Raw genomic sequence first — 43,884 nt, forward strand, 5'->3', positions numbered from 1 at the left:
AGGGCCCCGGTGGGGCCGGCTGGGCCCGCGGCTGTGCGGGGGGATCGCGGACGCGGGGCGAGCGGGCGCCTGGGCGGGCTCGGCGGGAGCGTCGGGCCCTCACAAGCGCGGGGAACGCGGACCGGCGCCGCCACCACGGTGGATTCCGTGGTGGCGGCGCCGGTGTCAGCCGTATGAGGTTGTCCGTGCGGCGCCGTCTCCCCGAGTCGACGGCGCCGTGCGGTTCTCGGCCTGGCTCAGCTTTCGGCCAGGATGTGTGAGAGCTCCGTATCGAGATCGAAGTGACGATGCTCGGTCCCCGGCGGAACCGCGGCGTCGGTCCTTTTCAGGAACGACTCCAGGGCTCGTGCAGGGGCCTCCAGCAGGGCTTCGCCCTCTGGGGAGCTCAGTGCGATACAGACGACGCCCTGGCCGTGACTTCGGGATGGCCAGACGCGGACGTCTCCGGTGCCGGTGGGCCTGTGCAGCCCTTCGGCAAGGAGGTCGCGGGCGAAAACCCACTCGACCGTCTCCTCCGCTCCGGTGTGGAAGGTGGCGTGCACGGCATACGGATCGGCCGTGTCATACCGCAGGCCCGCGGGTACAGGCAGTGAGGACTCGCTCGACACAACGAGGCGCAGGTGCAGCTCGCAGCTGACCGTGGTGTTCATAAGCGCCAGGGCCTTTCGCTCAGTGTGCGCTCGGGGATTCGCACGTCGGCGAAATCGACATGCCACCTACGGTGGCGTTGTAAACCCCTCTGACCGTTTTGTGATCCTTCAGGTAGCTCGTACAGCGGTGTGTAACTTTGGGTTATGCGGCCATTCCGGTGACGAGGAGCGTTCCGGTAGGTTGGCCCCCATGAATGCGGAGAGTGACGAGCGGGACGGGGCCGCCGCATCGGCGGATCCGGCGCCCGCGACGGGGGAAGTGCGCGAGAGCGTGACGGGGGACGTCACGGAGGGTGTGACGAAGGAGGACCGGGAGCTCGGCTCCAGGGCGCCCGGGTTCATCAAGGCGTCCAGGACGCTGCACCTGAGCTGGCAGGTCGGTGTGTTCGTGGTCGGCCTGGCCGTGGTGGCGGCGGGCATCGTCATGCTGCCGTTGCCGGGTCCCGGCTGGCTGGTGATCTTCGGCGGCATGGCGATCTGGGCGACCGAGTTCGTCTGGGCCCAGCTGGTGCTGCGCTGGACGCGGCGGAAGGTCACCGAGGCCGCCCAGCGGGCACTCGATCCCAAGGTCCGGAGGCGCAACATCGCGCTCACGGTGATCGGCCTCGTGATCATCGCGGTGCTGGTGGGGATCTATGTGTGGAAGTTCGGAATCGTCATGCCGTGGAAGATCCACGAGTGACCCGGAGGTGGTCGGGGGGCGCCGCTGACATGGGGTAATGTTTGGCGTGCGCCCGGGCGATTAGCTCAGTGGGAGAGCGCTTCGTTCACACCGAAGAGGTCACTGGTTCGAACCCAGTATCGCCCACCCCGGACCGACGGCCCGGAAGCTTCTTGAAGCTTCCGGGCCGTCGGCGTTTCGGGCTGCCCCGTTCAAGCGCTTCGATCGATTTTCGTCCCAGCCATTGACGTCGCCGGTGCCGCTCCTTACTTTGACCCGGCAAGCGCTTTCTAAAACGATTCAATCAAGCGTAGGGGCGAACTATGTCTCGGAACCAGGGCATGGACCGGCGGCAGATGCTGAAGCTCGCGGGCTTCTCGGCTGCCGGTCTCGGGCTGACCGCGGCCGGCTGCGGCTCGGGCGGCGGCTCGAACGGGCCGGTCACCATCCGGCATGCCTGGTGGGGCGCCGACGACCGGGCGAAGAAGGTCCAGGAGTGCGTCAAGCTCTTCGAGAAGAAGCACCCGAAGATCAAGGTGAAGACGGACTTCCAGCAGTACCCGGACTTCTGGAAGAAGTTCAACACCCAGGCGGCCGGAGGCAACCCGCCGGACGTCATCCAGAACGCCGTGACCTTCCTGCGCAAGTACGAGGCGAAGAACGTCCTGCTCGACCTCAACCCGCAGGCGAAGAAGGGCAACCTCCAGATGGACGGCTTCCGCGCCGGACTGGAGAAGTTCGCAGAGATCGACGGCAAGCTGCTCGGCGTGCCGGTCGGCAGCAACTCGATGGCCCTGGTCATCGACGAGAAGGTCTTCGAGAAGGCCGGCGTCGACCACAGCCTCGGCTGGACCTGGGACGACTGGTACGCGGGCCTGCAGAAGATCAAGTCCGGTCAGGGCATAGCCGGCGACTCCGGTCCGCACGGCGTCATGTACCTGTACGACCTGGTCCTCCGCCAGAACGGCAAGGCGTTCTTCACCGAGGAGGGCATGGGCTTCGGCGAGAACGAACTGCTGCCGTACTGGACCGAGGCGCTCGCCCGGGTCAAGTCCGGCGTCTACGCCGACCAGAAGAAGGTCGAGCAGATCAAGCCCGCCTCCGCCCTCGCCAAGGGCCTCTCGGCAGGTGAGTTCACCTGGGACAACTTCTCCGTCCGCTACAGCGCCGAAGGCAAGAGCAGCTACAGCCTCGCCCCCATCCCGAGCACCGACGGCAAGAAGACCGGCCAGTACCTCGGCTCCCTGATGCTGAGCGGCACGGCCCGGACCAAGCACCCCGCCGAGGTCGCGACCTTCATCAGCTTCATGACCCACGACCCCGCGGTCGCCCGCATCATGGGCTACGACCGTGGAGTCCCCGCCACCACCGCACAGTTCGAGGCCTTCCAGCCCACCGACGCCCCGAGCAAGGCGATCGGCGCCTACGAGACCGAGATCGCCAAGGCCGGCGTGCTGGAGCCCATCACCCCGCACCCGGCCGGCGCCGATGTCGTCGAGGCGGCGTTCCTGCGCATCGCGGGCGACATGTCCCTGGGCAAGGCCTCGCCGGAGGACTCCGTGAAGCAGTTCTTCTCCGAGGCGAAGACCGCCCTCGCCTCGAACTGAGAGGAATGACGCGGTGACTCACATCCAGACCTCCACGAGCGGCCCGGTCCTCGACAAGGACCCCGCCGCCGTGGAGCGGAACGGCCCGGGACGCAAGACCCGGCCCGCTCCGCGACCGCGGGGCCACCGCGAGAATCTGACCGGCTATCTCTTCATGTCGCCCTGGATCGCGGGCTTCCTGTTCCTGATCGCCGGGCCCATGGTGTTCTCGCTGTACCTCGCGTTCACCGACTACAACCTGTTCGACGCCCCGAAGTGGGTGGGCCTGAAGAACTTCACCGACATGTTCGCCGACCCCCGCTGGCGCCAGTCGGTCAAGGTGACCTCCTGGTACGTGGTGATCGGCACCCCGATCAAGCTGGCCGCCGCACTCGCCGTGGCCATGCTGCTGGCCCAGAAACGCTGGGGCCAGTCCTTCTACCGGGCCGCGTTCTACGCCCCGTCGCTGATCGGCGCGAGCGTCTCGGCCGCCATCGTCTGGCGCGCCCTGTTCTCCGACGACGCCGTCGTCGACCGCGGACAGCAGCTGTTCGGCATCGACGCGGGCGGCTGGATCGGCGACCCGGACATGATCATCTATGCGCTGGTGGCCCTCACGGTCTGGCAGTTCGGCGCCCCGATGGTCATCTTCCTGGCCGGCCTCAAGCAGGTCCCCAGGGAGCTGTACGAGGCGGCGGAGATGGACGGGGCCGGCCCCTGGCGCCGGTTCTGGAGCGTCACCCTGCCGATGATCTCGCCGGTGCTGTTCTTCAACGTCCTGCTGGAGACCATCCACTCCTTCCAGATCTTCGGATCGGCCTACATCGTCAGCAACGGCAGCTGCGGACCGGCCGACGCGACACTCGTCTACACCTGTTACCTGTACGACCAGGGCTTCGCGAACAGCCGCATGGGCTTCGCCTCCGCCATGGCATGGCTGCTGCTCGTCGCCGTGGGCCTGGTCACCGCCGTGCTGTTCTGGTCCCAGAAGCGCTGGGTGCACTACGAGGAGGGGGGCCGATGACCCCGATGGACACCGCTGCCGCCGTACGACGCCGGCTTCCCGGCTCCCTCGCCTGGCACATCGGCGCGCTCGCCCTCCTCGTGGTGGTTCTCTACCCGGTGGTGTGGACGATCGGCGCCTCGTTCAAGCCGAGCGAGGACATCGTCGGCGCGCTGAACCTCTTCCCGACCGATCCGATCACCGACAACTACCGTCGGCTCGCCGACGGCATCGCCGACATCCCGATCTGGAAGTTCTTCCTGAACTCCGCCTACATATCCGTCGGTTCGGTCATCGGCGTCGTCATCTCCTGCTCGCTCACGGCCTACGCCTTCACCAGGGTCCGCTTCGCCGGGCGCAACATCATGTTCGCCATCATGATCGGGACGCTGCTGCTCCCGTATCACGTACTGATCATTCCCCAGTACGTGATGTTCCAGAAGCTGGAGCTGATCAACACCTTCACTCCGCTGCTGATCGGCAAGTACCTCGCCACCGACGCGTTCTTCGTCTTCCTCATGGTCCAGTTCATGCGCGGACTGCCCAAGGAACTCGACGAGGCCGCCCGGCTGGACGGCTGCGGCCACCTGCGGATCTACTGGTCGATCGTGATGCCGCTGTGCCGGCCCGCGCTCATCACCAGTGCCATCTTCACCTTCATCCAGGCCTGGAACGACTTCATGGGCCCCCTGCTGTACCTCAACGAGCCGGACAAGTACACAGTCTCGATGGGGCTGCGGATGTTCATCGACCAGGACGCCGTCGCCGACTACGGCGGCATGATCGCGATGTCGCTGGTGGCGCTGCTGCCGGTACTGGCCTTCTTCCTGGCCTTCCAGCGCTACCTCATCGACGGCATGGCCACCTCCGGCCTGAAGGGCTGAACAACCGTGGCGACGAAATCCATGGCGACGAAATCCCCCGCCGCACCCAGGACCTCCTTCGTCCGGGAGCGATTCAGCGTCTTCTCCGAATGCCTGCTCACCGGCGTGTGGATCACCGTCGCCGCCCTGCCCCTCGTCACGTTCCCCGCAGCCTTCGCCGCGGGGAGCAGGCACCTGCGCCGGTATCTGGCCGGTGAGGCGGGCGGGGTGCGAGAGTTCGCCGCCGACGTACGGGAGGCGTTCCGCAGCGGCTGGCGGATCTCCCTGCTGTGGTGGGCGGCGCTCGCGCTGCTCGCCTTCGACTGGCAGGTCGCCCGGTCCGGCCTGCTGCCGGGCGGCCGTCCGCTCATCGCCGTGAGCCTGCTCGGCCTGCCGGCTGTGGCCGTCTGGGGGCTGCGTACGGCCGCCGCCTGGCGGCCCGGCACCCCATGGGCCCAGACCGCACGGACCGCGGGCCGCCGCACCTTCACCGACCCGGCGGGATCGCTGCTGCTCGTCGGCGGATTCGTCGCCCTGGCCCTCGCCACCTGGCAGGTGCCGCCCCTGGCCGCGCCCGCCCTCGGCTGTCTGGCCGCCGCGGCGGTCGCCGCCGACCGCCGCTGATCCGGCGGCCGGACCCACCTACCGAACCACTTGCCACCACGCGTCAGCGTGCGATCAGTCATGCCCATTTTCGCCACGCATTCTCGCCACGAATTGGAGTCGTGATGTCCCCGATCCCCCGCCGCACCGTCCTCAGGGCAGCCGCCGTCGCAGGCGCGGCCACCCCCTTCTCCTGGGTGCTGAACGACACCGCCCAGCAGGCCACAGCCGCCACCGGGAAGGCCACCGAAGGCCCCGTCGAGATCGGCTGGCTGGAGGAGGAAGGCCTCGGCGCCGCCCCCGGCTCCACCTTCGGTGTCCCCTGGGCCAAGGGGCGCTACCCCGCCGACCAGAAGTTCGCCCTCGCCACCGCCGACGGCAAGGACATCCCCGTCCAGACCTGGGCCACCGCCAAATGGCCCGACGGATCCCTCAAGTGGACCGCCCACGCGGTCGGACCCGAGGCCGCCGGCGCCAAGAAGTTCACCCTCGCCACAGGCGAACCCGCCGCCGCGGCCAACAAGGTCACCGTCAAGAACAGCGGCGGCTCGATCACCGTCTCCACCGGCGTCATCACCGCGAAGATCGGCAAGACCGGCTCCTCGCTCGTCACCTCCCTCACCCGCGGCTCCACCGAGATCGCGAAGGACGGCCGTCTCGTCCTGATCCGCCAGGGCGAGATCGAGGACGGCGACCAGGGGCAGCAGAAGTACGAACGCTTCGAGAGCGCGATCAGCAAGACCGAGGTCGAACAGAGCGGCCCGGTCCGCGCCGTCGTCCGCATCGACGGCAAGCACCGCCACGGCAACCGCTCCTGGCTCCCGTTCTCCGTCCGGCTCTACTTCTACGCGGGCGCCGAATCGTTCCGCATGATGCACACCATCACCTTCGACGGCACCCAGGAACCCGGCAAGGCGAGCGGAGACTTCATCCGCGGCCTCGGCGTCCGCTTCACCGTGCCCATGCGCGACGAGACCTACGACCGCCACATCCGCATCGGCGGCGACGAGAGCGGCATGCTCCGCGAAGCCGTCAAGGGCATCACCGGACTGCGCCGCGACCCGGGAGCGGCGGTCCAGGCGGCCCAGTTCGAGGGCACGAAACTGCCCGACCCGGCCACCTGGGACCAGCGCGTCACCACCCGCCTCCCGCTCATCCCCACCTGGGGCGACTACACCCTCAGCCAGCTCTCCGCCGACGGCTTCTCCCTGCGCAAGCGCACCAAGAAGGGCCACGGCTGGATCGCCGCGGGCGGCGGCCGGCGTGCCTCCGGCTTCGGATACGTGGGCGGCGCGAGCGGCGGACTCTCCTTCGGGCTGCGCGACTTCTGGGAGAAGTTCCCCGCCCAGCTCGACATCCGCGGCGCCGACACCGCAGCCGCCGAGGTCACCCTCTGGCTCTGGTCGCCCGAAGCGGAACCGATGGACCTGCGCTTCTACCACGACGGCCTGGGCCAGGACACCTATGCCGAACAGCTCGAAGGCCTCAACATCACCTACGAGGACTACGAGCCCGGCTTCGGTACCCCGTACGGCATCGCCCGCACCAGCGAACTCGTCTTCTGGGCCAACGACTCCACCCCCAGCGCCGAGGCCCTCGCCCAGCAGACCCGAACCGTGCGCACCCTCCCACAGCTCGTCGCTCCGCCGTCCCAGCTCATCGGGGCGGGTGTCTTCGGCGGGCTCTTCTCCCCGGTCGACCGCTCCACCCCCGCCAGGACGAAGATCGAGGACCACCTGGACTTCCTGTTCACGTACTACAAGGACCAGGTCGAGATGCGCCGCTGGTACGGCTTCTGGGACTACGGCGACATCATGCACTCGTACGACCCCGCCAGGCACCAGTGGCGCTACGACGTGGGCGGCTACGCCTGGGACAACTCCGAGCTCTCGCCCGACCTCTGGCTCTGGTACGCCTACCTGCGCTCGGGGCGCGCCGACATCTTCCGCTTCGCCGAAGCCATGACCCGCCACACCGGCGAGGTCGACGTCTACCACCTCGGCGACTGGGCCGGCCTCGGCACCCGCCACGGCGTCCAGCACTACGCGGACAGCGCCAAGCAGCAGCGCATCGCCAACACCACCTACCGGCGCTTCTACTACTTCCTCACCGCGGACGAACGCGTCGGCGACCTGATGCGCGCCAACGTCGACTCCGACGAGACCTTCCTCGGCCTCGACCCGCTCCGCAAGATCCGTACCGAGCCCTACACCCCGGACCGGCACGCCCTGTCCGTCGGCTTCGGCACCGACTGGAGCGGACTCGTCTCCGCGTGGCTCACCGAATGGGAGCGCGGCGGGCCTCAGGCCGATAAGGCGAAGGCCCGGGTGCTCGGCACCATGGAGACCATCGCCGCCCAGCCCAACGGCTTCGTGCAGGGCAGCGGCCTCTACGACCTGGACACCGGGAGGTTCGCCGTCGCCACCGAACCCGTCGTCAGCGTCTCCCACCTGTCCGGAGTCTTCGGACTCAACGAACTGTGCGCCGAACTCATCGGCCTCATCGACATGCCGAAGTTCAAGGAGGCGTACCTCGACTACTGCCGCTACTTCAACGCGAGCAAGACCGAGCAGGCCGCCCGCTACGGATCCAACTTCGGCAGTCTGCTCCTCTTCCAGGGCCACTCCCGGATGGACGCGTACGCCGCCGTGCAGACGGGCGACGAGAAGCTCGCCGCCCGTGCCTGGGAGAAGTTCTACAACAGCGACGGCTACAAGGAATCCGCCCCCTGGAAGACCGAGAAGGTGAGCGGCCCGGTCACCACCGTCCCGGGCAGCGAGGCCAACTGGGTCTACACCAACGACACCGCGCTGTACGGACTCGCCGCCATCGAGAACCTCGCACTGGTCGGCGACCGCATGCCGGCCTGAGGCCCGTGAGGGCGCCCCGGGCCGGCATGCGGTACGTCACCGCATGCGGCCCAGGGCGTCCCTCAGCCGCCGTGCGTCGCGCAGCCGCTTCTCGTACGTAGCCCCCACGGCCAGCAGCAGCACCCCGGCCAGCGCGGGCGCCACCCAGCGCGGCATCGCACCCACCACCTGCACCACATACGGCGCCAGCTCGTGCACCGCGTCCAGCGCCAGCACCGCACCGCCCAGTGCCAGCAGCGCCTGGAGCCGCAGCCGCGCCCCCAGCAGCGTGATCACCAGCGCCGCCACCCCCAGCAACAGTGGCCGCAGCCAGTGCGGGTCGACCCAGGCGGCGAAGAGCGCCGGCACCAGCGTCACCGCCAGGCCCGCCCCGTACGCGGTCCACGAGGACGCCGCGGGATCGCGACGACGGCGCAGCACACCGATCACGAGCGCAGGCACCGTCACCGGCAGCGTGTACGCCTCCGGCGACGACACCCCGGACGCGGACAGCCGCACCCAGGACGCCAGGACGAACAGCACCGTCGCGAGATACCCGGCAGCCTCCCGCCGCTCCGGGCGCAGCGCCGTACCCGCCGCCAGTACCCCGCAGAGGGCCAGCACCAGAGCCAGGAACGGCGGGTCACCGAGAGCCGCCACGACCGCGGCGAGGCCCACCGCCCCGCCGGTCAGTTCGAGCGGCAGCGCCACCGAGTGCCCCTTCAGCCGTGCACCCAGCCCGGCCGTCACCGCGGGGACGACGAGCAGCACGGGCGCGGCCTCGTACACCGCGAGCCCCATCGACGCCCCGAACGCGACGGCGAGCACCGCGGCACAGACCACCGCCGCACACACCACCACCGCCTGCACGGTCGTGAACACCGCGGAACGCGACGGATCCTCAGGCCCTTCCAACGCCGTCGCGGCGCCGGCGAACATCAGCAACAGCGCCCCGAACACCGCATAAGTGGCCGGCTCCGAACCCAGCGACAGCAACGCCACGCTCACCGCACCGACCGACGCGCACACCCACGCGGTCACCGCCACACCCGTCATCCCGCGGCGCAACGCGCCCAACGCGAGGGCCAGAACCACCGCGACGAGCATCGACTGCAACGAAACAGCCGCCGTGTACGAGACGTTGAGCGCGGGCGGCAGCACCGTCAGCCCTGCCCAGCCGACCACCACCGCGAACGTAGCGGCGGCCGTCCGCCACACGGGACCGGGGGACAGTGCCGGACCGGCCCACCGCACCACGCCCTCCCATGACCGGTACGCAGCCCCGAGCCCCGCAGCCACCGCCAGCAGCACCACCGGAGCCGCCGCCATCTCCTGCCACGGCAGATCCGTGGCCCCCAGCGCTCCCCGGACACCCGCGTACGGCGCCTCCGACCACAACCGGCCCAACTGAGCCACCGGACCCACCAGCACCACCGCGACCGGGGCGGCCGAGTACAGCACCGACGCGGCCGTCACCGAACCCGCCGCCCACATCAGCCCCTGCGCGGCCGGACGCCCCAGCGGAGCCCGTACACCCAGCAACAGGAGCCCGCCGCACACCAGATACACCGGCACCGCCCAGCCGCCGGACACCTCAGCGGTCATGACCCCGCCCACCGCGGCGACAGCGGCCAGCCCGGCCACCACACCTGCGGCCACCGCGAGAGCCGCCGGTGCTCGCCGGGCCCCCACGAGAGCGATCACCGCACCGGCCAGAAGCAGCGCCCCCGGCACCACCGCACCTGCCGGCCCCTCGGCCGACATCGACTTCGCCAGAGCCACCAGCAGCCCCGAACCACCGGTGACCCAGAGGCCGGCACAGGCCGTGACCCGGACCGCAACTCCCTTGAACCACATGGCGATCGCACAGTCCAGTGCCGCCGTCGCCAGCAGCGCGGCGGCGAACACCAGGGCGTCCGCTTCCCCGGCCCACGCCCACAGCACCAGCGGCAGCTGCGCGCTGACCACGGCCAGGGGCAGCGGCAGCCGCAGCCGGTCCAGCAGCAGACCGTAGGCCGCCCAGAGCACCGCCAGTACGGCCGAGGCGGTCGCCGCGTACCCCAGCGCGCCGGCCTCCGGAACCGCGACCAGATACAGGGCGAAGGCGTCCAGCACCATCAGCACCGACGCCAGCGCCCCGAGCGCCTCCGCCGTCGAGGACAGGCCGCGCCGCAGGAGCATCGCGGGCGCGGCCAGAGCCGCGACCGTGACCGCGGTCAGGACCGCCGAGCGGCCACCGATCCCCATCTGACCCCAGCTGACCAGGGTGAACGCGATCGCGGCGATCGTCAGCAGCAGACCGCCGAGGACGAGCAGCGCATTCTGCGCACTACGGGTACGGGCCGGGGGAGCAGGCGGCGCGAAGGAGGCCGGAGCCCCGGCAGGGGCCGGAGGCTGGGGGAACTGCGATGCGTGCGGCGTGGCCGGCCGGGGACCGGGCGCATTCAGCACGCTCAGCAGCCAGGTACGACGGGTCAGCAGCTGGGACCGGCGGAGATCGAGCCGGGCGAGCTCACGGTCGAGGATGACCAGTTCCTCGGCGGGTGGCGGCACATGTTCCATGGAGGCGAGTGTGCTGCCGGCCACACGAGCGGGCATGCGCACAGGTACTCAGATCCACGGCTGAGTACGCGCATCCTGGAGACATGGACTGGAGCCGCTACCGATTTGTCAGTGTCTGGGACCTCCCTGCCTCGCCCGGCACCGTCTACGCACACCTCGAACGCGTCGAGCACTACCCGCAGTGGTGGCCTCAGGTCCGCGAGGTCACCTCCGTCGACGACACCTCCGGCACCGCCCGGATCCGCTCCCTCCTCCCGTACGACCTCGTCATGACCATGCGTGCGCACCGCCGCGACGTGCCCGGCGGCGTCCTCGAAGTGACGCTCACCGGCGACCTCGAAGGCTGGGCGCGCTGGACCGTCGGGCCGCACGGCGCCGGGAGCCGTGCCACGTACGAACAGGAGGTGGTGGTGTGCCGCCCGTTCATGCGGGTCCTCGCGGTACCGGGACGGGCCGTGTTCCGGGCCAACCACGCCCTGATGATGCGGGCCGGACGACACGGTCTCGCGGCTCGGCTGGAAGCGGTTTGAACCACACCCGCCGAGCCCTGTAAGGTTCAACCCGTTCCCGGGCGATTAGCTCAGTGGGAGAGCGCTTCGTTCACACCGAAGAGGTCACTGGTTCGAAACCAGTATCGCCCACCCCGGGAGAGGCCGGTCCGTCAGCAACACCGACGGACCGGCTTCCGCGTTTCCAGGAGTGAGAGCTCCTGCTCCGCTCACGCCGCGGCGCGCAGCTCCGGGCGCAGCGGCCAGGCCGGATCCACCGTCTCCGGCGTCCCGCTCTTGGCGAACCAAGCCTGCAGGCCACGGGCCTGGGCGGCGTGCCACACCGCCTGGAGCGTGTGCAGCTCCGCCGGTGACAGCCGCTCCAGACGGGCGGCGAACCGCCGCCCCACAGCCCGGACCAGCTCCAGCGACGCCGCCGCGTCGGCCGCCGCGTCATGCGCCCCGTCCAGCACCACGCCGTACAGCTCGCAGAGATCCGTGAGTGTGCGCCGGCCCTTGCGGTAGCGGTCCAGATGCTTGTCGAGCACCCGCGGATCCAGCACGCACAGCGAGGTGTTCTCCAGGTAGCCGGCGAGTGACGACGCCCGGTGCCGCCTCAGCTCCCGGTCCAGCAGCGTCAGATCGAACGGCGCGTTCATCACGACGAGCGGCCGGCCCGCCGCACTCTGCTCGGCCAGCGCCCTGGCTATCTCCTCGACCACCGGCGCGGGCCATCGCCCGTTGCGCTGCAGGTGGTCATCGGTCAGGCCGTGGATCTCCGTCGCCCCCACGGGCACCGGAATCCCCGGATTCACCAGCCAGCGGGTGACACGCGGCCGCCCGCCGGCACTGTCCTGGACGACGAGCGCGGCCGAAACGATCCGGTCCTGCTCGACGTCCACTCCCGTCGTCTCGGTGTCGAAAGAGGCCAGCGGCCCCTCGTACCAATGAATCATCCCCGAACTCCTCGCGCCCGAGCGGCAGATGGTGTGATTCCTCTGCCCGGTTCGGTGATACCCGCACCCTTTGCCTGATACGCCGTTTGAGGGCCGTCCTGTGCGGTGACAACACAGGTGACGGGGCTGGAGGTTGAAACGCCGCCCCGTCCAACTCACCCATCGGCACAGCCCGGAAGGTCTACGGAGCCATGGCGCTCGCGCAGCCCGAACCGAGTGGGCTGCTGCCCCAGCGGTCCGCACCGCTGCGCGGCGCACTCGCCACCACCGCCTGCATGGAGACCCTCCAGGTGGGCTACTTGCACGCGGTCGCGGCCGCGGCGGGGTGCTCCCTGTCGCAGCCCTTCCCCGACAACGGCATCGACTGGCACGTCAGCCATGGAGCCCCCGGTCACGTCGTCGACGACGAGGTGACCATCAAGGTCCAGCTGAAGTGCACCTACCAGATACCGGCCCGACCGTCCGGCCCGACGTTCGCCTTCACACTCGACAACGCCCACCTCGTGAAGCTCGCCCGGACCCCCGTGTCCGTGCACAAGATCCTCGTCGTGATGCTCGTGCCCCGAAGCCAGGACGACTGGCTGCGGGCCGGACACGACCGCCTCGACCTGCGGCACTGCTGTTACTGGACCAACCTGGCCGGTCACGCCGTGACCGGCCGGCACCGGACCACCGTGCGGATCCCGACCTCGCGCATCTTCGACGACCGAGCGCTCTGCGAGATCATGACCCGTGTCGGGGCGGGAGGGAGACCCTGATGCACAGGCCGATGGACGAGTCCTTCAACGAAGTGTTCCCGTCAGCCGTCCGCCCCCACCCCACCGAGCCGCCCGGACCCTGGCCCACCGGCTCGATGACGGCCGGGGGCCTTCCCGACCCGGCCCGTGTCGACCCCGCGGTCCTCGGCGTCCTGCTCGCCCGGCACGGCTGGCGGCGGCGCGGCGGTGCGGCCGGCCGCTACAGCCGCTGGACCCCGCCCGGCCCGCCCGGCGGCTCCACCAGCCTGCTCGTGCCGGACACCGCCGCGTTCCCCGACAGCGAGGACCTGCTGGGGGAGGCCCTGACCGCTCTCGCCCGCAGCGCCGCGCCCTCCGCCCGCGAGGTCCTGGTCTCCCTCGCCGTCCCCAGTGACGAGATCCGCTGGTGGCGCGACGTGCCCGAACCGGCCGCCGGGGCGGCCAGCTGGACCGGGTCGGAACAGTTGCACGGCGCGGCCCGTCAGATCCTGCTGGCCGGCGCACTCGCCGTCCGGGGCCGGGCCGGCTACCACGGTGCCCGCCACCGCCGGCGCGCCCTCGCGACGCTCGGCTCCGTCCTCATAGGCCCCGCACCCGGCGGCCGCGACCTCACGGCATTCGTCCCCGTCGCGGCGGGCCGCCCCCTCGCCGCGCGGCTCTACCAAGCCCTGCACGCCGCACGGGAGGCCGTCGACTACCAACGCGCCACCGGCGGCATGGAGGCCTTCGACTCCGCTGTCGAGGCGGGCGTCAGCCGCGAACTGACCGAGGCGGTCATCGCGCTCGTCCGGGGCTCGGAAGGGGCCGGGATCGCGCTGGAATGGGCGCCCGCCGCGGGAGCCCCGGACGGCTGCCCGGTCCGCCCGGAACCGGTCGAGTTCTCCCCGGGCGACCTGCCGGCCCTGCGCCTGGCGGGCGCCCGCTACCTGCGGGACGAGCCGGCGGTGACGGTACGGATCACCGGAGCCGTCGTCCGCCTGCGCCGCTCCGGGCCGCGCGGAGCCGGAATCGTACGGCTGCGAGTCCTGGCGGGCGCCGAGGTGCCGCACGTACGGCTGGAGCTCGACGAGGAGGCGTACCGGATCGCGGGCCAGGCCCACCTCGTGGGGCTGCCCGTACGGGTGGAGGGCAGACTGGAGAGCCGGGGCGGCTTCCGGCGTCTGACCAGGGCCTCGCAGGTGGTTCCGGTGCAGGTCGACGAGGAGGAGCGGGACCGGCTGATGAAGTCGCTCCAGGAGAACGTCGACTATTTCGAGGAGGCGTGCACGGGGGAGTAGCGGGGGCGGAGGCCGCCGGGAACCGGCCCTTTCGCAATGGGGGGCCTCGGCTCGGTACGATTCCCTCTGCACACGTGAGAGGAATGCGGGTGCGCCCCCTCAGTCAGGAGAGACCGGTGTCAGACGTCCGTGTGACCATCCAACGCGATTCCGAGCGGGAAGAGCGCGTGGTGACGACGGGCACTACGGCAGCCGAGCTCTTCCCCGGCGAGCGCACCGTCGTCGCCGCCCGCATCGCCGGTGAGCTGAAGGACCTCGCGTACGTGCTCGCCGACGGCGAGACCGTCGAGCCGGTCCTGATCTCCTCCGAGGACGGCCTCAACATCCTGCGCCACTCCACCGCGCACGTGATGGCGCAGGCCGTGCAGGAGCTCCACCCCGAGGCCAAGCTGGGCATCGGCCCGCCGGTCAAGGACGGCTTCTACTACGACTTCGACGTCGAGACGCCGTTCACGCCCGAGGACCTCAAGGCCATCGAGAAGAAGATGCAGGAGATCCAGAAGCGGGGCCAGAAGTTCTCCCGCCGGGTCGTGACGGACGAGGCGGCCCGCGAGGAGCTCGCCGACGAGCCGTACAAGCTGGAGCTCATCGGCATCAAGGGCTCCGCCTCCACGGACGACGGCGCGGACGTCGAGGTGGGCGGCGGCGAGCTGACCATCTACGACAACCTCGACCCGAAGACCGGCGAGCTGTGCTGGAAGGACCTCTGCCGCGGCCCCCACCTGCCGACCACCCGGTTCATCCCGGCGTTCAAGCTGATGCGGAACGCGGCCGCCTACTGGCGCGGCAGCGAGAAGAACCCGATGCTCCAGCGCATCTACGGGACCGCGTGGCCGACCAAGGACGAGCTCAAGGCACACCTGGAGTTCCTGGAGGAGGCCGCCAAGCGCGACCACCGCAAGCTCGGCAACGAGCTGGACCTCTTCTCCTTCCCGGACGAGATCGGCCCCGGTCTCGCGGTCTTCCACCCCAAGGGCGGCGTCATCCGCCGTGCCATGGAGGACTACTCGCGGCGCCGCCACGAGGAGGAGGGCTACGAGTTCGTCTACTCGCCGCACGCCACCAAGGGCAAGCTCTTCGAGAAGTCCGGCCACCTGGACTGGTACGCCGACGGCATGTACCCGCCCATGCAGCTCGACGACGGGGTGGACTATTACCTCAAGCCGATGAACTGCCCGATGCACAACCTGATCTTCGACGCGCGTGGCCGTTCGTATCGTGAACTGCCCTTGAGGCTCTTCGAGTTCGGCACGGTGTACCGGTACGAGAAGTCGGGCGTCGTGCACGGCCTCACTCGTTCGCGCGGCTTCACGCAGGACGACGCGCACATCTACTGCACCAAGGAGCAGATGGCGGAGGAGCTGGACCGGACGCTCACCTTCGTCCTGAACCTGCTCCGCGACTACGGGCTGACGGACTTCTACCTGGAGCTGTCCACCAAGGACCCGGAGAAGTTCGTCGGCTCGGACGAGGCCTGGGAAGAAGCCACGGAGACCCTGCAGAAGGTCGCCGAGAAGCAGGGCCTGCCCCTGGTCCCGGACCCGGGCGGCGCCGCGTTCTACGGTCCGAAGATCTCGGTGCAGGCGCGGGACGCCATCGGCAGGACCTGGCAGATGTCGACCGTGCAGCTCGACTTCAACCTGCCGGAGCGCTTCGACCTGGAGTACACCGGCCCCGACGGCACCAAGCAGCGCCCGGTCATGATCCACCGCGCCCTGTTCGGCTCCATCGAGCGCTTCTTCGCGGTGCTCCTGGAGCACTACGCGGGTGCGTTCCCGGTGTGGCTGGCGCCCGTTCAGGCGGTCGGCATCCCGATCGGCGACGCGCACATCCCGTACCTCCAGGAGTTCGCTGCCGAGGCGCGGAAGAAGGGTCTGCGTATCGACGTGGACGCTTCCTCGGACCGGATGCAGAAGAAGATCAGGAATCACCAGAAGGCCAAGGTGCCGTTCATGATCATCGCTGGCGACGAGGACATGGCCAACGGAGCCGTCTCCTTCCGCTACCGCGACGGTTCGCAGGAGAACGGCATCCCGGTCGAGGACGCCATCGCCAAGATCGCCAAGGCCGTGGAGGACCGCGTCCAGGTCTGATCCGTGCCCGGAAGGAGCCCCCGGTGAGCTACCCGCTCGCCGGGGGTTCCTTCTCGTCCTCCCGCCGGAACACCTGGATCAGCCACGACGAGAACGAACCCGTCACCGCCCCCAGCAGCGCCAGCCCGCAGGCCATCAGGAACGCCGCGACCACCCGGCCCCACGGCGTCACCGGCACGGCATCCCCGTACCCCACCGTCGTGAGCGTCGCGCACGCCCACCAGACCGCGTCGCCGAAGGTCCGGATCGAGGCGCCCGGTGCGTCGTGCTCCTGGTGGTAGACCGCGAGGGCGGCCGAGAGGCCGAGCAGCAGGGCCGTCAGGCCGGCGTAGGACATCACCCGTGCGTACAGGCTCAGCCGCGGCTCGTCGTGGCGCTTCTGGACCGCCGTGTAGACCTTGACCAGGCGCAGCGGGCGCAGTAGCGGCAGCAGGAGTACGAGCGTGTCGAGCCAGCGGACGCGTACGAAGCGGTGGCCCAGGCCGCTGAGCCGGATCCGTACGGCGTAGTCGACGACGAAGAGCAGCCAGGTGGCGGCGACCAGGGCGAGGGCGAGGTCGTGCCAGGGTTCGGCGTCGTCCGGGGCGAGGACGCGGGCCGCGTAGCCGAGCAGGAAGAGCAGCGAGGCGGCGAAGAGCGGTACTTCGGTGCGCTGTTCCCAGAGGGTCAGGGCGGGCGAGGGCCGGGCCGGGGTGCGGTCGGTCATCCGGCCAGCATCGCGTCGAGGGGACGGGATCGGCCCCGGCGACACGCTTTGCCTGGGGTACGCAATATGCTGATCGGCATGACGAGTGAGCCGGAGCAGCAGATCGGAGTGGGAACGCCCGATGCGTTCCAGCGCCTGTGGACGCCCCACCGGATGGCGTACATCCAGGGCGAGAACAAGCCGACCGGCCCGGAGGCCGGCGACGGCTGTCCGTTCTGTGAGATTCCCTCGAAGTCGGATGAGGACGGGCTCGTCGTCGCGCGCGGCGAGAAGGTCTACGCCGTGCTGAATCTGTATCCGTACAACGGCGGGCACCTGATGGTGGTGCCGTACCGGCATGTCGCGGACTACACCGAGCTGGACGGTCCGGAGACGCTGGAGCTCGCCGCTTTCACCAAGCGTGCGATGGCGGCGCTGCGGGCGGCTTCGGGTGCGCACGGTTTCAACATCGGGATGAACCAGGGTGCCGTGGCCGGTGCGGGTATCGCTGCGCATCTGCACCAGCATCTGGTGCCCCGCTGGGGTGGTGACACCAATTTCATGCCGGTGGTGGGTCACACCAAGGTGCTGCCGCAGCTGTTGGCCGACACGCGCACGATGCTGGCCGATGCCTGGCCGAGCACCATCTGATCGCGCTTTTTCCTCCGCCGTGCAGGGCGCCCCGGTTCTCCGGGGCGCCCTTTGCCTTAGGCGTCGTAGATGTCGGCCTTGCGCGGCGTGGGGTCCTGGACGAGCCCGCTCAGTATCGACGAGCGGTTGCCGAAGCGTTCCGTGTCGACGCCGTTCTCCTCCAGGACCTTCATGGCGGCGCTGTGCACGACGCGCAGGACGGGTGTGGCGGCGCGCATCGCGTCGTCGGCCATGAAGCGGTGGCGCCACGGCTTCTCGGCCCAGGCGTGCCGCAGTCCGAAGGGCTCGGGCAGCGCGATCTTGCCGCCGAGGTAGTCGAGGAGCGGCGGGTACCAGGTGAAGGGGGCGCGCAGGGCGAGGCGGACGACTTCCTTCGACTCGACCAGCGCCAGCGTGATGTCGCGGGTCTCCCAGAACTTGACGGTCTTGTTGACTGTCTTCTTCTTGGCCGCGGGCTTGCTGGTGAACAGGGAGTGGACCGGGCCGAGTGCGTGTCCGGTGACTTCGATGCGCAGGGTCTCGAAGAGCACGGTGACGGTGATCATCATGGTGATGACCAGCTGGCCGTCCCAGAGGGTGAACTGGACGCCCAGGTAGTGGCGGTCGCCGCCGCCGAACTGCTGGTGGTTGCAGATCCGCTGTATCTCGTGGGGTTTGACCTGGAAGGTGGCGACGTCCTCGCCCTCGGGTCGGGACACCGCGTCGGCGTTCTCTCCGACGGGCGACACGATCCAGTGGGTGACCGAGGGGGTGGGGAACCCGCCGGTGTTCAGCGGGCCGCGCTCCAGCATCTTGAGCTGGTCGTGGATGACGCGTATCAGGTCCCAGCTGCGGAACTGGTGGAACTCCTTGCCGGGGTCCTTCGCGACGAGGTCCTCGGCGAGCTGCCAGCTGCCCCAGCGGGTGCCCATGCCGAGGATGCCCTTGGGGCCGGCGTAGAAGACGGAGTTGGACTGCTGTTCGGCGGAGAGCTTCTCCAGGCCCTGGCGGAGTGCCTCGCGGGCCGTCTCGTTGGGGTTCTTCGGGACCGCTTCGGGGATCTTGGCGACGACGCCGCCGCCGGAGAGCAGGCCCTCCCAGCGGGCGCGCATGTCCTGGGCGGAGGTCTCGGCGATCCGTTTGGCGATCAGCCAGCCGATGACGGGGGCAACGATCATCGCTCGCAGGTACAGCCCCAGGAGCCCGGTGAGGGGCATCTTGATCAGGAGGAACAGGGCGGCGATGCCGATGACGGGCAGCAGGGCGTTGCCGATGGCGGCGAGGCCCTTGTCCTTGGTGTTGGCGAGGCCGTCGCGCAGGCGGAACGCGATGACCCACAGCAGCATTCCGGGCAGGAAGGCGAAGCCGAACAGGGCTGTCACGGCGGTGAGTTTGGTGTCGCGGGCCTTCCGGAGCCGGGTCGCGGACAGGCAGTGCTCGACGACCGTCTGGGGGTCGCTGCCGAAGGACTGGATGAGCGCTTTCCGTGCGCCGCCCAGCGTGCGTTCCTGGACGGCGCGGGAGAAGGCCTCGCCGAGGTCGGGTTTGAAGTAGTCGGATTTGAAGAGCTTGGAACGCCCTTCCTTCACTTCGGACTTGTGCCATTCGCTGTTGGCTTTGAGGATTTCCTCCACCGGGCTGTCGCGGTACGCGGCAGAGGCGAGGGCGTTGGTCGCCACCGCCGCACCTGCCGCACCCTGGAGCGGAATCTGTGCTCCGGGAGAGAAATCGAATCCGTTGCTGGCCACTGTCGCCCCCACTCGCCGCCGAGGAACCGCTCCTGCGGCTGTTTCCCAACTGCCGGGCCCGGCACACTTTCTGAGCTGGGAGCACAGCGTATCGTCCGAATCGGTACGCCGTCCGGCCCTGTGGACAACGTCGAGCGGACGAGGCCGTTATGTGACTTTCATTCCGTTCTCCTGCTGTTCGTGGAGGCGGTCGGCGAGCTGCGGGGGCATGGCTTCGTGGCGGGCGTAGGCGCGGTCGAACCGGCCGGTTCCGTGGGACAGGGAGCGCAGGTCGACCGCGTAGCGGCCGATCTCCAGTTCCGGTACCTCGGCCCGTACGAGGGTGCGTCCGGCGCTGGACTGCACGGTGCCGGTCACCCGGCCGCGGCGGCCGGAGAGGTCGCTCATGACCGGGCCGACGTAGTCGTCGGGGATCAGTACGCGGACCTCGGCGACGGGTTCCAGGAGCTGGATGCGGGCGTCGACTGCGGCTTCACGCAGGGCCAGGGCGCCCGCGGTCTGGAACGCGGCGTCGGAGGAGTCCACGGAGTGGGACTTGCCGTCCCGCAGGGTCACGCGCACGTCGACCAGCGGATGCCCGGTGGCGACGCCGCGGGCGGCCTGGGCGCGGATGCCCTTCTCGACGGACGGGACGAACTGGCGGGGCACCGATCCGCCGACGACCTTGTCGACGAATTCGATGCCCGAGCCCGGTGGCAGCGGCTCGACGTCGATCTCGCAGATGGCGTACTGGCCGTGGCCGCCGGACTGTTTGACGTGGCGGCCCCGTCCGGTGGACGGCCCGGCGAACGTCTCGCGCAGCGCGACGCGGTGGGGGACGGCGTCGACCTGCACGCCGTAACGGGTGCGCAGCCGGTCCAGTGCCACGTCCAGATGGGCTTCGCCGAGGCACCACAGAACCACCTGGTGGGTGTCGTGGTTCTGTTCCAGGCGCATGGTCGGGTCCTCGGCGACGAGGCGGGCCAGGCCCTGGGAGAGCTTGTCCTCGTCGGCCTTGCTGTGTGCCTCGATGGCGAGCGGCAGCAAGGGGTCGGGCATGGTCCACGGTTCCATCAGCAGGGGGTGGTCCGGGGCGGACAGGGTGTCGCCGGTCTCGGCGGCGTCCAGCCGGGCGACGCAGGCGAGATCGCCGGCGATACAGGCGGTGAGGGGCCGCTGCTGTTTGCCGAACGGGGACGAGAGGGCTCCGACGCGGATCTCGGCCTCGTGGAAGGGTCGGGCCTCGTGGCCGGGGTCGTCGAGCCCATGGCCGGATATGTGCACCGTGTCGTCGGCGCGCAGGGTGCCGGAGAAGACGCGGACGAGTGAGAGCCGGCCGACGTAGGGGTCGGAGGCCGTCTTGACGACTTCGGCGGCCAGGGGGCCCTGAGGGTCGCAGTCCAGGGCGGGGAGCGAGGCGCCGTGCAGGGTGGTGACGGCGGGCAGGGGGCGTTCGAGCGGGGTGGGGAAGCCGCCGGTGATCAGGTCGAGGAGTTCGACGGTGCCGATGCCCTGACGGGCGCCGTCGGTGGCGGGGGCGGCGGTGAGGACGGGGTGGAAGGTGCCACGTGCGACGGCGCGTTCGAGGTCGTCGACGAGTGTCCTGATGTCGATGGCCGCGCCGCCGAGGTAGCGGTCCATCAGGGTCTCGTCCTCGCTCTCGGCGATGATTCCTTCGATCAGCCGGTTGCGAGCGTCGGCCAGGGGCGTCTGCTCGGACTCCGCGGGCGGGTGTTCCTTCCGTTCGCCGCCGGAGTAGTCGAAGATCCGCTGGGTGAGCAGTCCCGTGAGTCCGGTGAGCGGGGCGTGTCCGTCCGCGGCCTCGGGGCCGTGCACCGGCAGGTAGAGCGGGAGTACGGCGTCGGGGTCGTCGCCGCCGAAGATCTCGCCGCAGATCCGGGTCATCGAGTCGAACGAGGTGCGGGCGGTGTCCAGGTGGGTGACGACGATGGCGCGCGGCATGCCGACCGCCGCACACTCCTCCCAGACGGCGCGGGTGGTGCCGGCGACGGCGTCGGCCTCCTGGGCGGCCGAGACGACGAAGAGGGCCGCGTCCGCCGCGCGCAGACCGGCCCTGAGTTCTCCGACGAAGTCGGCGTAGCCGGGGCTGTCCAGCAGGTTGATCTTGACTCCGTCCCACTCGACGGGGACGAGGGAGAGCGATACGGAGCGCTGCCTACGCTGTTCGATCCCGTCGTGGTCGGAGACGGTGGTGCCGTCCTCGACCCGGCCCGCCCGGTTGACCGCGCCCGCGGTCTGTGCCATGGCCTCGACGAGGGTGGTCTTGCCGGATCCGCTGTGGCCGACCAGCACCACGTTCCGGATGGCGGAGGGGTGGTCGGCCGTCGCTGCTCTTGTGGCGGCTCCGGTGTGCGTGTGTGCCTTGTCGCCCATGACGCGTGCCTCCCGGGTGGTGGCGCCGGCGGGGGCCCGCCGGCGCGGGGATGGGGAGCGGTCGCACGGGCACGGGGGAGCCGCCGCGGCGGCTACGGCGACGCCCGCGGTAGTTCCGAGCTTTCCACTCCGTCCGGGTCGCGTCCATACGTCGTACGCCGTCGCACGACACCCCCAGGGTGCCCGGACGGTGGAGTGCGGCGGGCGTGACTACGATGGGCCAGGAGGGTGCTGAAGGGCCTGGCCGGGCTCGTGGCGCCCGGCACGCACGTCTGTGGCGTTGCCGAATCGTCCCCATGGCGGAGCCGCGGGGACGCTCCGGCGCCCTGCAGCCGCACGCACCGGACGCTGCTCCCTGATCCGGCCAGGACCTTCAGCACCCTCCAGCCGGTGGCCGATGGGGCCATGCGGCCCACCGAACCCTCGGGAAGGCCATGCTGAACAAGTACGCGCGTGCATTCTTTACGCGTGTCCTCACGCCGTTCGCCGCACTGTTGCTCCGTCTGGGCGTGAGTCCTGACGCGGTCACTCTGATCGGCACGGCCGGAGTGATGGCAGGTGCGCTGGTCTTCTTCCCGATGGGGGAGTTCTTCTGGGGCACGATCGTCATCACGATCTTCGTCTTCTCCGACCTCGTCGACGGCAACATGGCGCGACAGGCGGGCATCTCCAGCCGCTGGGGCGCGTTCCTGGACTCGACGCTCGACCGGGTCGCCGACGGGGCGATCTTCGCCGGATTCGCACTCTGGTACGCGGGCAGCGGCGACGACAACGTCCTGTGCGCGGTCGCGATCTTCTGTCTCGCGAGCGGCCAGGTGGTCTCGTACACCAAGGCGCGCGGTGAGTCGATCGGTCTGCCGGTGGCGGTCAACGGGCTGGTGGAGCGCGCCGAACGTCTGGTGATCTCGCTGGTGGCTGCCGGTCTGGCGGGGCTCCACAAGTTCGGTGTGCCGGGGATCGACATCCTGCTGCCGATCGCCCTGTGGATCGTCGCCGTGGGCAGCCTGGTGACGCTGGTGCAGCGGGTCGTGACCGTGCGCCGTGAATCCGCGGAAGCCGATGCGGCCGCCGCGGTGTCGGCCGCGGCGGACCGGGGGAGCGAGGCGGCGCAGTGAGCGGCGCGTCAGGGGAAGCGAAGCCCGGTCCGAAGGAACGGCTGAGCGACGGGCTGTACGGCCTCGGCTGGGCCGCGGTCAAGAGGCTTCCCGAGCCTGCCGCGCAGGCGATGTTCCGCACCATCGCGGACCAGGTGTGGAAGCGGCGCGGCAAGAGCGTGCTGCGGCTGGAGTCGAATCTGGCGCGGGTCGTGCCGGACGCGAGTCCGGCCCGGCTCGCGGCGCTGTCCAAGGCCGGGATGCGCTCGTACATGCGCTACTGGATGGAGTCGTTCCGGCTGCCCACGTGGACCCCGGAGCGGATCAAGGCGTCCATCGACGTGACGGACGCGCACCGGCTGACCGAAGGACTCGACGCGGGGCGCGGGGTCGTCCTCGCGCTGCCGCACCTGGGGAACTGGGACCTGGCGGGGGCGTGGGTCACCACGGACCTGAAGGTCCCGTTCACCACGGTCGCCGAGCGGCTCAAGCCCGAGTCGCTGTACGACCGGTTCGTGGCGTACCGCGAGGGCCTGGGCATGGAGGTTCTCGCGCACAACGGCGGGACCGCGTTCGGGACGCTGGCACGCCGGCTGCGCGAGGGCGGCCTGGTCTGCCTGGTCGCCGACCGCGACCTGTCGGCCGCGGGTGTCGAGGTGACGTTCTTCGGCGACACCGCCCGGATGCCCGCCGGGCCGGCTCTCCTGGCCCAGCAGACCGGTGCGCTGCTGCTGCCGGTCACGCTCTCCTACGACGACACGCCGGTGATGAAGGCGCGGATCCATCCGCCCGTGGACGTGCCCGGCTCAGGTGACCGTGCCGAGAAGACGTCTGTCATGACACAGGCCCTGGCCGACGCGTTCGCCCTGGGCATCGCCGAGCACCCGGAGGACTGGCACATGCTGCAACGGCTCTGGCTCGCCGACCTCGAACCCCGCGGAGACTAGGGCCTTCCCGCTCGGGTCATGCCGGGCTCGCGGGGTCCGGCACGCACCTCTGCGGCGTTGTCGTCGGTCGCCGACGCTCCGCAGTGACTCCCTCCTCCGCCTTGCAGCCGCACGCACCGGACCCCACTCCCTGATCCGGCCTGACCCGAACGAAGGGCCCCAGCAGTGAAGATCGGCATCGTCTGCCCGTACTCCTGGGACGTCCCGGGTGGCGTGCAGTTCCATATCCGTGATCTGGCCGAGCACCTGATCCGGCTCGGACACCAGGTCTCCGTGCTGGCCCCGGCCGACGACGAGACGCCGTTGCCGCCCTATGTGGTGTCCGCGGGACGGGCCGTGCCCGTCCCGTACAACGGCTCCGTCGCCCGGCTGAACTTCGGCTTCCTGTCCGCGGCGCGCGTGCGGCGGTGGCTGCACGACGGCACGTTCGACGTGATCCACATCCATGAGCCGACCTCGCCGTCGCTGGGGCTCCTGACGTGCTGGGCGGCCCAGGGGCCGATCGTCGCCACGTTCCACACGTCCAATCCGCGCTCCCGGGCGATGATCGCCGCGTACCCGATCCTCCAGCCGGCGCTGGAGAAGATCAGCGCGCGCATCGCGGTGAGCGAGTACGCGCGCCGGACCCTGGTCGAGCACCTGGGCGGCGACGCCGTGGTCATCCCGAACGGGGTGGACGTCGGGTTCTTCGCCGCGGCCGAACCCCGCCCCGAGTGGCAGGGCGGCACGATCGGCTTCATCGGGCGCATCGACGAGCCCCGCAAGGGCCTGCCCGTCCTGATGCGGGCCCTGCCCGCGATCCTGGCCGCACGTCCCGGCACGCGGCTGCTGGTGGCGGGCCGGGGAGACGAGGAGGAGGCCGTCGCCTCGCTGCCGAAGGAGATGCGTGCGCGCGTCGAGTTCCTCGGCATGGTGAGTGACGAGGACAAGGCGCGGCTGCTGCGCAGCGTCGATGTGTACGTCGCGCCCAACACCGGAGGCGAGAGCTTCGGCATCATCCTCGTCGAGGCCATGTCGGCGGGTGCTCCGGTTCTGGCCAGCGACCTGGACGCGTTCGCGCAGGTCCTGGATCTGGGTGCGGCGGGGGAGCTGTTCGCCAACGAGGACGCCGACGCCCTGGCGACCGCGGCGGTCCGGCTGCTTGGCGACCCGGAGCGGCGCGCGGAGCTGCGTGAGCGCGGGAGCACGCATGTGCGGCGCTTCGACTGGTCGACGGTGGGGGCGGACATCCTCGCGGTGTACGAGACGGTGGCGGACGGCGCCGCGTCGGTGGCGGCGGACGAACGCACGGGTCTGCGGGCCCGGTTCGGGCTGGCCCGGGACTGAGACGTTCCCCGGAGGGCGTTCCCCGCCGTCCGGGGCCCCGTCCGGCGCCCGCTCACCGGTAGCCTTGCCGCCCGTGACCGAAACCCTCATCTGGACCGCCGTCGTGCTCGTCGCGATCGGCCTGTACCTCAGCTGGACCGCCGGCCGTCTCGACCGGCTGCACACCCGTATCGACGCGGCCCGCGCCGCCCTCGACGCCCAACTGCTGCGCCGCGCCTCGGTCACCCAGGAACTCGCCACGTCCGGGGTCCTCGACCCGGCGGCGTCCATCGTCCTGTACGAGGCCGCGCACGCCGCCCGCCAGGCGGAGGAGGAGCACCGCGAGGTCGCCGAGAGCGAGTTGAGCACCGCCCTGCGCGCGGTGTTCGGCGAGCGGGCGCAGGTCGAGGCGGTGAAGGAGATCCCGGGTGGCGAGGAGGCCGCCTCGGAGCTGGCCGCGGCGGTACGCCGGGTCCCGATGGCGCGCAGGTTCCACAACGACGCGGTGCGGGCGGCGCGTGCGCTGCGGCGCCACCGCACGGTGCGCTGGTTCCGGCTGGCCGGGCACGCCCCGTTCCCGCTGGCCTTCGAGATGGACGACGAGCCGCCGGTAGCCCTCGCGGACCGCCCGGTCAGCTGACGGAGGCCTTCGCAGGGCGGGGACGGCACACCCGCGCCCGCCCCGCGGCGGAGAAAACGATCCACCGGCCTCCTATTGGCCCTTGCTGTGGACTGGTGCCGGAGAGTTTGCTCAGCAGTGCATCACCCCTGCACGTTCAGCAATCTTTTCTCCGAGTGAGGTCGATCCGTGTCCACGCTTCCCACCACCCCGCAGTCCGACGCCCCCGCCACCGGCACCGCCCGCGTCAAGCGCGGCATGGCCGAGCAGCTCAAGGGCGGCGTGATCATGGACGTCGTCAACGCCGAGCAGGCGAAGATCGCCGAGGACGCGGGTGCCGTGGCCGTCATGGCCCTGGAGCGGGTGCCGGCCGACATCCGCAAGGACGGCGGCGTGGCCCGGATGTCGGACCCGAACATGATCGAGGAGATCATCGAGTCCGTCTCCATTCCGGTGATGGCGAAGTCCCGCATCGGACACTTCGTCGAGGCCCAGGTCCTGCAGTCCCTCGGCGTCGACTACATCGACGAGTCCGAGGTCCTCACCCCGGCCGACGAGGTCAACCACAGCGACAAGTTCGCGTTCACCACCCCGTTCGTCTGCGGCGCCACCAACCTGGGCGAGGCGCTGCGCCGCATCGCCGAGGGCGCGGCCATGATCCGTTCGAAGGGCGAGGCCGGCACCGGCAACGTCGTCGAGGCCGTCCGCCACCTGCGGCAGATCAAGAACGAGATCGCCCGGCTGCGCGGCTACGACAACAACGAGCTGTACGCCGCCGCCAAGGACCTCCGCGCCCCGTACGAGCTGGTCAAGGAGGTTGCCGAGCTGGGCAAGCTGCCCGTCGTCCTCTTCTCCGCGGGCGGCGTCGCCACCCCGGCCGACGCCGCGCTGATGCGCCAGCTCGGTGCCGAGGGCGTCTTCGTCGGCTCCGGCATCTTCAAGTCCGGCGACCCGGCCAAGCGCGCCGCCGCCATCGTGAAGGCCACCACCTTCTACGACGACCCGAAGATCATCGCGGACGCCTCCCGCAACCTGGGCGAGGCCATGGTCGGCATCAACTGCGACACCCTGCCCGAGGCCGAGCGCTACGCGAACCGTGGCTGGTAGTCACCGATGAGCGACACCCCTGTCATCGGCGTCCTGGCTCTCCAGGGCGACGTACGGGAACACCTGATCGCCCTGGCCTCGGCGGATGCCCTGGCCAGGCCGGTCCGGCGTCCCGAGGAACTCGCCGAGGTCGACGGCCTGGTCATCCCCGGTGGCGAGTCCACCACGATGTCCAAACTGGCCGCCCTGTTCGGCATGCTGGAACCGCTGCGTGAGCGGGTGCGGGCCGGGATGCCGGTCTACGGCACCTGCGCCGGGATGATCCTGCTCGCCGACAAGATCCTCGACCCGCGCTCGGGCCAGGAGACCGTCGGCGGCATCGACATGATCGTGCGCCGTAACGCTTTCGGGCGGCAGAACGAGTCCTTCGAGGCGGCCGTCGAGGTCGCCGGAATCGAGGGCGGCCCGGTCGAGGGCGTCTTCATCCGGGCCCCCTGGGTCGAGTCCGTGGGCGCGCAGGCCAAGGTGGTCGCCGAGCACGGCGGCCACATCGTGGCGGTACGGCAGGGAAACGCCCTTGCCACGTCATTCCACCCGGAACTGACCGGAGACCACCGGCTTCACGCGTACTTCGTCGACATGGTGCGCGCAGTCAGCTGACTCGACCCCGGTAGGATCTCTCGGGTTCGTACGGAATTTGGTGACGCGAAGGAGAAGGCAGATGTCCGGCCACTCTAAATGGGCTACGACGAAGCACAAGAAGGCCGTGATTGATGCCAAGCGCGGCAAGCTCTTCGCGAAGCTGATCAAGAACATCGAGGTCGCGGCCCGCACCGGCGGGGTGGACCCCGAGGGCAACCCGACCCTTGTGGACGCGATCCAGAAGGCGAAGAAGAGCTCGGTCCCGAACAAGAACATCGACTCCGCGGTCAAGCGCGGTGGCGGTCTCGAAGCGGGCGGCGTCGACTACCAGACGATCATGTACGAGGGCTACGGCCCGAACGGTGTCGCGGTGCTCATCGAGTGCCTCACCGACAACCGCAACCGTGCCGCGTCCGACGTACGTGTCGCGATGACGCGCAACGGCGGTTCGATGGCCGACCCGGGCTCGGTCTCGTACCTGTTCAACCGCAAGGGCGTCGTCATCGTCCCCAAGGGCGAGCTGTCCGAGGACGACGTGCTGGACGCGGTCCTCGACGCCGGCGCCGAGGAGGTCAACGACCTCGGCGATACCTACGAGGTCGTCAGCGAGGCCACCGACATGGTCGCGGTCCGCACCGCGCTCCAGGAGGCGGGCATCGACTACGACTCGGCCGAGGCCAACTTCCTGCCCACCATGCAGGTCGACCTCGACGAAGAGGGCGCGCGCAAGATCTTCAAGCTCATCGACGCGCTGGAGGACAGCGACGACGTGCAGAACGTCTTCGCCAACTTCGACGTCTCCGACGAGGTCATGGAGCAGGTCGACGCCTGAGCGGCTGCCGGGTTACCGGCGCGGCTTTCCGCGGACGGGCCGACGGGGACACACCCCGTCGGCCCGTCGCATTGTCAGTGCGAGCCGATAGCCTGCGGGAACAGTTGACCGATCGGCAAGGAGGGGGCGAACCGTGCGGGTACTCGGCGTGGACCCCGGGCTCACCCGGTGCGGCGTCGGAGTCGTCGAAGGCGTCGCGGGCCGCCCTCTGACGATGCTCGGCGTCGGAGTCGTGCGCACCCCCGCCGACGCGGAGCTCGGCCACCGGCTGGTGGCCATCGAGCGCGGCATCGAGGAGTGGCTCGACGAGCACCGGCCCGAGTACGTGGCCGTGGAGCGGGTGTTCGCCCAGCACAACGTCCGTACGGTGATGGGCACCGCCCAGGCCAGCGCGGTCGCCATGCTCTGCGCGTCCCGCCGCGGCATCCCGGTCGCCCTGCACACGCCCAGCGAGGTCAAGGCAGCCGTCACCGGCAGCGGACGCGCGGACAAGGCGCAGGTCGGCGCCATGGTGACCCGGCTCCTGCGCCTGGACGCCCCTCCGAAGCCCGCGGACGCCGCCGACGCCCTCGCCCTCGCCATCTGCCACATCTGGCGCGCCCCCGCGCTCAACCGCCTCCAGCAGGCGCACGCGGCGGCCGCAGCGGCTGCCCGCACCCCGCGCGTCCCGCGCACCGCAGCAGCCCCCGTCCGGAAGGTCCCCCGATGATCGCCTTCGTCAGCGGCCCCGTCGCCGCACTCGCCCCGACCACGGCCGTGATCGAGGTCGGCGGCATCGGCATGGCCATCCAGTGCGCACCGAACACCCTCGCCGGCCTCCGCATCGGCAAGGAGGCCAAGCTCGCCACCTCCCTCGTCGTACGGGAGGACTCGCTGACGCTCTACGGCTTCGCCGACGACGACGAGCGGCAGGTCTTCGAGCTCCTCCAGACCGCCAGTGGGGTCGGGCCCCGGCTCGCCCAGGCCATGCTCGCCACGCACAGCCCGGACGCCCTGCGCATCGCCGTGGCCACCGGCGACGAGAAGGCGCTCACCGCCGTGTCCGGCATCGGCAAGAAGGGCGCCCAGAAGCTCCTGCTCGAGCTGAAGGACAGACTCGGCGAGCCCGTCGGTGCCCACATCGGCCAGCAGGGCATCGGCACCGCGGTCTCCGCCGCCTGGCGCGACCAGCTCCACGCCGCCCTGATCGGTCTCGGCTACGCCACCCGCGAGGCGGACGAAGCGGTGTCCGCCGTGGCGCCGCAGGCGGAGGCGGCCCTCGCCGAGGGCGCCCAGCCGCCCGTGCCGCAGCTGCTGCGCGCCGCCCTGCAGACCCTCAACCGCACGCGCTGAGCTGACCCGGGCGACACCCTGACGCCCGGCCTGGCATTCCACGGCACGGCACCGAAACACCCGAGGCGGGACTGACGAGATGAACTGGGACGAGACCGGACCCGACACCGACGAGCTCCTCGACGAGCGGCTCGTCGACGCCGGCGCGGACGGCGAGGACACCGCGGTCGAGGCAGCGCTGCGCCCCAAGGACCTCGACGAGTTCGTCGGCCAGGAGAAGGTGCGCGAACAGCTCGACCTGGTCCTCAAGGCGGCCCGTGCCCGCGGCGCCACCGCCGACCACGTGCTGCTCTCCGGCGCCCCGGGGCTGGGCAAGACCACCCTCTCGATGATCATCGCGGCCGAGATGAACGCGCCGATCAGGATCACCTCCGGCCCCGCCATCCAGCACGCGGGCGACCTGGCGGCGATCCTGTCCTCGCTCCAGGAGGGCGAGGTTCTCTTCCTCGACGAGATCCACCGCATGTCCCGGCCCGCCGAGGAGATGCTCTACATGGCCATGGAGGACTTCCGGGTCGACGTGATCGTCGGCAAGGGGCCGGGGGCCACCGCCATCCCGCTGGAGCTGCCGCCCTTCACCCTGGTCGGCGCGACCACCAGGGCGGGACTGCTGCCGCCTCCGCTGCGCGACCGCTTCGGCTTCACCGGGCACATGGAGTTCTACGCCCCGAATGAACTGGAACGGGTGATTCACCGCTCGGCCGGACTCCTGGACGTCGAGATAGACGTCGAAGGCGCCGCCGAGATCGCCGGGCGCTCGCGCGGCACGCCCCGTATCGCCAACCGGCTGCTGCGCCGGGTCCGGGACTACGCCCAGGTCAAGGCCGACGGCAGGATCGACCGGGAGATCGCCGCCGCGGCTCTGCGGGTGTACGAGGTCGACGCCCGGGGACTGGACCGGCTGGACCGGGCTGTGCTCGGCGCCCTGCTGAGACTTTTCGGCGGCGGTCCGGTCGGCCTGTCCACGCTCGCGGTGGCCGTGGGGGAGGAGCGCGAGACGGTAGAGGAGGTCGCGGAGCCCTTCCTCGTACGGGAAGGACTGCTGGCCAGGACGCCGAGGGGGCGGGTCGCCACCCCGGCAGCCTGGGCTCACCTCGGGCTGGTGCCTCCACAGCACGGCGGAAAGGGACAACAGGGTCTGTTCGGGGCGTGATGCATCACAGGTTGACCCACAGAGGAACCACGGTGCCATGCTGGGCGTTGTTCCATCGATGCGGACTCGCTTAGACTCCGCCGATGCCGCCCTTAAAGGTCGGTGTACCCACCCCCGTAGACCAGGCCGCCTTCGAGCGCGGTCGTGCGAAGGAAAATCGTCCCGTGAATCCCGTGACTCTCCTCCCCTTCATCGTGCTCATCGGGGCCATGTTCCTGATGACGCGGTCCGCCAAGAAGAAGCAGGCGGCGGCTGCGAACATGCGCAATGAAATGCAGCCCGGCACCGGCGTCCGGACGATCGGGGGCATGTACGCCACCGTCAAGGAGCTTCACGACGACACGGTTCTCCTTGAGGTCGCCCCCGGCGTCCACGCCATCTACGCGAAGAACGCCATCGGTGCCGTCCTCGACGACGCGGAGTACAACCGCATCGTCCACGGTGACGTGGAGGAGCTCGACGTAGACGGCGCGGTCGTCCCCGACGACGCCTCCTCGCTGACCGAGGCCGACGAGGTCACCTCGGACGACGCGAAGACCGACCTGGTCAAGAAGACCGAGGCCGACGACGCCGAGCAGGCCGACGACAAGGCCGACAAGAAGTCCGAGGGCAAGGCCGACGGCGAGGCCGACGCGAAGTAGCACACGACCCGGGGATGCCGTGAGCCCACAGGCATCCGGCCATCCCCGGACCGTGCGGTCTTCTGCGGGGGCGGGTCCCCACTAAACTTCGTGGCCGCTCGGGCGCGTACCCGGCGCGGGGCGGTTGGACAGGGAGAAACGAGAAGGTGGCAGCACCGAAGAAGGGCCGAGGACCGGCCGGCGGTCAGGGCAGGCCGGGGCGTTCCCTGGCTCTGATCCTGATCGCCATGGTCGCTCTCACCGGCGGGATGTTCCTGGCCGACCAGCCGACGCCGCGACTCGGCATCGACCTGGCCGGTGGCACGTCCATCACGCTGGAGGCGAAGGCCGAGCCCGGCCAGGAGTCGGCGATCAACAAGACCAACATGGACACGGCGGTCCAGATCATGGAGCGCCGCGTCAACGGTCTTGGTGTCTCCGAGGCCGAGGTCCAGACCCAGGGCGATCGCAACATCATCGTCAACATCCCCAAGGGCACGAACTCCGCCCAGGCCCGTGAGCAGGTCGGTACGACCGCGAAGCTCTACTTCCGGCCGGTGCTGACCGTCGCCCAGGGAACGCCCACGCCTGCGCCGAGCGCCTCGTCCTCCGACAAGGCCAGCCCGTCCGCCACGCCGAGCGCCTCCGCCTCGGACAAGGCGAGCAGCCCGTCCGCGAAGCCCGGCGCGAGCGCCACCACCCAGGGCCGCGCGGTCACCGGCGCTCTGAAGGCCGACTCCACGCCCACGCCCAAGGCCAGCGCCACGCCCAAGGCCAGCACCACGCCGGAGGCGAGCTCCACCCCGACCGCCTCCGCCGAGGAGCAGGCGGCCGCAGCGGATCTGCAGAAGAAGTTCGAGGCACTGGACTGCTCCAGCAAGGCCTCCCGCTCCAAGGCGTCCCAGGGCACCAAGGCCACCGACACGGTGGTCGCGTGTGAGCAGGACGGCTCCGCCAAGTACGTACTCGGCCCGGCCGAGGTCGACGGCACGGACGTGGACAGTGCCAAGGCGGCGATCAACCAGCAGAACGGTCAGTGGATCGTTCAGATGGAGTTCACCGGCGGCGGCGCCAAGAAGTTCCACACGACCACGGGCAAGCTCGCCCAGCAGCAGTCGCCGCAGAACCAGTTCGCCATCGCGCTCGACGGTGAAGTCGTCTCGGCGCCCTCGGTCAGCACGGCGCTGAGCGCCAACGCCGAGATCTCCGGCAGCTTCAACCAGCAGACCGCCGAGGAACTCGCCAACGTGCTCTCCTACGGTGCGCTGCCGCTCTCCTTCCAGGAGCAGAGCGTCACCACCGTCACCGCCGCGCTCGGTGGCGAGCAGCTCCGCGCAGGCCTCATCGCGGGTGCCATCGGCCTGGCCCTGGTGGTCATCTACCTGGTGGCCTACTACCGCGGGCTGGCGTTCATCGCGCTTCTCAGCCTCCTGGTCTCCGGCATCCTGACCTACACGATCATGTCGCTGCTCGGCCCGGCCATCGGCTTCGCGCTGAACCTGCCCGCGGTCTGTGGTGCCATCGTGGCGATCGGAATCACCGCGGACTCGTTCATCGTGTACTTCGAACGCATCCGGGACGAGATCCGCGAGGGCCGCACACTGCGCCCGGCCGTCGAACGGGCCTGGCCGCGCGCCCGGCGCACCATCCTCGTCTCCGACTTCGTGTCGTTCCTGGCGGCGGCGGTCCTGTTCGTGGTCACCGTCGGCAAGGTCCAGGGCTTCGCGTTCACGCTGGGCCTCACCACCCTGCTCGACGTGGTCGTGGTCTTCCTCTTCACCAAGCCGGTCATGACGCTCATGGCCCGCACGAAGTTCTTCGCCAGCGGTCACCCGTGGTCCGGACTGGACCCGAAGCGGCTCGGAGCCAAGCCGCCGCTGCGCCGTTCGCGCCGTGTCAACGCCCCCACCGACCCGAAGGAGGCGTGAGATGTCGCGACTCGGCAATCTCGGCGCCCGTCTCTACCGCGGCGAGGTCGGCTACGACTTCATCGGCAAGCGCAAGATCTGGTACGGCATCTCGATCCTGATCACCATCACGGCCATCGTCGGCCTGGCGGTCAGCGGCCTGAACATGGGCATCGAGTTCAAGGGCGGCGCGGTCTTCACCACCCCGAAGACGAGCGTGTCCGTCAACGAGGCGGAGAAGCTGGCGAGCGACTCCTCCGGGCACCAGGCCATCGTTCAGAAGCTGGGCAACGGTGGTCTGCGCATCCAGATCACCGAGGTCGACACCGCGAAGTCCGACCAGATCAAGGGCGAGCTCTCCAAGGGCCTCGACGTCCCGACCGAGAAGATCGCGGCCGACCTGGTCGGCCCCAGCTGGGGTGAGCAGATCGCCAACAAGGCATGGACCGGTCTCGGCGTCTTCATGGTCCTCGTCGTGATCTACCTGGCGATCGCCTTCGAATGGCGGATGGCGATCGCGGCCCTCGTCGCGCTGATCCACGACATCACCATCACGGTCGGTGTCTACGCGCTCGTGGGCTTCGAGGTCACCCCGGGCACCGTGATCGGTCTGCTGACGATCCTCGGTTACTCCCTCTACGACACGGTCGTCGTCTTCGACAGCCTCAAGGAGGGCTCGAAGGGGATCACCAAGCAGACCCGGTGGACGTACAGCGAGGTCGCCAACCGTTCCATCAACAGCACGCTGGTCCGCTCGATCAACACCACGATCGTCGCCCTGCTGCCGGTCGCCGGTCTGCTGTTCATCGGTGGCGGTGTTCTCGGCGCCGGCATGCTGAACGACATCTCGCTGGCACTCTTCGTCGGTCTCGCCGCCGGTGCGTACTCCTCGATCTTCATCGCCACTCCGCTCGTCGCCGACCTCAAGGAACGCGAACCGCAGATGAAGGCGCTGAAGAAGCGGATCCTCGCCAAGCGCGCCGCTGCCGCCGCCAAGGGCGAGCTCAACGAGGCCGAGCAGGCGGACGAGCAGTCCCCCGAGGACACCGCGCCCGCCGGTGCGGTCGTCGGCCAGCGCCAGGAGCCCCCCAGGGGCCATGGCCGGACCCCGGGGAAGCGTCGATGACCAGCACCACCGAGAGCACCAGGGACCTGCTGCTCAGCCGTATCCGTGACGTGGCGGACTACCCGAAGCCGGGCGTGATGTTCAAGGACATCACCCCGCTGCTCGCGGACCCGGTCGCGTTCACGGCCCTCACGGACGCACTCGCGGAACTGTGCGTACGGCACGGAGCCACGAAGATCGTCGGCCTGGAGGCCCGCGGCTTCATCCTGGCCGCGCCGGTCGCCGTACGGGCCGGCCTCGGCTTCATCCCCGTCCGCAAGGCCGGGAAGCTTCCGGGAGCCACGCTCGGCCAGGCGTACGAGCTGGAGTACGGCACCGCGGAGATCGAGGTCCACGCGGAGGACCTGTCGGCCGACGACCGCGTCATGGTCATCGACGACGTCCTGGCCACGGGCGGCACCGCCGGGGCCTCGCTGGAGCTGATCCGGCGGGCCGGGGCCACGGTCGCGGGTGTCTGCGTCCTCATGGAGCTGGGATTCCTGGCCGGCCGTGATCGGCTGGCGCCGCACCTGCAGGGCGCTCCGCTGGAGGCCCTGATCACGGTCTGACCCGCCGCGTACACGCACAGCGAAGAGGGCACCCGGAGCCATCCGGGTGCCCTCTTCGCGTGCTCGTGGGCACCGCCCCCGGAGCCGTGAAGACCGTCAGGACGGGGAGGGCTCCTCGCTCGCCGTGCGCCGGCTCCTGTAGTGGCGCGCCGCCCGTGCCCGGTTTCCGCAGGAGGGCTTGCACCATTCCTGCCGCCCGTGACGTCTGACGAAGTAGCGCACGCAGCGGGGCGCGGTGCAGGCGCGCAACTGCTCGCGTTGCGGCCCCGTCAGGAAGTCGATGGCGGAGCGGGCCAGGGCCGCGACCAGGCGCACCTGCGGATCGCCCTGCGCCGACAGCAGCCTGGCGGCGGGGGCGCCGTCGAGAGGCCAGTCCATCTGCGGGGCGACCGGTTCCCGGGCGGACACCGCGTTGACATGGGCCAGGGCCTCGTCGACAGGCATCAGGTGAAGGGCATCCGCCGGGCTGGGCGGAGCGGGAGCGACCGCGTGGGCGAACAGGGCCCGGACGGCCCGGCGCAGTCCGACGATCACGAGTCTGAGCTCCTCGTCCGCCACGAGTCCGGGCGCCGGGACATGGCCGGCCGGCAGGTCGCCCTGCTCGTGAATCCAGCGGGTCGTTCCCTGGACCGTAGCCAGATCGTCGGTGACACCACCGTCCCCGTCGTGCCGGATCGTGCTCGCCAGTTCCAGTGCCGGCCATCGCTCCACAGGACGCTCCTCCCGCTCTCGGTGCCGCATCGGCGACCACTTGATCACATCCCGCCTACACCCTAAGGTTCTAACGGGAAAAGCGGAAACTTCCGTTAGGTGCGGGGAGGAGTGGCGACGCCTGCCCGGTACCGCTCGGCCGCCCGGGCCCGCCATGGAGGAGACAGAGGAATGACGACACTTCTTGCCCAGATCAGTGACCTGCACCTGGACGGCAGCGAGAGAGCGACCCGGCGCGCCACCCTCGTCATGGACTACCTGCGTGCCCTGCCCCGCCCGGTCGACGCGCTCCTGGTCACCGGGGACATAGCCGATCACGGGGCGGAGAGCGAGTACGAGGAAGCGGCCCGGATCCTGACCGCCCCGTTCCCCGTGCTCACCTGCCCCGGAAACCACGACGCCCGGCCGGCCTACCGCAAGGCCATGCTCGGCGAGGCGCCCGGCGACTCCCCCGTCAACCGGTATCGCCTCATCGCCGGCACCGCCGTCCTGATGTGCGACTCCACCATTCCGGGCCGCGACGAGGGGCGCCTCGACGCCGGTACGCTCGCCTGGATCGACACCACTCTCACCGCGCTGCCGCAGGACACCCCGGCGCTGATCGCGTTCCATCAGCCGCCGGTGGCGCTCCACCACCCGCTGCCCGACTCCGGCATGCTCGAAGAGCCCGGACAGCTGGCCGGCCTGCTCGCCGCGCACCCGCGCGTCGTCGCCGTCCTCACCGGCCACGCGCACACCGCGGCCGCCTCGACGTTCGCCGCCCGCCCGCTGATCGTCGGCCCCGCCATCACCTGGACCCTGCGCATGCCCTGGGAGGCCGGTGGGGCGGCGGACCGCGACCAGCCGCCCGGCCTCGCGTTCCACGTGCTGGACGACGAGCGGCGTCTGACCACCCACTACCGCGTCGTGCTCTGATCATGGCTTGAACAGCACCGGACGGTGCGCACGACCGCGGACGCGCACCTATACGGGCACCCGGGAACAGCAGGGCGCCCGTTTCGCGTTGTGAGGGCTCTCACGGTCCCCGGGGGAGGACCGGCCGCCGGGTCGATACGATGGCCTTTCCGGGTGTCCGGATCCGCACGAGGAGTGCTCTTGCCAGACGAGGCCCAGCCAGTCGCCGCCCCGCAGCCCGACAAGCCCGAGGCGGCCCCAGCCACGCCCGCGACGCAGCAGCCCGCGGAGAAGCCGAAGCCCCCGGCTCCGGAGCCCGGCACGGGTCCGGCCCCCGCCGAGGCGAACGGGCCCGTGCCCGCTTCCCCCGCGCAGCCGGCCGTCCCCGTCTCCCCGGCCCCCACCGCACCGAAGCCGCCCTCCAAGCCCGCAGCGGCACCGGCCGGGCCCGCGGGCCCGGTGGCCCGTACCGGCGGGTCGTCCAACCGGGTGAGGGCCAGGCTGGCTCGCCTCGGCGTGCAGCGCTCCAGCCCGTACAACCCGGTACTGGAACCGCTGCTGCGCACCGTCCGCATCAACGACGCCAAGATCGAGTCGGCCACGCTGCGCCAGATCGAGAAGGCCTACCAGGTCGCCGAGCGCTGGCACCGCGGCCAGAAGCGCAAGAGCGGCGACCCGTACATCACGCATCCGCTCGCCGTGACCACGATCCTCGCCGAGCTGGGTATGGATCCGGCCACCCTGATGGCGGGGCTGCTGCACGACACGGTCGAGGACACCGAGTACGGCCTGGACACCCTGCGTCGCGACTTCGGCGACCAGGTCGCCCTGCTGGTCGACGGCGTCACCAAGCTGGACAAGGTCAAGTTCGGCGAGGCCGCGCAGGCCGAGACCGTACGCAAGATGGTCGTCGCCATGGCGAAGGACCCCCGGGTCCTCGTCATCAAGCTCGCCGACCGGCTGCACAACATGCGCACCATGCGCTATCTCAAGCGGGAGAAGCAGGAGAAGAAGGCCCGCGAGACGCTGGAGATCTACGCCCCCCTGGCCCACCGCCTGGGCATGAACACCATCAAGTGGGAGCTGGAGGACCTCGCCTTCGCGATCCTCTACCCCAAGATGTACGACGAGATCGTCCGCCTGGTCGCCGAGCGGGCGCCCAAGCGCGACGAGTACCTCGCCATAGTGACCGACGAGGTCCAGTCCGACCTGCGCGCCGCCCGCATCAAGGCGACCGTCACCGGACGGCCGAAGCACTACTACAGCGTCTACCAGAAGATGATCGTGCGGGGCCGGGACTTCGCCGAGATCTACGACCTGGTGGGCATCCGGGTGCTCGTTGACACGGTCCGCGACTGCTACGCGGCGCTCGGCACCGTCCACGCGCGATGGAATCCGGTCCCCGGCCGGTTCAAGGACTACATCGCGATGCCCAAGTTCAACATGTACCAGTCGCTGCACACCACGGTGATCGGTCCCAGCGGCAAGCCCGTCGAGCTGCAGATCCGTACGTTCGACATGCACCGCCGTGCCGAGTACGGCATCGCCGCGCACTGGAAGTACAAGCAGGAGGCCGTCGCGGGCGCCTCCAAGGTGCGCACCGACGTCCCCAAGAACACGGGCGGCGGCCGCGGCCAGGACACCGTCAACGACATGGCGTGGCTGCGCCAGCTCCTTGACTGGCAGAAGGAGACCGAGGACCCCAGCGAGTTCCTGGAGTCCCTGCGCTTCGACCTCTCCCGCAACGAGGTCTTCGTCTTCACGCCCAAGGGCGACGTCATAGCGCTTCCCGCAGGGGCGACACCGGTCGACTTCGCGTACGCCGTCCATACGGAGGTCGGCCACCGGACCATAGGAGCACGGGTCAACGGGCGGCTCGTGCCGCTCGAGTCGACGCTCGACAACGGCGACCTGGTGGAGGTCTTCACCTCCAAGGCGGCCGGCGCCGGGCCCTCTCGCGACTGGCTCGGCTTCGTCAAGTCGCCGCGGGCCCGCAACAAGATCCGTGCGTGGTTCTCCAAGGAGCGCCGCGACGAGGCGATCGAGCAGGGCAAGGACTCCATCGCGCGGGCCATGCGCAAGCAGAACCTGCCGATCCAGCGCATCCTGACGGGCGACTCGCTCGTCACGCTCGCCCATGAGATGCGCTACCCCGACATCTCGTCCCTCTACGCCGCGATCGGCGAGGGACATGTGGCGGCGGCCGGCGTCGTGCAGAAGCTGGTGCAGGCGCTCGGCGGCGAGGACGCGGCCAACGAGGACCTGGCGGAGAGCTCCCCGCCCTCGCACGGACGCAACAAGCGCCGCGCCAAGGCGGATCCCGGCGTGGTCGTCAAGGGCGTCGAGGACGTCTGGGTCAAGCTGGCCCGCTGTTGTACGCCCGTGCCCGGCGACCCGATCATCGGCTTCGTCACCCGGGGCAGCGGAGTCTCCGTGCACCGGGCGGACTGTGTCAACGTCGACTCGCTCTCGCAGCAGCCGGAGCGGATCCTCGAGGTCGAGTGGGCGCCCACCCAGTCCTCGGTCTTCCTGGTCGCGATCCAGGTCGAGGCGCTGGACCGGTCCCGGCTCCTCTCGGACGTCACACGGATCCTGTCCGACCAGCACGTCAACATCCTGTCCGCGGCCGTGCAGACGTCCCGTGACCGGGTGGCCACCTCGCGCTTCACCTTCGAGATGGGCGACCCCAAGCACCTCGGGCACGTCCTGAAGGCCGTACGGAGCGTGGAGGGCGTCTATGACGTCTACCGGGTGACCTCGGCCCGCAGGCCGTAACCGCGAGCACTCGGGAACGTCCCAGGACATGGAGCGGGCCCCGGTACGCATCGCGTACCGGGGCCCGCTCCATGTCCTGCTGCGGCTCGATCAGCCGCCGAACTCCTCGAGGCCCTTCAGCGCCTGGTCCAGGAGCGCCTGCCGGCCCTCAAGCTCGCGGGCGAGCTTGTCCGCGCGGGCGTTGTTGCCCGAGGCGCGAGCCGTGTCGATCTGCGTACGCAGCTTGTCGACGGCCGCCTGGAGCTGCCCGGTCAGACCCGCGGCACGGGCTCGTGCCTCCGGGTTGGTCCGGCGCCACTCCGACTCCTCGGCCTCCTGGAGCGCACGCTCCACCGCCTGCATCCGCCCCTCGACCTTGGGGCGGGAGTCACGCGGCACATGGCCGATGGCCTCCCAGCGCTCGTTGAGGGTCCGGAACGCGGCCCTGGCCGCCTTCAGGTCCTTCACCGGAACGAGCTTCTCGGCTTCGACGGCGAGCTCCTCCTTGAGCGCGAGGTTCCCGCCCTGCTCCGCGTCGCGCTCGGCGAAGACCCCGTTGCGAGCGGCGAAGAAGACGTCCTGGGCGCCGCGGAAGCGTTCCCACAGGGCGTCCTCGGCCTCGCGCTGGGCGCGGCCCGCCGCCTTCCACTCGGTCATCAGGTCGCGGTAGCGGGCAGCCGTCAGGCCCCAGTCCGTGGACCCGGAGAGCGCCTCGGCTTCGACGACCAGCTTCTCCTTGACCTTGCGGGCCTCCTCGCGCTGGGCGTCCAGCGAGGCGAAGTGGGCCTTGCGGCGCTTGGAGAACGCCGAGCGCGCATGCGAGAAGCGGTGCCACAGCTCGTCGTCCGACTTGCGGTCGAGCCGGGGCAGGCCCTTCCACGTGTCGACGAGTGCGCGCAGCCGCTCGCCCGCGGAGCGCCACTGCTCGCTCTGCGCCAGCTCCTCGGCCTCGACGACCAGCGCCTCCTTGGCGTGCTTCGCCTCGTCGGTCTGCTTGGCCTTCTGCGCCTTGCGCTCCTCGCGCCGCGAGTCGACCGTCGCGACCAGGGCGTCCAGCCGCTTGCGCAACGCGTCCAGGTCACCGACGGCGTGATGCTCGTCGACCTGCCCCCGCAGATGCTCGATGGCGGTCGTCGCGTCCTTCGCCGACAGGTCGGTGGTCTTCACCCGCCGTTCGAGGAGGCCGATCTCGACCACAATGCCCTCGTACTTGCGCTCGAAGTAAGCCAGGGCCTCCTCCGGAGAACCGGCCTGCCACGATCCGACGACCTGCTCGCCATCGGCTGTACGCACGTACACGGTGCCTGTCTCGTCGACACGGCCCCACGGGTCGCTGCTCACAGCGCCTCCTCCACCTGATGCCCGTGAGGGGCTCGCCCCCCTGGCATCGTCCACAGTTTCCTGGGGCGGGCTGCGCCCGCCCTGCACAACGCCAATCTAGGCGACGGGCCGCCCGGCTGTCCGCACTCAGCGCGGCCGAAAATTATCCGGCCGCACCGAGTGACCACTGGAGGGATCCTGCCGGGCCCGCCGCGGCTCACGCCTTGTCGACGGCCGCCTTCGAGATGTTCACGGCCTTCGTCGGCGCACCGTCGGCGGCGCCGCCGGCGACTCCCGCCTTGCCGATGGCCTCGACGGCCTTCAGCGAGTCCGCGTCCATCGTGCCGAACGGCGTGTAGCTGGGCGGCAGTTTGCTGTCCTTGTAGACGAGGAAGAACTGGCTGCCACCGGTGTGCGGCTGGCTGGTGTTGGCCATCGCCACCGTGCCGGCCGGGTACGTCACCGTGCCGTCGGCGCCCGCCTTGCCGAGCGCGGTCAGGTTCTCGTCGGGAATCGTGTAGCCGGGGCCACCGGTGCCGTCGCCCTTCGGGTCGCCGCACTGCAGGACGAAAATGCCCTGTGTGGTCAGCCGGTGACACTTCGTGCCGTCGAAGTACTTCTTGTCGGCCAGCGACTTGAAGGAGTTCGTCGTGTGCGGGGTCTTCGCCGCGTCCATCGCGAAAGATATGTCGCCCTGGCTCGTCTTGAGCGACATCGTGTACTTCGCCGTCTTGTCGATCTTCATCGCGGGCTCGGGGACGGTCTTCTCGCTCGCCGAGGGAGAGGGCGCGGCCGACGGGCTCTGGCTCGCGGCCGCATCGGCCTTGGTGTCCTTGTCGTCGTCGCCGTTGGTGGCGAAATACGTGGCACCGCCGATGACCGCCACCACGGCCACTGCGGAGGCGATGACGACGGTCAGCCGCCTCGTCCTTCGACGGGCGTCCTCCCGGCGCTGCTGCTGCCGCTCGAACTTCTCCCTGGCGAGCTGCCGCCGCCGCTGATCGCTGCTGACCACCGGGTGATCTCCTTGTACGTCGTGTGATCGGGCCTGGGTTGCCCCGTACCGTATATGGGTTAGCTGTGGAATGAGGAGCGCCGGTAGGCTCTGAACTGCTGCGACCTCGCAGCCGACCTCCCTCGTCGGACGACCATTAAGGACGATCGTGCTCATTGCCGGGTTCCCCGCCGGGGCCTGGGGGACCAACTGTTACCTGGTCGCCCCCGCCGCGGGTGAGGAGTGCGTGATCATCGACCCGGGCCACCAGGCCGCCGCCGGAGTCGAGGAAGCGCTGAAGAAGCATCGGCTGAAGCCCGTCGCCGTCGTCCTCACCCACGGCCACATCGACCATGTCGCCTCGGTCGTCCCGGTGTGCGGCGCGCACGACGTCCCTGCCTGGATCCACCCCGAGGACCGCTACATGATGAGTGACCCGGAGAAGGCCCTCGGCCGCTCCATCGGGATGCCGCTCATGGGCGAGCTGACGGTGGGGGAGCCGGACGACGTCAAGGAGCTGAGCGACGGCGCGCAGCTGCTGCTGGCCGGTATGGAGTTTGGCGTCTCGCATGCGCCCGGCCATACGAAGGGGTCGGTGACGTTCAGGATGCCCGAGGCCGCGGATGTTCCGCAGGTTCTCTTCTCGGGCGACCTGCTCTTCGCCGGCTCCGTCGGACGCACCGACCTGCCCGGCGGCGACCACGCCGAGCTCCTCGAGTCGCTGGCCCGCGTGTGCCTGCCGCTCGACGACTCGACCGTGGTGCTGTCCGGCCACGGCCCCCAGACGACCATCGGCCGCGAGCGCGCCACCAATCCGTATCTGAGCGGTATGGACGCGCCCCGACGAGGAATGTGACGAGAGCGACATCGTGAGCACCTTCAAGGCCCCCAAGGGCACGTACGACCTGACCCCGCCCGACTCCGCGAAGTACCTGGCCGTGCGCGAGGCGATCTCCGCACCGCTGAAGAACTCCGGCTACGGCTACATCGAGACCCCCGGCTTCGAGGACGTGGCCCTCTTCTCCCGCGGCGTCGGCGAGTCCACCGACATCGTGTCGAAGGAGATGTACACCCTCACCACCAAGGGCGGCTCCGAGCTCGCCCTGCGCCCCGAGGGCACCGCGTCCGTGCTGCGGGCCGCCCTGGAGGCCAACCTCCACAAGCTCGGCAACCTGCCGGTCAAGCTCTGGTACTCCGGCTCGTACTACCGCTACGAGCGCCCGCAGAAGGGCCGTTACCGGCACTTCTCGCAGGTCGGTGCCGAGGCGATCGGCGCCGAGGACCCGGCCCTGGACGCCGAGCTGATCATCCTGGCCGACCAGGCGTACCGCAGCCTGGGGCTGCGCGAGTTCCGCATCCTGCTGAACTCGCTGGGCGACAAGGAGTGCCGGCCCGTCTACCGCGACGCGCTCCAGGGCTTCCTGCGCGAGCTCGACCTCGACGAGGAGACCCGCCGGCGCATCGAGATCAACCCGCTCCGGGTCCTCGACGACAAGCGCCCCGAGGTCCAGAAGCAGCTGACCGGCGCCCCCGTGCTGCGCGACTACCTGTGCGACGCCTGCAAGGCGTACCACGAGGAGGTCCGGGACCTGCTCAACGCGGCAGGTGTCGTGTACGAGGACGACGAGAAGCTCGTCCGCGGCCTCGACTACTACACCCGCACCACCTTCGAGTTCGTCCACGACGGTCTGGGCTCGCAGTCCGCGGTCGGCGGCGGCGGCCGGTACGACGGCCTGTCCGAGATGATCGGCGGCCCCGCGCTGCCGTCGGTCGGCTGGGCGCTCGGCGTGGACCGCACCGTGCTCGCACTGGAGGCGGAGGGCATCGAGCTCGAACTGCCCTCCACCACCAGCGTCTTCGCCGTTCCGCTCGGCGAGGAGGCGCGGCGCGTGCTGTTCGGTGTCGTCACTCGGCTGCGTCGCGAGGGTGTGGCCGCGGACTTCGCGTTCGGGGGACGCGGGCTCAAGGGCGCGATGAAGAGCGCCAACCGCTCGGGCGCGCGCTTCACGATCGTGGCCGGCGAGCGCGACCTGGCCGAGGGGATCGTCCAGCTCAAGGACATGGAGTCCGGCGAGCAGACGGCCGTGCCCCTGGCCGAGGTGACCGAGGCGGTCCGCACGCGCCTCGCGTGAACCATCCGTCGTGGGGGGGGCCGGGGGGGCCCCCCCCCCCCCGGGGGCGCCCCCCCCCCCCCCACACCCCCCCGCGGGGGCCCCCGGGCCCCGGGCTCCAACAGGGGGGGGGCCCGGCCCCCCGCGGGGGGGGTTCCGCGACG

Annotated in this window: 38 protein-coding genes and 2 tRNA genes; 31 read left to right on the plus strand and 9 right to left on the minus strand. The window is 70.2% G+C overall.

Annotated features, from left to right (window positions below):
- Positions 1-236: 236 nt before the first annotated feature.
- Positions 237-650, minus strand: a complete 414-nt coding sequence (locus tag ACIOEW_RS33935; RefSeq protein WP_003959770.1) for an SsgA family sporulation/cell division regulator — start codon at positions 648-650, stop codon at positions 237-239.
- Between the two features lie 190 nt (positions 651-840).
- Here ACIOEW_RS33935 and ACIOEW_RS33940 point away from each other — a divergent pair, with 190 nt between their 5' ends.
- From ACIOEW_RS33940 to ACIOEW_RS33970, 7 genes are all read left to right on the plus strand, one after another.
- Positions 841-1,332, plus strand: coding sequence for a TIGR02611 family protein (locus ACIOEW_RS33940; RefSeq protein WP_362549589.1), 492 nt, complete (start codon positions 841-843; stop codon positions 1,330-1,332).
- 54 nt (positions 1,333-1,386) lie between these two features.
- Positions 1,387-1,458, plus strand: a tRNA-Val gene (locus ACIOEW_RS33945).
- Between the two features lie 176 nt (positions 1,459-1,634).
- Positions 1,635-2,918: an extracellular solute-binding protein gene (locus ACIOEW_RS33950; protein WP_362549587.1), complete on the plus strand. Its 1,284-nt coding sequence runs from the start codon at positions 1,635-1,637 to the stop codon at positions 2,916-2,918.
- A 13-nt stretch (positions 2,919-2,931) separates the two neighbouring features.
- Positions 2,932-3,921, plus strand: a complete 990-nt coding sequence (locus ACIOEW_RS33955) for a carbohydrate ABC transporter permease (RefSeq protein WP_401968703.1) — start codon at positions 2,932-2,934, stop codon at positions 3,919-3,921.
- Entirely contained in the window at positions 3,918-4,784 is an 867-nt protein-coding gene (locus tag ACIOEW_RS33960) for a carbohydrate ABC transporter permease (protein WP_362549584.1), read from the plus strand. Before ACIOEW_RS33955 ends, ACIOEW_RS33960 begins: the two co-directional genes overlap by 4 nt.
- 21 nt (positions 4,785-4,805) lie before the next feature.
- On the plus strand, positions 4,806-5,387 hold the full coding sequence (locus ACIOEW_RS33965; protein ID WP_401968704.1) for a hypothetical protein: 582 nt from the start codon (positions 4,806-4,808) through the stop codon (positions 5,385-5,387).
- A 104-nt stretch (positions 5,388-5,491) separates the two neighbouring features.
- Positions 5,492-8,236 (plus strand): Tat pathway signal sequence domain protein, encoded by a 2,745-nt coding sequence (locus tag ACIOEW_RS33970; RefSeq protein ID WP_401968707.1) that lies wholly within the window; start codon positions 5,492-5,494, stop codon positions 8,234-8,236.
- 36 nt (positions 8,237-8,272) lie between these two features.
- Here ACIOEW_RS33970 and ACIOEW_RS33975 read toward each other — a convergent pair whose 3' ends face one another.
- Positions 8,273-10,777: an SCO7613 C-terminal domain-containing membrane protein gene (locus ACIOEW_RS33975; RefSeq protein WP_401968710.1), complete on the minus strand. Its 2,505-nt coding sequence runs from the start codon at positions 10,775-10,777 to the stop codon at positions 8,273-8,275.
- Positions 10,778-10,860: 83 nt separating this feature from the next.
- On the opposite strand from ACIOEW_RS33975, the gene ACIOEW_RS33980 reads away from it, so the two are divergent.
- Positions 10,861-11,307: an SRPBCC family protein gene (locus tag ACIOEW_RS33980; protein ID WP_401968713.1), complete on the plus strand. Its 447-nt coding sequence runs from the start codon at positions 10,861-10,863 to the stop codon at positions 11,305-11,307.
- 39 nt (positions 11,308-11,346) lie between these two features.
- Positions 11,347-11,418: transfer RNA gene (locus tag ACIOEW_RS33985), tRNA-Val, on the plus strand.
- Between the two features lie 77 nt (positions 11,419-11,495).
- Here the strand turns inward: ACIOEW_RS33985 and ACIOEW_RS33990 are convergent.
- Complete coding sequence (locus tag ACIOEW_RS33990; protein WP_362549569.1) at positions 11,496-12,221, minus strand: 3'-5' exonuclease; 726 nt, start codon at positions 12,219-12,221, stop codon at positions 11,496-11,498.
- Between the two features lie 191 nt (positions 12,222-12,412).
- Here ACIOEW_RS33990 and ACIOEW_RS33995 point away from each other — a divergent pair, with 191 nt between their 5' ends.
- The 3 genes from ACIOEW_RS33995 (at position 12,413) to thrS (ending at position 16,328) form a co-directional block, all read left to right on the plus strand.
- Entirely contained in the window at positions 12,413-12,979 is a 567-nt protein-coding gene (locus ACIOEW_RS33995) for a DUF4365 domain-containing protein (protein WP_401968716.1), read from the plus strand.
- Positions 12,979-14,235 carry a hypothetical protein gene (locus tag ACIOEW_RS34000; RefSeq protein ID WP_401968719.1) on the plus strand — a complete coding sequence of 419 codons (1,257 nt, stop codon included), beginning with the start codon at positions 12,979-12,981 and terminating at the stop codon, positions 14,233-14,235. The genes ACIOEW_RS33995 and ACIOEW_RS34000 overlap by 1 nt, the downstream gene beginning before the upstream one ends.
- Positions 14,236-14,351: 116 nt before the next feature.
- Positions 14,352-16,328, plus strand: a complete 1,977-nt coding sequence (thrS, locus tag ACIOEW_RS34005; protein WP_362549566.1) for a threonine--tRNA ligase — start codon at positions 14,352-14,354, stop codon at positions 16,326-16,328.
- A gap of 28 nt (positions 16,329-16,356) precedes the next feature.
- Here thrS and ACIOEW_RS34010 read toward each other — a convergent pair whose 3' ends face one another.
- Positions 16,357-17,034 (minus strand): potassium channel family protein, encoded by a 678-nt coding sequence (locus ACIOEW_RS34010; RefSeq protein ID WP_362549563.1) that lies wholly within the window; start codon positions 17,032-17,034, stop codon positions 16,357-16,359.
- Positions 17,035-17,100: 66 nt separating this feature from the next.
- Between ACIOEW_RS34010 and ACIOEW_RS34015 the strand changes: the two genes are divergently transcribed.
- Positions 17,101-17,664, plus strand: coding sequence for an HIT domain-containing protein (locus tag ACIOEW_RS34015; RefSeq protein WP_362549560.1), 564 nt, complete (start codon positions 17,101-17,103; stop codon positions 17,662-17,664).
- Between the two features lie 56 nt (positions 17,665-17,720).
- Here the strand turns inward: ACIOEW_RS34015 and ACIOEW_RS34020 are convergent, their stop codons facing one another.
- Positions 17,721-19,391: a hypothetical protein gene (locus ACIOEW_RS34020; RefSeq protein WP_401968722.1), complete on the minus strand. Its 1,671-nt coding sequence runs from the start codon at positions 19,389-19,391 to the stop codon at positions 17,721-17,723.
- 147 nt (positions 19,392-19,538) lie between these two features.
- On the minus strand, positions 19,539-21,764 hold the full coding sequence (locus tag ACIOEW_RS34025) for an elongation factor G-like protein EF-G2 (protein WP_401968725.1): 2,226 nt from the start codon (positions 21,762-21,764) through the stop codon (positions 19,539-19,541).
- Between the two features lie 434 nt (positions 21,765-22,198).
- On the opposite strand from ACIOEW_RS34025, the gene pgsA reads away from it, so the two are divergent.
- From pgsA to ACIOEW_RS34095, 14 genes are all read left to right on the plus strand, one after another.
- Positions 22,199-22,879, plus strand: a complete 681-nt coding sequence (pgsA, locus tag ACIOEW_RS34030; protein ID WP_362549551.1) for a phosphatidylinositol phosphate synthase — start codon at positions 22,199-22,201, stop codon at positions 22,877-22,879.
- Positions 22,876-23,805: a phosphatidylinositol mannoside acyltransferase gene (locus tag ACIOEW_RS34035; protein ID WP_401968729.1), complete on the plus strand. Its 930-nt coding sequence runs from the start codon at positions 22,876-22,878 to the stop codon at positions 23,803-23,805. Before pgsA ends, ACIOEW_RS34035 begins: the two co-directional genes overlap by 4 nt.
- Positions 23,806-23,970: 165 nt before the next feature.
- Entirely contained in the window at positions 23,971-25,131 is a 1,161-nt protein-coding gene (locus tag ACIOEW_RS34040) for a glycosyltransferase family 4 protein (protein ID WP_362557549.1), read from the plus strand.
- Between the two features lie 73 nt (positions 25,132-25,204).
- Entirely contained in the window at positions 25,205-25,750 is a 546-nt protein-coding gene (locus tag ACIOEW_RS34045; RefSeq protein WP_362557547.1) for a hypothetical protein, read from the plus strand.
- Positions 25,751-25,918: 168 nt separating this feature from the next.
- Positions 25,919-26,836 (plus strand): pyridoxal 5'-phosphate synthase lyase subunit PdxS, encoded by a 918-nt coding sequence (gene pdxS / locus ACIOEW_RS34050; RefSeq protein ID WP_362557546.1) that lies wholly within the window; start codon positions 25,919-25,921, stop codon positions 26,834-26,836.
- A gap of 6 nt (positions 26,837-26,842) precedes the next feature.
- On the plus strand, positions 26,843-27,436 hold the full coding sequence (gene pdxT / locus ACIOEW_RS34055; RefSeq protein WP_326735123.1) for a pyridoxal 5'-phosphate synthase glutaminase subunit PdxT: 594 nt from the start codon (positions 26,843-26,845) through the stop codon (positions 27,434-27,436).
- A gap of 61 nt (positions 27,437-27,497) precedes the next feature.
- Positions 27,498-28,250, plus strand: a complete 753-nt coding sequence (locus ACIOEW_RS34060; protein ID WP_362557544.1) for a YebC/PmpR family DNA-binding transcriptional regulator — start codon at positions 27,498-27,500, stop codon at positions 28,248-28,250.
- 133 nt (positions 28,251-28,383) lie between these two features.
- On the plus strand, positions 28,384-28,959 hold the full coding sequence (gene ruvC, locus ACIOEW_RS34065) for a crossover junction endodeoxyribonuclease RuvC (protein WP_351002155.1): 576 nt from the start codon (positions 28,384-28,386) through the stop codon (positions 28,957-28,959).
- Complete coding sequence (ruvA, locus tag ACIOEW_RS34070; RefSeq protein ID WP_362557542.1) at positions 28,956-29,582, plus strand: Holliday junction branch migration protein RuvA; 627 nt, start codon at positions 28,956-28,958, stop codon at positions 29,580-29,582. Before ruvC ends, ruvA begins: the two co-directional genes overlap by 4 nt.
- Before the next feature lie 79 nt (positions 29,583-29,661).
- Positions 29,662-30,735, plus strand: a complete 1,074-nt coding sequence (gene ruvB, locus ACIOEW_RS34075; RefSeq protein WP_362557540.1) for a Holliday junction branch migration DNA helicase RuvB — start codon at positions 29,662-29,664, stop codon at positions 30,733-30,735.
- A 164-nt stretch (positions 30,736-30,899) separates the two neighbouring features.
- Positions 30,900-31,376, plus strand: coding sequence for a preprotein translocase subunit YajC (gene yajC, locus ACIOEW_RS34080; RefSeq protein WP_362557538.1), 477 nt, complete (start codon positions 30,900-30,902; stop codon positions 31,374-31,376).
- Between the two features lie 146 nt (positions 31,377-31,522).
- Positions 31,523-33,283 (plus strand): protein translocase subunit SecD, encoded by a 1,761-nt coding sequence (gene secD / locus ACIOEW_RS34085; protein ID WP_401968732.1) that lies wholly within the window; start codon positions 31,523-31,525, stop codon positions 33,281-33,283.
- Position 33,284: 1 nt separating this feature from the next.
- Positions 33,285-34,388: a protein translocase subunit SecF gene (gene secF / locus ACIOEW_RS34090; protein ID WP_362557534.1), complete on the plus strand. Its 1,104-nt coding sequence runs from the start codon at positions 33,285-33,287 to the stop codon at positions 34,386-34,388.
- Positions 34,385-34,936, plus strand: coding sequence for an adenine phosphoribosyltransferase (locus ACIOEW_RS34095; protein WP_401968734.1), 552 nt, complete (start codon positions 34,385-34,387; stop codon positions 34,934-34,936). The genes secF and ACIOEW_RS34095 overlap by 4 nt, the downstream gene beginning before the upstream one ends.
- A gap of 96 nt (positions 34,937-35,032) precedes the next feature.
- Here ACIOEW_RS34095 and ACIOEW_RS34100 read toward each other — a convergent pair whose 3' ends face one another.
- Positions 35,033-35,647, minus strand: a complete 615-nt coding sequence (locus ACIOEW_RS34100; protein WP_401968736.1) for a CGNR zinc finger domain-containing protein — start codon at positions 35,645-35,647, stop codon at positions 35,033-35,035.
- A 171-nt stretch (positions 35,648-35,818) separates the two neighbouring features.
- On the opposite strand from ACIOEW_RS34100, the gene ACIOEW_RS34105 reads away from it, so the two are divergent.
- Together ACIOEW_RS34105 and ACIOEW_RS34110 are read left to right on the plus strand one after the other, a co-directional pair.
- Positions 35,819-36,562 (plus strand): metallophosphoesterase, encoded by a 744-nt coding sequence (locus tag ACIOEW_RS34105; RefSeq protein ID WP_401968737.1) that lies wholly within the window; start codon positions 35,819-35,821, stop codon positions 36,560-36,562.
- A gap of 180 nt (positions 36,563-36,742) precedes the next feature.
- Entirely contained in the window at positions 36,743-39,316 is a 2,574-nt protein-coding gene (locus ACIOEW_RS34110; protein WP_401968739.1) for a RelA/SpoT family protein, read from the plus strand.
- Positions 39,317-39,406: 90 nt separating this feature from the next.
- On the opposite strand, the gene ACIOEW_RS34115 is transcribed toward ACIOEW_RS34110, so the two are convergent.
- Together ACIOEW_RS34115 and ACIOEW_RS34120 are read right to left on the minus strand one after the other, a co-directional pair.
- Positions 39,407-40,636 carry a DUF349 domain-containing protein gene (locus tag ACIOEW_RS34115; RefSeq protein ID WP_401968741.1) on the minus strand — a complete coding sequence of 410 codons (1,230 nt, stop codon included), beginning with the start codon at positions 40,634-40,636 and terminating at the stop codon, positions 39,407-39,409.
- A gap of 196 nt (positions 40,637-40,832) precedes the next feature.
- Positions 40,833-41,630 carry a peptidylprolyl isomerase gene (locus tag ACIOEW_RS34120; RefSeq protein ID WP_401968743.1) on the minus strand — a complete coding sequence of 266 codons (798 nt, stop codon included), beginning with the start codon at positions 41,628-41,630 and terminating at the stop codon, positions 40,833-40,835.
- Between the two features lie 148 nt (positions 41,631-41,778).
- Between ACIOEW_RS34120 and ACIOEW_RS34125 the strand changes: the two genes are divergently transcribed.
- On the plus strand, positions 41,779-42,465 hold the full coding sequence (locus ACIOEW_RS34125; protein WP_401968744.1) for an MBL fold metallo-hydrolase: 687 nt from the start codon (positions 41,779-41,781) through the stop codon (positions 42,463-42,465).
- Between the two features lie 13 nt (positions 42,466-42,478).
- On the plus strand, positions 42,479-43,741 hold the full coding sequence (gene hisS / locus ACIOEW_RS34130; RefSeq protein WP_362555074.1) for a histidine--tRNA ligase: 1,263 nt from the start codon (positions 42,479-42,481) through the stop codon (positions 43,739-43,741).
- Positions 43,742-43,884 lie beyond the last annotated feature (143 nt).

Source organism: Streptomyces sp. NPDC087901 (assembly GCF_044742205.1).
Lineage (GTDB): Bacteria > Actinomycetota > Actinomycetes > Streptomycetales > Streptomycetaceae > Streptomyces.

Coding starts and splice junctions, on each gene's coding strand:
- ACIOEW_RS33935 (WP_003959770.1), bottom strand. CDS start 650: ATGAACACCACGGTCAGCTGCGAGCTGCACCTGCGCCTCGTTGTGTCG.
- ACIOEW_RS33940 (WP_362549589.1), top strand. CDS start 841: ATGAATGCGGAGAGTGACGAGCGGGACGGGGCCGCCGCATCGGCGGAT.
- ACIOEW_RS33950 (WP_362549587.1), top strand. CDS start 1,635: ATGTCTCGGAACCAGGGCATGGACCGGCGGCAGATGCTGAAGCTCGCG.
- ACIOEW_RS33960 (WP_362549584.1), top strand. CDS start 3,918: ATGACCCCGATGGACACCGCTGCCGCCGTACGACGCCGGCTTCCCGGC.
- ACIOEW_RS33965 (WP_401968704.1), top strand. CDS start 4,806: ATGGCGACGAAATCCCCCGCCGCACCCAGGACCTCCTTCGTCCGGGAG.
- ACIOEW_RS33970 (WP_401968707.1), top strand. CDS start 5,492: ATGTCCCCGATCCCCCGCCGCACCGTCCTCAGGGCAGCCGCCGTCGCA.
- ACIOEW_RS33975 (WP_401968710.1), bottom strand. CDS start 10,777: ATGGAACATGTGCCGCCACCCGCCGAGGAACTGGTCATCCTCGACCGT.
- ACIOEW_RS33980 (WP_401968713.1), top strand. CDS start 10,861: ATGGACTGGAGCCGCTACCGATTTGTCAGTGTCTGGGACCTCCCTGCC.
- ACIOEW_RS33990 (WP_362549569.1), bottom strand. CDS start 12,221: ATGATTCATTGGTACGAGGGGCCGCTGGCCTCTTTCGACACCGAGACG.
- ACIOEW_RS33995 (WP_401968716.1), top strand. CDS start 12,413: ATGGCGCTCGCGCAGCCCGAACCGAGTGGGCTGCTGCCCCAGCGGTCC.
- ACIOEW_RS34000 (WP_401968719.1), top strand. CDS start 12,979: ATGCACAGGCCGATGGACGAGTCCTTCAACGAAGTGTTCCCGTCAGCC.
- ACIOEW_RS34010 (WP_362549563.1), bottom strand. CDS start 17,034: ATGACCGACCGCACCCCGGCCCGGCCCTCGCCCGCCCTGACCCTCTGG.
- ACIOEW_RS34015 (WP_362549560.1), top strand. CDS start 17,101: ATGCTGATCGGCATGACGAGTGAGCCGGAGCAGCAGATCGGAGTGGGA.
- ACIOEW_RS34025 (WP_401968725.1), bottom strand. CDS start 21,764: ATGGGCGACAAGGCACACACGCACACCGGAGCCGCCACAAGAGCAGCG.
- pgsA (WP_362549551.1), top strand. CDS start 22,199: ATGCTGAACAAGTACGCGCGTGCATTCTTTACGCGTGTCCTCACGCCG.
- pdxT (WP_326735123.1), top strand. CDS start 26,843: ATGAGCGACACCCCTGTCATCGGCGTCCTGGCTCTCCAGGGCGACGTA.
- ACIOEW_RS34060 (WP_362557544.1), top strand. CDS start 27,498: ATGTCCGGCCACTCTAAATGGGCTACGACGAAGCACAAGAAGGCCGTG.
- ruvA (WP_362557542.1), top strand. CDS start 28,956: ATGATCGCCTTCGTCAGCGGCCCCGTCGCCGCACTCGCCCCGACCACG.
- ruvB (WP_362557540.1), top strand. CDS start 29,662: ATGAACTGGGACGAGACCGGACCCGACACCGACGAGCTCCTCGACGAG.
- secF (WP_362557534.1), top strand. CDS start 33,285: ATGTCGCGACTCGGCAATCTCGGCGCCCGTCTCTACCGCGGCGAGGTC.
- ACIOEW_RS34095 (WP_401968734.1), top strand. CDS start 34,385: ATGACCAGCACCACCGAGAGCACCAGGGACCTGCTGCTCAGCCGTATC.
- ACIOEW_RS34105 (WP_401968737.1), top strand. CDS start 35,819: ATGACGACACTTCTTGCCCAGATCAGTGACCTGCACCTGGACGGCAGC.